The 55581-nt window shown below is 65.4% G+C and carries 56 protein-coding genes (1 of these 56 only partly in view); 46 read left to right on the top strand and 10 right to left on the bottom strand.

What is annotated here, in order from left to right; genetic code table 11:
* Positions 1–147 precede the first annotated feature (147 nt).
* The 3 genes from psrA to VQ065_RS21045 all read left to right on the top strand — a co-directional run bounded on the left by psrA (position 148) and on the right by VQ065_RS21045 (position 2798).
* A complete protein-coding gene (psrA, locus tag VQ065_RS21055) occupies positions 148–849 on the top strand; it encodes a transcriptional regulator PsrA (protein ID WP_003091195.1) in 702 nt (233 codons plus the stop codon).
* 201 nt (positions 850–1050) lie between these two features.
* The gene (gene nagZ / locus VQ065_RS21050; protein WP_003091194.1) at positions 1051–2049 is read left to right on the top strand and encodes a beta-N-acetylhexosaminidase; all 999 of its coding nucleotides are present in this window, start codon (positions 1051–1053) and stop codon (positions 2047–2049) included.
* Between the two features lie 11 nt (positions 2050–2060).
* On the top strand, positions 2061–2798 hold the full coding sequence (locus VQ065_RS21045) for an S-methyl-5'-thioinosine phosphorylase (protein ID WP_003091193.1): 738 nt from the start codon (positions 2061–2063) through the stop codon (positions 2796–2798).
* Positions 2799–2844: 46 nt separating this feature from the next.
* Here the strand turns inward: VQ065_RS21045 and VQ065_RS21040 are convergent, their stop codons facing one another.
* Both VQ065_RS21040 and mfd read right to left on the bottom strand, forming a co-directional pair.
* Positions 2845–3474 (bottom strand): CsiV family protein, encoded by a 630-nt coding sequence (locus VQ065_RS21040; protein ID WP_003091190.1) that lies wholly within the window; start codon positions 3472–3474, stop codon positions 2845–2847.
* Between the two features lie 10 nt (positions 3475–3484).
* Positions 3485–6931: a transcription-repair coupling factor gene (gene mfd, locus VQ065_RS21035; RefSeq protein ID WP_003091189.1), complete on the bottom strand. Its 3447-nt coding sequence runs from the start codon at positions 6929–6931 to the stop codon at positions 3485–3487.
* 139 nt (positions 6932–7070) lie between these two features.
* Between mfd and VQ065_RS21030 the strand changes: the two genes are divergently transcribed.
* The 11 genes from VQ065_RS21030 to sthA all read left to right on the top strand — a co-directional run bounded on the left by VQ065_RS21030 (position 7071) and on the right by sthA (position 18968).
* Positions 7071–8537 (top strand): glyceraldehyde-3-phosphate dehydrogenase, encoded by a 1467-nt coding sequence (locus tag VQ065_RS21030; protein ID WP_009313820.1) that lies wholly within the window; start codon positions 7071–7073, stop codon positions 8535–8537.
* Positions 8538–8638: 101 nt separating this feature from the next.
* Positions 8639–10048, top strand: coding sequence for an amino acid permease (locus VQ065_RS21025; protein WP_003091187.1), 1410 nt, complete (start codon positions 8639–8641; stop codon positions 10046–10048).
* A gap of 258 nt (positions 10049–10306) precedes the next feature.
* A complete protein-coding gene (locus VQ065_RS21020) occupies positions 10307–11644 on the top strand; it encodes a Na(+)-translocating NADH-quinone reductase subunit A (RefSeq protein ID WP_009313822.1) in 1338 nt (445 codons plus the stop codon).
* Positions 11645–11647: 3 nt separating this feature from the next.
* On the top strand, positions 11648–12859 hold the full coding sequence (locus VQ065_RS21015) for an NADH:ubiquinone reductase (Na(+)-transporting) subunit B (protein ID WP_003091185.1): 1212 nt from the start codon (positions 11648–11650) through the stop codon (positions 12857–12859).
* The gene (locus tag VQ065_RS21010) at positions 12852–13637 is read left to right on the top strand and encodes a Na(+)-translocating NADH-quinone reductase subunit C (RefSeq protein ID WP_003091184.1); all 786 of its coding nucleotides are present in this window, start codon (positions 12852–12854) and stop codon (positions 13635–13637) included. Before VQ065_RS21015 ends, VQ065_RS21010 begins: the two co-directional genes overlap by 8 nt.
* On the top strand, positions 13634–14308 hold the full coding sequence (nqrD, locus tag VQ065_RS21005) for an NADH:ubiquinone reductase (Na(+)-transporting) subunit D (RefSeq protein ID WP_003119802.1): 675 nt from the start codon (positions 13634–13636) through the stop codon (positions 14306–14308). The genes VQ065_RS21010 and nqrD overlap by 4 nt, the downstream gene beginning before the upstream one ends.
* Entirely contained in the window at positions 14308–14916 is a 609-nt protein-coding gene (gene nqrE / locus VQ065_RS21000; RefSeq protein ID WP_003091182.1) for an NADH:ubiquinone reductase (Na(+)-transporting) subunit E, read from the top strand. The genes nqrD and nqrE overlap by 1 nt, the downstream gene beginning before the upstream one ends.
* Before the next feature lie 10 nt (positions 14917–14926).
* Positions 14927–16150 carry an NADH:ubiquinone reductase (Na(+)-transporting) subunit F gene (gene nqrF / locus VQ065_RS20995; RefSeq protein WP_003091181.1) on the top strand — a complete coding sequence of 408 codons (1224 nt, stop codon included), beginning with the start codon at positions 14927–14929 and terminating at the stop codon, positions 16148–16150.
* The gene (locus VQ065_RS20990) at positions 16143–17171 is read left to right on the top strand and encodes an FAD:protein FMN transferase (protein ID WP_003091179.1); all 1029 of its coding nucleotides are present in this window, start codon (positions 16143–16145) and stop codon (positions 17169–17171) included. The genes nqrF and VQ065_RS20990 overlap by 8 nt, the downstream gene beginning before the upstream one ends.
* The gene (nqrM, locus tag VQ065_RS20985; protein ID WP_003091178.1) at positions 17168–17395 is read left to right on the top strand and encodes a (Na+)-NQR maturation NqrM; all 228 of its coding nucleotides are present in this window, start codon (positions 17168–17170) and stop codon (positions 17393–17395) included. The genes VQ065_RS20990 and nqrM overlap by 4 nt, the downstream gene beginning before the upstream one ends.
* 178 nt (positions 17396–17573) lie before the next feature.
* The gene (gene sthA, locus VQ065_RS20980; RefSeq protein ID WP_003091177.1) at positions 17574–18968 is read left to right on the top strand and encodes a Si-specific NAD(P)(+) transhydrogenase; all 1395 of its coding nucleotides are present in this window, start codon (positions 17574–17576) and stop codon (positions 18966–18968) included.
* A gap of 42 nt (positions 18969–19010) precedes the next feature.
* On the opposite strand, the gene VQ065_RS20975 is transcribed toward sthA, so the two are convergent.
* Genes VQ065_RS20975 through VQ065_RS20965 form a run of 3 tightly spaced genes read right to left on the bottom strand, consistent with a single transcriptional unit; the run spans position 19011 to position 20647 of the window.
* Positions 19011–19733 carry a glycerophosphodiester phosphodiesterase gene (locus VQ065_RS20975; RefSeq protein WP_003091176.1) on the bottom strand — a complete coding sequence of 241 codons (723 nt, stop codon included), beginning with the start codon at positions 19731–19733 and terminating at the stop codon, positions 19011–19013.
* Positions 19730–20038, bottom strand: coding sequence for a hypothetical protein (locus VQ065_RS20970; RefSeq protein WP_003091175.1), 309 nt, complete (start codon positions 20036–20038; stop codon positions 19730–19732). Before VQ065_RS20970 ends, VQ065_RS20975 begins: the two co-directional genes overlap by 4 nt.
* Before the next feature lie 9 nt (positions 20039–20047).
* Positions 20048–20647 carry a PilZ domain-containing protein gene (locus VQ065_RS20965; RefSeq protein ID WP_003091172.1) on the bottom strand — a complete coding sequence of 200 codons (600 nt, stop codon included), beginning with the start codon at positions 20645–20647 and terminating at the stop codon, positions 20048–20050.
* A 102-nt stretch (positions 20648–20749) separates the two neighbouring features.
* Here VQ065_RS20965 and VQ065_RS20960 point away from each other — a divergent pair, with 102 nt between their 5' ends.
* The 3 genes from VQ065_RS20960 (at position 20750) to VQ065_RS20950 (ending at position 23990) form a co-directional block, all read left to right on the top strand.
* Entirely contained in the window at positions 20750–22000 is a 1251-nt protein-coding gene (locus VQ065_RS20960; protein ID WP_003091170.1) for a lipoprotein-releasing ABC transporter permease subunit, read from the top strand.
* The gene (gene lolD, locus VQ065_RS20955; RefSeq protein WP_003091168.1) at positions 21993–22676 is read left to right on the top strand and encodes a lipoprotein-releasing ABC transporter ATP-binding protein LolD; all 684 of its coding nucleotides are present in this window, start codon (positions 21993–21995) and stop codon (positions 22674–22676) included. The genes VQ065_RS20960 and lolD overlap by 8 nt, the downstream gene beginning before the upstream one ends.
* A 69-nt stretch (positions 22677–22745) precedes the next feature.
* A complete protein-coding gene (locus tag VQ065_RS20950; RefSeq protein WP_003091166.1) occupies positions 22746–23990 on the top strand; it encodes a lipoprotein-releasing ABC transporter permease subunit in 1245 nt (414 codons plus the stop codon).
* An 87-nt stretch (positions 23991–24077) separates the two neighbouring features.
* On the opposite strand, the gene VQ065_RS20945 is transcribed toward VQ065_RS20950, so the two are convergent.
* The gene (locus VQ065_RS20945) at positions 24078–24611 is read right to left on the bottom strand and encodes a DUF2062 domain-containing protein (RefSeq protein WP_003091165.1); all 534 of its coding nucleotides are present in this window, start codon (positions 24609–24611) and stop codon (positions 24078–24080) included.
* A 130-nt stretch (positions 24612–24741) separates the two neighbouring features.
* Between VQ065_RS20945 and VQ065_RS20940 the strand changes: the two genes are divergently transcribed.
* The 8 genes from VQ065_RS20940 (at position 24742) to murB (ending at position 31577) form a co-directional block, all read left to right on the top strand.
* On the top strand, positions 24742–26967 hold the full coding sequence (locus VQ065_RS20940) for a DNA internalization-related competence protein ComEC/Rec2 (RefSeq protein ID WP_014603928.1): 2226 nt from the start codon (positions 24742–24744) through the stop codon (positions 26965–26967).
* Positions 26968–27039: 72 nt separating this feature from the next.
* Entirely contained in the window at positions 27040–27675 is a 636-nt protein-coding gene (locus VQ065_RS20935) for a MotA/TolQ/ExbB proton channel family protein (protein WP_003091163.1), read from the top strand.
* Entirely contained in the window at positions 27672–28112 is a 441-nt protein-coding gene (locus tag VQ065_RS20930) for an ExbD/TolR family protein (RefSeq protein WP_003091161.1), read from the top strand. The genes VQ065_RS20935 and VQ065_RS20930 overlap by 4 nt, the downstream gene beginning before the upstream one ends.
* Positions 28112–29110, top strand: a complete 999-nt coding sequence (lpxK, locus tag VQ065_RS20925) for a tetraacyldisaccharide 4'-kinase (RefSeq protein ID WP_003091159.1) — start codon at positions 28112–28114, stop codon at positions 29108–29110. Before VQ065_RS20930 ends, lpxK begins: the two co-directional genes overlap by 1 nt.
* Before the next feature lie 37 nt (positions 29111–29147).
* A complete protein-coding gene (locus VQ065_RS20920) occupies positions 29148–29333 on the top strand; it encodes a Trm112 family protein (protein ID WP_003091157.1) in 186 nt (61 codons plus the stop codon).
* Positions 29333–30097: a 3-deoxy-manno-octulosonate cytidylyltransferase gene (gene kdsB / locus VQ065_RS20915; RefSeq protein WP_003091155.1), complete on the top strand. Its 765-nt coding sequence runs from the start codon at positions 29333–29335 to the stop codon at positions 30095–30097. The genes VQ065_RS20920 and kdsB overlap by 1 nt, the downstream gene beginning before the upstream one ends.
* Entirely contained in the window at positions 30097–30561 is a 465-nt protein-coding gene (locus tag VQ065_RS20910; protein ID WP_003091154.1) for a low molecular weight protein-tyrosine-phosphatase, read from the top strand. The genes kdsB and VQ065_RS20910 overlap by 1 nt, the downstream gene beginning before the upstream one ends.
* A complete protein-coding gene (gene murB / locus VQ065_RS20905) occupies positions 30558–31577 on the top strand; it encodes a UDP-N-acetylmuramate dehydrogenase (RefSeq protein WP_003091153.1) in 1020 nt (339 codons plus the stop codon). The genes VQ065_RS20910 and murB overlap by 4 nt, the downstream gene beginning before the upstream one ends.
* Before the next feature lie 157 nt (positions 31578–31734).
* Here murB and rne read toward each other — a convergent pair whose 3' ends face one another.
* A complete protein-coding gene (gene rne / locus VQ065_RS20900; protein ID WP_031629682.1) occupies positions 31735–34908 on the bottom strand; it encodes a ribonuclease E in 3174 nt (1057 codons plus the stop codon).
* Between the two features lie 576 nt (positions 34909–35484).
* Here rne and rluC point away from each other — a divergent pair.
* Genes rluC through sppA form a run of 3 tightly spaced genes read left to right on the top strand, consistent with a single transcriptional unit; the run spans position 35485 to position 38099 of the window.
* Positions 35485–36441, top strand: coding sequence for a 23S rRNA pseudouridine(955/2504/2580) synthase RluC (gene rluC, locus VQ065_RS20895; RefSeq protein WP_003104143.1), 957 nt, complete (start codon positions 35485–35487; stop codon positions 36439–36441).
* Positions 36434–37126 carry an HAD-IA family hydrolase gene (locus tag VQ065_RS20890; protein ID WP_003091148.1) on the top strand — a complete coding sequence of 231 codons (693 nt, stop codon included), beginning with the start codon at positions 36434–36436 and terminating at the stop codon, positions 37124–37126. The genes rluC and VQ065_RS20890 overlap by 8 nt, the downstream gene beginning before the upstream one ends.
* Entirely contained in the window at positions 37119–38099 is a 981-nt protein-coding gene (gene sppA / locus VQ065_RS20885) for a signal peptide peptidase SppA (RefSeq protein WP_003091146.1), read from the top strand. The genes VQ065_RS20890 and sppA overlap by 8 nt, the downstream gene beginning before the upstream one ends.
* 82 nt (positions 38100–38181) lie before the next feature.
* Here sppA and VQ065_RS20880 read toward each other — a convergent pair whose 3' ends face one another.
* Positions 38182–38760, bottom strand: coding sequence for a Maf family protein (locus tag VQ065_RS20880; protein ID WP_003091145.1), 579 nt, complete (start codon positions 38758–38760; stop codon positions 38182–38184).
* A gap of 109 nt (positions 38761–38869) precedes the next feature.
* On the opposite strand from VQ065_RS20880, the gene VQ065_RS20875 reads away from it, so the two are divergent.
* From VQ065_RS20875 to VQ065_RS20815, 13 genes are all read left to right on the top strand, one after another.
* Positions 38870–39406: a YceD family protein gene (locus VQ065_RS20875; RefSeq protein ID WP_003091144.1), complete on the top strand. Its 537-nt coding sequence runs from the start codon at positions 38870–38872 to the stop codon at positions 39404–39406.
* Between the two features lie 13 nt (positions 39407–39419).
* Complete coding sequence (rpmF, locus tag VQ065_RS20870; RefSeq protein WP_003091143.1) at positions 39420–39602, top strand: 50S ribosomal protein L32; 183 nt, start codon at positions 39420–39422, stop codon at positions 39600–39602.
* Between the two features lie 3 nt (positions 39603–39605).
* On the top strand, positions 39606–40616 hold the full coding sequence (plsX, locus tag VQ065_RS20865; RefSeq protein WP_071533934.1) for a phosphate acyltransferase PlsX: 1011 nt from the start codon (positions 39606–39608) through the stop codon (positions 40614–40616).
* Between the two features lie 105 nt (positions 40617–40721).
* Positions 40722–41660: an ACP S-malonyltransferase gene (gene fabD / locus VQ065_RS20860; RefSeq protein WP_071659021.1), complete on the top strand. Its 939-nt coding sequence runs from the start codon at positions 40722–40724 to the stop codon at positions 41658–41660.
* Positions 41661–41684: 24 nt separating this feature from the next.
* The gene (gene fabG / locus VQ065_RS20855) at positions 41685–42428 is read left to right on the top strand and encodes a 3-oxoacyl-ACP reductase FabG (protein WP_003091137.1); all 744 of its coding nucleotides are present in this window, start codon (positions 41685–41687) and stop codon (positions 42426–42428) included.
* A gap of 195 nt (positions 42429–42623) precedes the next feature.
* The gene (gene acpP / locus VQ065_RS20850) at positions 42624–42860 is read left to right on the top strand and encodes an acyl carrier protein (protein WP_003091135.1); all 237 of its coding nucleotides are present in this window, start codon (positions 42624–42626) and stop codon (positions 42858–42860) included.
* 128 nt (positions 42861–42988) lie between these two features.
* Positions 42989–44233: a beta-ketoacyl-ACP synthase II gene (gene fabF, locus VQ065_RS20845; RefSeq protein ID WP_003104132.1), complete on the top strand. Its 1245-nt coding sequence runs from the start codon at positions 42989–42991 to the stop codon at positions 44231–44233.
* Complete coding sequence (gene pabC / locus VQ065_RS20840) at positions 44233–45048, top strand: aminodeoxychorismate lyase (RefSeq protein WP_003091129.1); 816 nt, start codon at positions 44233–44235, stop codon at positions 45046–45048. The genes fabF and pabC overlap by 1 nt, the downstream gene beginning before the upstream one ends.
* A gap of 5 nt (positions 45049–45053) precedes the next feature.
* Complete coding sequence (mltG, locus tag VQ065_RS20835) at positions 45054–46103, top strand: endolytic transglycosylase MltG (protein ID WP_003091127.1); 1050 nt, start codon at positions 45054–45056, stop codon at positions 46101–46103.
* Between the two features lie 28 nt (positions 46104–46131).
* Positions 46132–46764 (top strand): dTMP kinase, encoded by a 633-nt coding sequence (gene tmk / locus VQ065_RS20830; RefSeq protein WP_003091125.1) that lies wholly within the window; start codon positions 46132–46134, stop codon positions 46762–46764.
* Positions 46757–47743: a DNA polymerase III subunit delta' gene (locus tag VQ065_RS20825; protein WP_003091122.1), complete on the top strand. Its 987-nt coding sequence runs from the start codon at positions 46757–46759 to the stop codon at positions 47741–47743. The genes tmk and VQ065_RS20825 overlap by 8 nt, the downstream gene beginning before the upstream one ends.
* A 33-nt stretch (positions 47744–47776) precedes the next feature.
* Positions 47777–48133, top strand: coding sequence for a PilZ domain-containing protein (locus VQ065_RS20820; RefSeq protein ID WP_003091119.1), 357 nt, complete (start codon positions 47777–47779; stop codon positions 48131–48133).
* 14 nt (positions 48134–48147) lie between these two features.
* Complete coding sequence (locus tag VQ065_RS20815; RefSeq protein WP_003091117.1) at positions 48148–48924, top strand: TatD family hydrolase; 777 nt, start codon at positions 48148–48150, stop codon at positions 48922–48924.
* Between the two features lie 225 nt (positions 48925–49149).
* Here the strand turns inward: VQ065_RS20815 and VQ065_RS20810 are convergent, their stop codons facing one another.
* Complete coding sequence (locus tag VQ065_RS20810) at positions 49150–50283, bottom strand: aminotransferase class V-fold PLP-dependent enzyme (protein WP_003091115.1); 1134 nt, start codon at positions 50281–50283, stop codon at positions 49150–49152.
* 85 nt (positions 50284–50368) lie between these two features.
* Here VQ065_RS20810 and VQ065_RS20805 point away from each other — a divergent pair, with 85 nt between their 5' ends.
* The 4 genes from VQ065_RS20805 (at position 50369) to VQ065_RS20790 (ending at position 53312) form a co-directional block, all read left to right on the top strand.
* Complete coding sequence (locus VQ065_RS20805) at positions 50369–51007, top strand: TetR/AcrR family transcriptional regulator (RefSeq protein WP_003091114.1); 639 nt, start codon at positions 50369–50371, stop codon at positions 51005–51007.
* Positions 51008–51156: 149 nt separating this feature from the next.
* Complete coding sequence (locus VQ065_RS20800; protein WP_003091113.1) at positions 51157–52053, top strand: radical SAM protein; 897 nt, start codon at positions 51157–51159, stop codon at positions 52051–52053.
* 64 nt (positions 52054–52117) lie between these two features.
* Positions 52118–52750 carry a DUF4823 domain-containing protein gene (locus tag VQ065_RS20795; RefSeq protein WP_003091112.1) on the top strand — a complete coding sequence of 211 codons (633 nt, stop codon included), beginning with the start codon at positions 52118–52120 and terminating at the stop codon, positions 52748–52750.
* Positions 52743–53312, top strand: coding sequence for a DUF1285 domain-containing protein (locus VQ065_RS20790; RefSeq protein WP_003091111.1), 570 nt, complete (start codon positions 52743–52745; stop codon positions 53310–53312). The genes VQ065_RS20795 and VQ065_RS20790 overlap by 8 nt, the downstream gene beginning before the upstream one ends.
* Positions 53313–53361: 49 nt before the next feature.
* Here VQ065_RS20790 and VQ065_RS20785 read toward each other — a convergent pair whose 3' ends face one another.
* Positions 53362–55017: an electron transfer flavoprotein-ubiquinone oxidoreductase gene (locus tag VQ065_RS20785; protein WP_003091109.1), complete on the bottom strand. Its 1656-nt coding sequence runs from the start codon at positions 55015–55017 to the stop codon at positions 53362–53364.
* 320 nt (positions 55018–55337) lie between these two features.
* Between VQ065_RS20785 and VQ065_RS20780 the strand changes: the two genes are divergently transcribed.
* Positions 55338–55581, top strand: partial view of an electron transfer flavoprotein subunit beta/FixA family protein gene (locus tag VQ065_RS20780; protein ID WP_003091107.1) — the beginning only. The gene runs 506 nt beyond the window's last position; the window shows 244 of its 750 coding nt (coding positions 1–244); the start codon lies at positions 55338–55340; its stop codon lies off the right edge, out of view.

The following is a 55581-nucleotide window of genomic DNA, read 5'->3' as shown; positions in this document are numbered from 1 at the left end:
CCTGCGTCACGATGAAGTTGGCCAGTGTCTTGCTTCCGTTTTTCGGGACTTCTCTGTAATTTTCCTGACTGGTGCGTCATCTGCCGCTTGACAAGGGATGTGGCTGAAACGTATGTTTCAAACAAGTGTTTGTCAGGCGGAGAAACCATGGCCCAGTCGGAAACCGTCGAACGCATTCTCGATGCGGCGGAACAGCTGTTCGCGGAAAAAGGCTTCGCCGAAACCTCGTTGCGTCTGATCACCAGCAAGGCCGGGGTCAACCTGGCGGCGGTGAATTATCACTTCGGTTCGAAGAAGGCGCTGATCCAGGCGGTGTTCTCGCGCTTCCTCGGGCCATTCTGCGCCAGCCTGGAAAAGGAGCTGGATCGTCGCCAGGCCAAGCCCGAGGCCCAGCACGCCACCCTGGAGGACCTCCTGCACCTGCTGGTGTCCCAGGCGATGGCGGTGAAGCCGCGCAGCGGCAACGACCTGTCGATCTTCATGCGCTTGCTCGGCCTGGCCTTCAGCCAGAGCCAGGGGCACCTGCGCAAGTACCTGGAAGAGGTCTACGGCAAGGTCTTCCGGCGCTACATGCTGCTGGTCAACGAGGCGGCGCCGAAGCTGCCGCCCATCGAGCTGTTCTGGCGCGTGCACTTCATGCTCGGCGCAGCCGCCTTCAGCATGTCGGGGATCAAGGCCCTGCGGGCGATGGCGGAAACCGATTTCGGCGTGAACACTTCCACCGAGCAGGTGATGCACCTGATGGTGCCGTTCTTCGCTGCCGGCATGCGCGCCGAGAGCGGCATCGACGATCCGCTGCTGGCCGGGGCGCAACTGCGCCCGCGGAACAAGACGCCCGCCAAGGCCTGATTGCAGACGGCGCCCTAGGGCGCCGTTTTCCTTTCTCCTTTCTCTGTGCTCCGGGCGGAACTCCATGCGCCGGGCCGGCTCCATTGGCAGGCGCGCGGTACCGCCCCGGGACTTAAGTCTTTCTGCCGGGTGCAGTACAGTGTGCGCTGTCTGAGGCCCGTGACGGCGGGCTTCGCTGATTTCCAGGCCATAGGACTTTTCATGCAAGGCTCTCTGATGCTCGACATCGGCGGCACCTGGCTGACCGCCGAGGACCGCCAAATCCTGCGCCACCCCGAGGTGGGCGGGCTGATCATCTTCGCTCGCAACATCGAGCATCCTGCCCAGGTTCGCGAACTGTGTGCGGCCATTCGCGCTATCCGCCCCGACCTGTTGCTGGCCGTCGACCAGGAAGGAGGGCGCGTGCAGCGCCTGCGCCAGGGCTTCGTGCGCCTGCCGGCGATGCGCGCGATCGCCGACAACCCCATTGCCGAAGAGTTGGCTGAGCACTGTGGCTGGCTGATGGCGACCGAGGTGCAGGCGGTAGGCCTCGACCTGAGTTTCGCGCCGGTGCTGGATCTCGATCACCAGCGCAGCGCCGTGGTCGGTAGCCGCGCCTTCGAGGGCGACCCGGAGCGTGCCGCGCTGCTTGCCGGTGCTTTCATTCGCGGCATGCATGCCGCCGGGATGGCCGCCACCGGCAAGCATTTTCCCGGTCACGGCTGGGCCGAGGCCGACTCCCATGTGGCGATTCCCGAAGACGCGCGCAGCCTCGAGGAAATCCGGTGCAGCGACCTGGTTCCGTTCGCCCGCCTGGCCGGACAGCTCGACGCGCTGATGCCGGCCCATGTCATCTATCCGCAGGTCGACCCGCAGCCCGCCGGCTTTTCCCGGCGCTGGTTGCAGGAGATCCTGCGCGGCGAGCTGAAGTTCGACGGGGTGATCTTCAGCGACGACCTGTCGATGGCCGGCGCCCATGTGGTCGGCGACGCCGCCAGCCGCATCGAGGCCGCCCTGGCCGCGGGCTGCGACATGGGTCTGGTGTGCAACGACCGGGCTTCCGCCGAGCTGGCCCTGGCTGCCCTGCAACGCCTGAAGGTGACCCCGCCGTCGCGTCTGCAACGCATGCGCGGCAAGGGCTACGCGAATACCGACTATCGCCAGCAGCCGCGCTGGCTGGAAGCACTGTCCGCGTTGCGCGCCGCGCAACTGATTGATTGAGGGAGCTGTCGATGAGTGTCTACGCGATTATCGGAGGAACCGGCCTGACCCAGCTGGAAGGGCTGACGCTGAGCGAGTCCCTGCCGATCGAAACGCCGTATGGCGCGCCGTCCGCGCCGCTCCAGCGTGGCCGCTACGCCGGGCGCGAGGTGCTGTTCCTGGCGCGTCACGGTCATCCGCACCGCTTCCCGCCGCACCAGGTGAACTACCGCGCCAATCTCTGGGCGCTGAAGCAGGCGGGTGCCGAGGCGGTGATCGCGGTGAACGCGGTGGGAGGCATCCATGCGGCGATGGGAACGGGGCACCTGTGCGTGCCGCACCAGTTGATCGACTACACCTCGGGACGCGAGCACACCTATTTCGCCGGCGATATCGAGCATGTCACCCATATCGACTTCAGCCACCCCTATGACGAGCCGTTGCGCCAGCGCCTGATCGAGGCGTTGCGTGCGTTGGGGCTGGCGCATAGCAGCCATGGGGTCTACGCCTGCACCCAAGGGCCGCGCCTGGAAACGGTGGCGGAAATCGCCCGGTTGGAGCGGGACGGCAACGATATCGTCGGCATGACCGGCATGCCCGAGGCGGCACTGGCCCGCGAGCTGGACCTGCCCTACGCCTGCCTGGCGCTGGTGGTCAATCCCGCGGCGGGGAAGTCGGCGGGGATCATCACCATGGCCGAAATCGAACAGGCATTGCACGATGGCATCGGCAAGGTGCGCGAGGTGTTGGCGCGGGTCCTGGCCGGCTAGGCGGCCATCGCAACGAAAAAAAAGGCCGCTATTGCGGCCTTTTTCGCTATTGCGCAGGAGGTGCGGCGTCGAAACCGCCTTCGACGGGAGGCGCGTCCGCCGGTGCCTGCTGTTCTTCCATTTCCATGGGATTGGGGGCGGCGGGACGGGCGCCGACCGGCACCACCTTGATCAGGATGCCCAGGCTCGGATGGTCGAGATAGGTCAGTTCGCCATTCTTCAGCCGCGTGCCCTGCCTGATGTGCTGGCTGCCGGCGAGGAAACCGTCGTCGCCGAAGCGATTGACCCAGAAATCGGCCTCCATGTCGACGAAGCGCACCTGGCTGAGGGTCAGCGTACCTTCCACCGGGAAATGATGATCCTGTTCCTGGCCTTCGCTGAGGGCGATCTTCACCGGGGTCTCGCCGATGTCCTGGCGCCAGGCCTTGTGCAGCAGCACGGTGTAGCCGTTGTCCTGGCTGAGCTTGGCGAGCTGGTTGTCGAGCGCGGTGGCGCGCAGGGCGTCGCTGGCCAGCGGCTGTGCGCCGGTGGCCCAGTCGTCCGGCGCCGGCTGGCTGGACGGCACGGCATCGCCGGCCTGGCGGAACACCACCAGTTCCACCTGGTAGGGACCGCCGGCGAATGCCGCGGGGGCGGCCAGTGAGAGCAGCAGGGCAAGGCAACGGAACAAGCGCATAGGCTAATCCTTAGGTGGTTTGCGGTGTCAGGCGCTCGAACAGCGCCTCCAGGGTATTGAAGCGTTCTTCCGGTCGTTCCATGGGCACCTGGAAGCGGAACAGGGTTGCGCCTTCGAACTTGTAGCGGTTCGGCTGGCCCTGGATCAGCTTGATCAGTACCAGCGGGTCGACCTGGGTATCGGCGGCGAATTCTATACGACCGCCCTGCGGTCCGGCATCGACCTTGAGGATTCCAAGTTTTTCCGCCTGCAGCTTCAGAAGGGTCAGGCGCATCAGGTTCTTCGCCGGATCGGGCAGGAGTCCGAAACGGTCGATCATCTCCACCTGCAACTCGCGCAAACCTTCCTCGTCAGGGGCGTTGGCGATGCGCTTGTAGAGGATCAGCCGGGCATGCACGTCGGGCAGGTAATCCTCGGGGATCAGCGCAGGCACCCGCAGGTTGACCTCCGGCCCACCGCCCAGCGGCTGCTCGAGGTTCGGCTGCTCGCCCTTGCGGATGGCCTTCACCGCCCGTTCGAGCATTTCCATGTAGAGGGTGAAGCCGACCGCCTGGATCTGCCCGCTCTGGCCGTCGCCGAGCAACTCGCCGGCGCCGCGGATCTCCAGGTCGTGGGTGGCGAGGACGAAGCCGGCGCCCAGGTCCTGGGCGTTGGCGATGGCTTCCAGGCGTTTCTCGGCGTCCGGGGTCATCTGTCGGCGCGGCGGTGTCAGCAGGTAGGCGTAGGCCTGGTGGTGGCTGCGACCGACGCGGCCGCGCAACTGGTGCAACTGGGCCAGGCCGAACTTGTCGGCGCGCTCGATGAGGATGGTGTTGGCGCTGGGCACGTCGATGCCGGTCTCGATGATGGTCGAGGCCACCAGCACGTTGAAGCGCTTGTGGTAGAAGTCGCTCATCACCTGTTCCAGCTCGCGCTCGTGCATCTGTCCGTGGCCGATGCCGATGCGCGCCTCCGGGACCAGTTCGGCGAGGTCGCGGGCGCACTTCTCGATGGTCTTCACTTCGTTGTGCAGGTAGTACACCTGGCCGCCGCGCAGCAGTTCGCGGAGCAGCGCTTCCTTGATCACCGCGTTCTGCTGCTCCATGACGAAGGTGCGCACCGACAGGCGGCGCGCCGGCGGCGTGGCGATGATGGACAGGTCGCGCATGCCGGAGACGGCCATGTTCAGGGTCCGCGGGATCGGCGTGGCGGTGAGGGTGAGGATATCCACTTCGCTGCGCAGGGCCTTGAGCTGCTCCTTCTGGCGCACCCCGAAGCGGTGTTCCTCGTCGATCACGACCAACCCCAGGTTGGCGAACTTCACGTCTTCCTGGAGCAGCTTGTGGGTCCCGATGAGGATGTCGATCTTGCCTTCGGCCAGTAGCCGCGCGGCGTTCTCGACTTCCTTGGCGCTCTTGAAGCGGCTCATCACCTCGACGCTCACCGGCCAGTCGGCGAAGCGGTCGCGGAAGCTGTTGTAGTGCTGCTGGGCGAGCAGGGTGGTGGGCACCAGCACCGCCACCTGCTTGCCGCTATGCACGGCGACGAACGCCGCGCGCATCGCCACTTCGGTCTTGCCGAAGCCGACGTCGCCGCAGACCAGGCGGTCCATGGGCCTGGGCGCGAGCATGTCGGCGACCACCGCCTCGATGGCGCTTTGCTGGTCCGGCGTCTCCTCGAACGGGAAGCCGGCCGAGAAGGTCGCGTAGTCGGCCTGCGGATCCTTGAACGCGAAACCTTCGCGGGCGGCGCGGCGGGCGTAGATGTCGAGCAGTTCGGCGGCGACGTCGCGAACCTGTTCGGCGGCCTTGCGCTTGGCCTTCTGCCAGGTTTCCGAGCCGAGTCGGTGCAGCGGCGCCAGGGCGTCGTCGGCGCCGGTGTAGCGGGCGATCAGGTGCAGGTTGGCGACCGGCACGTAGAGCTTGGCGTCCTCGGCGTATTGCAGCATGAGGAATTCCGCCTGCTGGTTGTCCACCTCGAGGGTGATCAGGCCCAGGTAGCGGCCGACGCCATGGTCGATGTGCACCACCGGCGCGCCTTCGCGCAGCTCGGTGAGGTTCTTGATCACCGCGTCGCCGCCGTCTCGGGTCTTTTCCCGGCGCCGGCGCTGCATGACGCGCTGGCCGAACAGCGGGCTTTCGGCGACCAGGGCGAGTGCCGGATGGTCCAGCAGCAGGCCCTCGTCCAGCGGCGCGATGCTGATCGCCAGGCGTGCCTGGCTGGCGAGGAAGGCCGGCCAGCCGTCGACTTCCTCGGGGCGCAGCTTCAGTCGGGCCAGCAGCTCCAGCAGGACTTCCCGGCGTCCGGGCGATTCGGCGCAGAACAGTACGCGGCCGGGGAACTCCTCGATGAACCGGCGCAGCGCGGCCAGCGGCTCGGCGGCCTTGGCTTCGATCGCCAGGTTCGGCAGCGGCAGGGCCGGGAAGCGCTCGCGCCCGACGCCCGGCTCGACGTCCTCCTGGCTGGCGACCACCCGTGGCCAGTTCTTCAGCCGGGCGAAGCAGTCTTCCACCGGAAGGAACACTTCCGCCGGCGGCAGCAATGGCCGTTCCGGATCGACCCGGCGGTCCTCGTAGCGGCTGCGTACGTCATTCCAGAACTGCTCGGCGGCCTGTTCGATGCCGGGCAGGGAGAACACCTGGGTGTCTTGTGGCAGGTAGTCGAAGAGGGTCGCGGTTTCCTCGAAGAACAGCGGCAGGTAGTACTCGATTCCCGAGGGTGTCAAACCGCTGGCGAGGTCCTGGTAGATCGGGCAGCGCCGGTAGTCGACGTCGAAGCGCTCGCGGAAGCGGCCGCGGAAACCGGTGACCGCTTCCTTGTTCAGGGGGAATTCGCGTGCCGGCAGCAGGCGGATCGACTCGACCTTGTCGATGGAGCGCTGGGTCTCCGGGTCGAAGGTGCGCAGGGTCTCGATCTCGTCGTCGAACAGGTCGATACGGAAGGGCAACTCGCTGCCCATCGGGAACAGGTCGATCAGTGCGCCGCGGACGGCGAACTCGCCGTGCTCGTAGACCGTGTCGACGCAGCGGTAGCCGGCGCCTTCCAGGCGCAGGCGCATCCGCTCGACGTCGAGTTTCTGGCCGACGTCGAGGACCAGGCTGCTGCCGAGCAGGAAGCGGGTCGGCGCCAGGCGGTGCAAGGCGGTGGAGATCGGCACCACCAGCACGCCGTGCTTGAGCTGCGGCAACTGGTAGAGGGCGGCGATGCGCTGGGAAATGATGTCCTGGTGCGGCGAAAAGACGTCGTAGGGCAGGGTTTCCCAATCGGGGAAATGCAATACCGGCAGGTCGGGGGCGAAGAACCGCAGTTCCTGTTCCAGGCGTTCGGCATTCTGGCTGTCGGCGGTCAGCAGCAAGGTGAAGCGCTTGGCGGAACTGGCGGCCTCGGCGACAGCCAGGCTCAGCGCGGCACCGGGGAGGTTGCCCCAGTGTTGCTTGCCGGCGCTGGCCGGCAGGCTGGGAAGACGCAGTACGGACACGGGCAAGCTGGGCTCCGGTCGGGAATTTGACCCGCCGGATTGTAACTTTCCCGACTGCTGGATGTCAGTCTTCCGACTGCTGCAGATTGCCGAGCCTGGCCGGCGCGGTCATAATGTAGCCCCTTTTTTCATCCCCTACATGTGGAAGGTATTGCCCGTGACTCAGAAGCCCGACCAGTGTCTCGGTGAATGGATCGATCGTGAAGCCATCGCGGAAGCCATGATCCCGCTGATTGGCCAGCTCTACCGCAATAACAATGTGGTGACCTCGATCCATGGCCGTGGTCTGATCAACCGCTCGGTGATCGCGATCATGAAGGCGCATCGTTTCGCCCGTCATCGCATGGCTGATGACGCCGAGCTGTCGGTTCACGAGACGTTCCCGATCCTCAAGGCGATGAGCGAGCTCAAGCTGGGCGCCGCTTCCGTCGATCTGGGCAAGATGGTCGCCAAGTTCAAGGCAGAAGGTAACGGCCGCAGCATCGAGGACTTCGTCAAGGCCGAGCTGGCCGAAGTGGCCGGCAAGCAGAACGGCGATGCCCGCGAAGGCACCGACGTCGTGCTCTACGGCTTCGGCCGCATCGGTCGCCTGCTGGCGCGTATCCTGATCGAGAAGACCGGCGGCGGCGACGGCCTGCGCCTGCGCGCGATCGTCGTGCGCAAGGGCGCCGAGAACGACCTGGTCAAGCGGGCCAGCCTGCTGCGTCGGGACTCGGTGCACGGTCCGTTCGACGGCACCATCACCATCGACGAAGAAAACAACACGCTGACCGCCAACGGCAACCTGATCCAGGTGATCTACTCCAACGACCCGGCGTCGATTGACTACACCCAGTACGGCATCAAGAACGCCCTGCTGGTCGACAACACCGGCAAGTGGCGCGACGCCGAAGGCCTCGGCCAGCACCTGAAGTGCCCGGGGATCGATCGCGTGGTCCTTACCGCTCCGGGCAAGGGTGCGCTGAAGAACATCGTGCACGGTATCAACCACACCGACATCGGCGCCGACGACAAGATCATCTCGGCCGCCTCCTGCACCACCAACGCCATCGTGCCGGTGCTGAAGGCCGTCAACGACCAGTACGGCATCGTCAACGGTCACGTCGAGACCGTTCACTCGTACACCAACGACCAGAACCTGATCGACAACTTCCACAAGGGCAGTCGTCGTGGCCGCAGCGCGCCGCTGAACATGGTGATCACCGAGACCGGTGCCGCCACCGCCGCGGCCAAGGCCCTGCCGGTGCTGAAAGGCAAGCTGACCGGCAATGCGATCCGCGTGCCGACGCCGAACGTGTCCATGGCGATCCTCAACCTGAACCTGGAAAAGGCCACCACCCGCGAAGAGATCAACGAGTACCTGCGCCAGATGGCCATGCACTCGGACCTGCAGAAGCAGATCGACTTCGTCAGCTCCCAGGAAGTGGTTTCCACCGACTTCGTCGGTTCGCGCCATGCCGGCGTGGTGGACGCCGAGGCGACCATCTGCAACGACAACCGTGTCGTCCTGTACGTGTGGTACGACAACGAGTTCGGCTACAGCTGCCAGGTAGTGCGCGTGATGGAAGACATGGCTGGGGTCAACCCGCCGGCCTTCCCGCGTTGATGCGCGAGGCGTAGAGGAAAACGGGAGCTCTCGGGCTCCCGTTTTTCATTTCTGTGGATAACCAGAACAAGAAACTACTCACTTCGATTTAGGGTTTTTCAATGGATGGTCAACATCTGCACCAGGGCGAGCTGAAGCGTGGCCTGAAGAATCGCCACATCCAGTTGATCGCGCTGGGCGGGGCGATCGGCACCGGGCTGTTCCTCGGCTCGGCGGGCGTCATCAAGACGGCCGGCCCGTCGATGATCCTCGGTTACGCCATTGGCGGCTTCATCGCCTTCCTGATCATGCGCCAGCTCGGCGAGATGATCGTCGAGGAGCCGGTGGCCGGCTCCTTCAGCCACTTCGCACACAAGTACTGGGGCGGCTTCGCCGGTTTCCTCTCCGGCTGGAACTACTGGGTGCTGTACATCCTGGTGGGCATGTCGGAGCTGACCGCGGTGGGCAAGTACATCCAGTACTGGTGGCCTGACGTGCCGACCTGGGCCACGGCGGCGGCGTTTTTCGTGCTGATCAACGCGATCAACCTGGCCAACGTGAAAGCCTTCGGCGAGACCGAGTTCTGGTTCGCGATCATCAAGGTAGCGGCGATCATCGGCATGATCCTGCTCGGTATCTACCTGCTGGTCGGCGGCGGTGGCGGGCCGCAAGCCTCGGTGAGCAACCTGTGGGACCGCGGCGGCTTCTTCCCCAACGGCCTCAGCGGCCTGGTGATGACCCTGGCGATCATCATGTTCTCCTTCGGTGGCCTGGAGCTGGTGGGCATCACCGCCGCCGAGGCGTCCGAGCCGAGGAAGGTGATTCCCAAGGCGATCAACCAGGTGATCTACCGGATCCTGATCTTCTATATCGGCGCCCTGGCGGTGCTGCTCTCGCTGTATCCATGGGACCAGTTGGTGGAGACCATCAACGCTTCCGGCGACGACTACAGTGGCAGCCCGTTCGTGCAGATCTTCTCGTTGATCGGCAGCGGCACCGCGGCCAACATCCTCAACTTCGTAGTCCTCACCGCAGCATTGTCGGTCTACAACAGCGGCGTCTACTGTAACAGCCGGATGCTCTACGGCCTGGCCGCCCAGGGCGACGCGCCGAAGGTGCTGATGTCTGTGGACCGCCGGGGCGTGCCGGTGCTGTCGATCCTGGTCTCGGCGCTGATCACCTTCCTCTGCGTGATCGTCAACTACGTATTGCCGCACAAGGCGCTGGAACTGCTGATGTCGCTGGTGGTGGCGGCGCTGGTGATCAACTGGGCGATGATCAGCCTGTCGCACTTGAAGTTCCGCGCGGCGATGAAGCGGCAGGGCGTGGACACCTTCTTCAAGGCACTCTGGTCGCCGTTCAGCAACTACCTGTGCCTGGCCTTCGTGGTGTTCATCCTTGGCATCATGCTGATGATCCCCGGGATCAACATCTCGGTGTACGCCATCCCATTCTGGCTGCTGCTGATGTGGTTGTGCTACCGGGTCAAGCTGTCGCTGGCGGAAAGGCGCGGGCTCGGCCAGCAGGCCTGAGCCTGCGGGTGGCGCGGGACGGGAGCTTCGGCTCCCGTTTTTCATTTCGCACGGGCAAGTTTTTCTGTCGTTTTCTGTTACGCGTTTCAAGGCCCGGTGTGCGGCTTGGGTGGCTCCCGGGGAGGTGGCTCTTTATAATCCCGGAGTTACCTTGCGGGGCCATTCATCAATCGTGCCAATTCAGTACGTTGTGCGCGATGATGGTCATTTTCTGACTTGGGCCTCGTCTTTTCTGTCCACGACCACTAGGCACTAGACATGATCAAGATAAAACGTGGCCTGGACCTGCCCATCAGCGGCGCCCCCGAACAGCGCATCGAGGCAGCACGCCCGGTACGCAGCGTGGCGTTGATCGGTTTCGACTACCACGGCATGAAGCCGACCATGGCGGTCCAGGTAGGCGACCGGGTGAAGCTGGGGCAGGTGCTGTTCACCGACAAGAAGAATCCCTCCGTCAGCTATACCGCACCCGGCGCCGGTGTGGTCAGTGCCATCCATCGTGGCGAGAAGCGCGTCCTGCAATCGGTGGTCATCGATCTCGACGGCGACGAGCAACTGGAGTTCGCCCGTTATCCCGCGGACCAACTCGCCACGCTGAGCGCCGAGCAGGTCCGCGACAACCTGTTGCAGTCGGGCCTGTGGACCGCGCTGCGGACCCGGCCGTTCAGCAAGGTGCCCGATCCCGAGTCCAGCCCCAGTTCGATTTTCGTCACTGCCATCGATACCCAGCCGCTGGCCGCCGATCCGCAGGTGGTTATCGCGGAGCAGGGCGAGGCCTTCCAGGCCGGGCTGACGGTGCTCGGGCGCCTGGCCCGGGTGTTCCTGTGCAAGGCGGAAGGCGTTTCGCTACCCGGCGAGGCGCTCTCCGGCGTGACCGCGCAAGCCTTCGCCGGTCCGCATCCGGCGGGCCTGCCCGGCACCCATATCCACTTCCTCGACCCGGTGGGTGCCGGCAAGAGCGTGTGGAACCTGAACTACCAGGACGTGATCGCCATCGGCAAGCTGTTCACGACCGGGCAATTGTGGACCGAGCGGGTGATCGCCCTGGCCGGTCCGGTGGTGGAAAAGCCGCGTCTGGTGCGCACCCGCTTGGGCGCCAACCTCGACGAACTGGCCGCCGGCCAGCTGCAGCCGGGCAACAACCGGCTGATCTCCGGCTCCGTGCTGGGCGGTCGCACCGCCCATGGCGCCTACGCCTACCTGGGGCGCTACCACCTGCAGTTGTCCTGTCTCAAGGAGGGCGACCAGCGCGAGTTCCTCCACTACCTGCGCGCCGGGGTGGAAAAGCATTCGCTGCTCAACGTGTTCGTCTCCAGGCTGCTCGGCGGCAAGCGTTTCGCCTTCACCACCAGCACCAACGGCAGCCCGCGGGCGATGGTGCCGGTAGGCAATTACGAGGCGGTGATGCCGCTGGATATCCTGCCGACCCAACTGCTGCGCTACCTGATCGTCGGCGACACGGAAATGGCCCAGAAGCTCGGCGCCCTGGAACTCGACGAAGAGGACCTGGCGCTGTGCAGCTACGTCTGCGCCGGCAAGTACGAATACGGCCCGATTCTGCGGGACAACCTGGCACGCATCGAGCAGGAGGGCTGAGCCATGGGTTTGCGTAACCTGCTCGACAAGGTCGAGCATCATTTCGAGAAGGGCGGGCGCTACGAGAAGTGGTACCCGCTGTACGAAGCCGTGGACACCTTCCTCTATCGGCCCGGCAGCGTCACCCGCACCACTGCACACGTGCGCGACGGCATCGACCTGAAGCGCATGATGATCATCGTCTGGCTGTGCACCTTCCCGGCGATGTTCTTTGGCATGTACAACGTCGGCCACCAGGCCAGCCTGATCTTCGCCCAGAGCCCCGACCTGTTGAGCGCCCAGGATGGCTGGCGCTTCGCCCTGATCGGCGCGCTGGCCGGGTTCGACCCGAACAGCCTGTGGGATTGCCTGGTCCAGGGCGCCGCGTACTTCCTGCCGGTGTACCTGACCACCTTCATCGTCGGCGGTTTCTGGGAGGTGCTGTTCGCCAGCATCCGCCGCCACGAGGTCAACGAAGGCTTCTTCGTCACCTCGGTGCTGTTCGCCCTGACCCTGCCGCCGTCCGTCCCGCTGTGGCAGGTAGCCCTGGGGATCAGCTTCGGCGTGGTGCTGGGCAAGGAAGTGTTCGGCGGCACCGGGAAGAACTTCCTCAATCCGGCACTGGTCGGCCGGGCCTTCCTGTTCTTCGCCTACCCGGCGCAGATGTCCGGCGACGCGGTATGGACCTCGGTGGACGGCTTCGCCGGCGCCACCTCGCTGAGCCTGGCCGCCGCCGGCGGGGTGGACAACATCCTCGGCCACGGCCTGACCTGGATGGATGCTTTCCTCGGCCACATGCAGGGTTCGATGGGCGAGACCAGCACCCTGGCGATCTTCATCGGCGGCGCCGTGCTGCTGCTGACCCGCATCGCCTCCTGGCGCATCGTCGCCGGGGTGATGCTGGGGATGGTCGCCATGAGCTACCTGTTCAACGCCATCGGCTCGGCCAGCAACCCGATGTTCGCCATGCCCTGGTATTGGCACCTGGTCACCGGCGGCTTCGCCTTCGGCATGATCTTCATGGCCACCGACCCGGTCTCGGCGTCCATGACCGATACCGGCAAGTGGCTGTTCGGCGCCCTGATCGGAGTGATGGTCATGCTGATCCGGGTGGTCAACCCGGCGTTCCCGGAAGGCATGATGCTGGCGATCCTGTTCGCCAACCTGTTCGCACCGCTGATCGACCATTTCGTCGTTCAGGCCAACATCAAGCGGAGGCTGGCGCGCAATGGCTAATCAAGAATCCACCACCCGCACACTGCTGGTAGCCCTGGTGGTGTGCCTGGTCAGCTCGGTGTTCGTCGCCGGCGCGGCGGTGGCGCTGAAGCCGACCCAGGCGGAAAACCGCCTGCTCGACAAGCAGCGCAGCATCCTCGCCATCGCCGGTCTCGGCGAGCCGGGCATGTCCGGCAAAGAGGTCAAGGCGCTGTTCGACAGTCGCATCACCGCCAAGGTGGTCGACCTGCAGAGCGGCACCTTCAGCGATGCCCAGGACCCGCTCGGCTACGACCCGCTGAAAGCGGCCAAGGACCCGGCGCTGTCGGAGGCGCTGCCCGCCGCCGAGGACATCGCCTCGATCAAGCGCCGCGAGCGCTACACCACGGTCTACCTGGTGGAGACCGACGGCAAGCTCGACACCCTGATCCTGCCGGTGCGCGGCTACGGTCTGTGGTCGACCCTGTACGGCTTCCTGGCGCTCAAGGGCGACCTCAACACGGTCGCCGGCTTCGGCTTCTACCAGCATGGCGAGACCCCCGGTCTCGGCGGCGAGGTCGACAATCCGAAATGGAAGGCGCTGTGGGTCGGCAAGACCCTCTACGACGCCCAGGGCGATCTTGCCGTACAGATCATCAAGGGCTCGGTGGACCCGCAATCGGCGAAGGCGACCCACCAGGTCGACGGCCTGGCCGGCGCCACCCTGACCAGCAAGGGTGTCGACAACCTGCTGCATTTCTGGCTCGGCAAGGACGGTTTCGACGCCTTCCTCGCCAATCTGCGCAAAGGGGAGGCGTGATGGCTGCTCAACCCACGATCCGCGAAGTCCTGTTCAATCCGGTCTTCCAGAACAATCCGATCGGCCTGCAGATCCTCGGGATCTGCTCGGCGCTGGCGGTAACCTCGAACCTGAAGACCGCTACCGTCATGGCCATCGCCCTGACCCTGGTGACCGGCTTCTCCAACCTGTTCATCTCGATGATCCGCCGGCAGATTCCCAGCTCGATCCGGATGATCGTGCAGATGGTGATCATCGCCTCGCTGGTGATCGTCGTCGACCAGGTGCTCAAGGCCTATGCCTATAGCCTGAGCAAGCAGCTCTCGGTGTTCGTCGGGCTGATCATCACCAACTGCATCGTGATGGGCCGCGCCGAAGCCTTCGCCATGGCCAACCCGCCGCTCGTGTCGTTCTTCGATGGCATCGGCAACGGTCTCGGCTACAGCGCCATGCTGCTGGTGCTGGGCTTCGTCCGCGAGCTGTTCGGCGCCGGCAAGCTCTACGGCATCAGCGTGTTGCCGACGGTCAACGATGGCGGCTGGTACCAGCCGAACGGCCTGCTCCTGCTGCCGCCTTCGGCGTTCTTCCTGATCGGCCTGATCATCTGGGCCCTGCGGACCTGGAAGAAAGACCAGGTCGAGGCCCCGACCTACAAGATGGCCCCGCAGGTATCCAGCAAGGAGGCTTACTGATGGAGCACTACATCAGCCTGTTCGTGAAGGCCGTGTTCGTCGAGAACATGGCGCTGGCGTTCTTCCTCGGCATGTGTACCTTCATCGCCATCTCGAAGAAGGTGGAGACCGCCATCGGCCTGGGTATCGCGGTGATCGTGGTGCAGACCATCACCGTGCCGGCCAACAACCTGATCTACACCTACCTGCTCAAGGACGGCGCGCTGGCCTGGGCCGGGCTGCCCGAGGTGGACCTGAGCTTCCTCGGCCTGCTCAGCTACATCGGGGTGATCGCCGCCATCGTGCAGATCCTCGAGATGCTCCTCGACAAGTACGTACCCAGTCTCTACAACGCGCTGGGCGTGTTCCTGCCCCTGATCACGGTGAACTGCGCGATCATGGCCGGCTCGCTGTTCATGGTCGAGCGCGACTACAACCTTGCCGAGAGCACGGTGTACGGCGTCGGCTCGGGCTTTTCCTGGGCGCTGGCGATCGCCGCGCTGGCGGGTATCCGCGAGAAGCTCAAGTACAGCGACGTCCCCGAGGGCCTGCAGGGCCTGGGGATCACCTTCATCACCATCGGCCTGATGTCGTTGGGCTTCATGTCGTTCTCCGGCGTGCAGTTGTAAGGAGAGGCCCGTGATCGGATTCGAGATTTTCCTGGCCATCGGCATGTTCACCGCCATCGTCCTGGGCCTGGTGGCGATCATCCTGGTCGCCCGCGCCAAGCTGGTGTCGAGTGGCGACGTGACCATCCAGATCAACGGCGAGCACAGCCTGACCGTGCCGGCCGGCGGCAAGCTGCTGCAAACCCTGGCGACGAACAACGTGTTCCTGTCTTCCGCCTGCGGCGGCGGCGGCACCTGCGCGCAGTGCAAGTGCGTGGTGGTCGAGGGCGGCGGCGAGATGCTGCCCACCGAGGAGTCGCACTTCACCCGGCGCCAGGCGAAGGAGGGCTGGCGCCTGTCGTGCCAGACCCCGGTCAAGCAGGACATGCAGATCCGCGTGCCTGAAGAGGTCTTCGGGGTGAAGAAGTGGGAATGCACGGTGGAGTCCAACCCCAACGTCGCCACCTTCATCAAGGAACTCACCCTGCGCCTGCCGGACGGCGAGAGCGTGGATTTCCGCGCCGGCGGCTACGTGCAGCTGGAATGCCCGCCGCACGTGGTCGAGTACAAGGACTTCGATATCCAGCCGGAATATCGCGGCGACTGGGACAAGTTCAACATGTGGCGCTACGTGTCGAAGGTCGACGAGACGGTGATCCGCGCCTACTCGATGGCCAACTACCCGGAAGAGCAGGGCGTGGTCAAGTTCAACATCCGCATCGCCTCGCCGCCGCCGGGCAGCGACCTGCCGCCGGGGCAGATGTCGTCCTGGGTGTTCAACCTCAAGCCGGGCGACAAGGTCACCGTGTACGGGCCGTTCGGCGAGTTCTTCGCCAAGGACACCGAGGCCGAGATGGTCTTCATCGGCGGCGGCGCCGGCATGGCGCCGATGCGTTCGCACATCTTCGACCAGTTGCGCCGGCTCAAGTCGAACCGCAAGATCAGCTTCTGGTACGGCGCGCGCTCGCTGCGCGAGGCCTTCTATACCGAGGAGTACGACCAGCTGCAGGCGGAGAACCCCAATTTCCAGTGGCACCTGGCGCTGTCCGACCCGCAGCCGGAGGACAACTGGACCGGCCTGACCGGCTTCATCCACAACGTGCTGTTCGAGAACTACCTGAAGGACCACCCGGCGCCCGAAGACTGCGAGTTCTACATGTGCGGCCCGCCGATGATGAATGCCGCGGTGATCAAGATGCTCACCGACCTGGGCGTGGAGCGCGAGAATATCCTGCTGGACGATTTCGGTGGCTGAGCGTTTCCGTCCGCTTGCCATGGCCGGACTGGCAGCGCTGGCGCTGGTCCTGGCCGGTTGCGGCGACACCCTGGAAAGCTTCGCCGGCCCGACCATGGGCAGCACCTATTCGATCAAGTACGTGCGCGGCGCCTCGGCGCCCGACGTCCAGACGGCGAAAGCCGCGGTGGAAGCGATCCTCGCCGAGGTCGACCGGCAGATGTCCACCTACCGCGACGACTCCCTGGTCTCGCGTTTCAATGCGCTGCCGGCGCAGTCCTGCATGGAGCTGCCGCCACCGATGCTGGAGTTGCTGCGCTATGGCGGCGAGTTGTCGGAACAGAGCCAGGGCGCCTTCGACATGACCGTCGAGCCGCTGATGAACCTCTGGGGCTTCGGTCCGCAGGCGCGGGTGGAGAAGGTTCCCAGCGCCGAGCAGATCGCCGCGGCGCGCCGTGACGTCGGCCATCGACACCTGCGCATCGACGGCCAGCGCCTGTGCAAGGACGCCGCCGTACAGCTGGACTTCGACAGCATCGCCGCTGGCTATACGGTGGACGCGGTAGGCGAACGCCTGAAGGAGCTTGGCGTGCGCAGCTACCTGGCGGAAATCACCGGCGAGTTGAAAGCCGAAGGGCGCAAGCCGGACGGCACGCCCTGGCGCATCGCTATCGAAGCGCCGCGCGAGGGCCAGCGGGTCGCCCAGCAGGTGCTGGCGCTGGACGGTTACGGCGTCTCGACCTCGGGCGATTATCGCAACTATTTCGAAGAGAACGGCCAGCGCTATTCGCACACCTTCGACCCGCGCACCGGCGCGCCGATCGACCATCACTTGGCTTCGGTCACGGTGATCGATCCGTCGACGCGCAACGCCGACGGCCTGTCGACCCTGCTGATGGTGCTCGGTCCGGAAGAGGGCTACCGTTTCGCCGAGAAGCACCGACTGGCGGCGCTGTTCGTCAGTCGCCAGGGCAACGGTTTCGACAGCCGCACCACGCCACGCTACGAGCAACTGTTCGGCAACCAAGGAGAACGTCCATGACCTGGCTACTGGTCTTCGTCATCATGCTGCTGGTGGTCTTCGGCATGTCCATCGGGGTCATCATGGGCCGCAAGCCGATCGCCGGTTCCTGCGGCGGCATCGCCAACCTGGGGATCGAGAAGGAATGCTCGATCTGCGGCGGCGACCGACAGAAATGCGAGGAAGCCAACCGCGACGAATCTGTAGTGCCCGGAAAACTCGCCTACGACGCGACCAAACGCTAATGTGCGACATTTCGCACAGGGCGTAACATATGCCCGCCTCGAGGTCGGACCGAGCCTTGCCCGGCGAATGCCGTCGTTCGCACCGACCCGATGATCGAATCGATCCGCCGCGCACATGTTGTGCAGCGGCTTTGCCGGAGGCGCCAGTGGGCGCCTCGGCCTGTTCTGAGGAGTACGCATGGCTGTCTACAACTACGACGTGGTGATTTTGGGCACGGGTCCGGCGGGCGAAGGGGCGGCGATGAACGCCTCCAAGTACGGACGCAAGCTGGCGGTAGTCGACAGCCGTCGCGTGGTCGGAGGCAACTGCACGCACCTCGGCACCATTCCTTCCAAGGCCCTGCGCCACTCGGTGAAGCAGATCATCGAGTTCAACACCAACCCGATGTTCCGCCAGATCGGCGAGCCGCGCTGGTTCTCCTTTCCCGACGTGCTGAAGAGCGCCGACCGGGTGATCTCCAAGCAGGTTGCCTCGCGTACCGGCTACTACGCGCGCAATCGCATCGACATGTTCACCGGCACCGCCAGCTTCGTCGACGAACGCACCGTCGAAGTGGTGACGCCGAGCGGTGCGGTGGAGCGCCTGGTCGCCGACCAGTTCGTGATCGCCACCGGCTCGCGCCCGTATCGTCCTTCGGACATCAATTTCAACCACCCGCGGGTCTACGACAGCGACACCATCCTGTCCCTGAGCCACACCCCGCGCCGGCTGATCATCTACGGAGCCGGGGTGATCGGCTGCGAATACGCGTCGATCTTCAGCGGCCTGGGCGTGCTGGTGGACCTGATCGATACGCGCGACCAGTTGCTCAGCTTCCTCGATGACGAGATTTCCGATGCGCTGAGCTACCACCTGCGCAACAACAACGTGCTGATCCGCCACAACGAGGAGTACGAGCGCGTCGAGGGGCTGGACAACGGTGTCATCCTGCACCTGAAGTCGGGCAAGAAGATCAAGGCGGACGCGCTGCTCTGGTGCAACGGCCGGACCGGCAATACCGACAAGCTCGGCCTGGAGAACGTCGGCATCAAGGTCAACAGCCGTGGCCAGATCGAGGTGGACGAGAACTACCGCACTTCGGTGAGCAACATCTTCGCCGCCGGCGACGTGATCGGCTGGCCGAGCCTGGCCAGCGCTGCCTACGACCAGGGCCGCTCGGCCGCCGGCAACATCGTCGAGAGCGACAGCTGGCGCTTCGTCAACGATGTGCCGACCGGCATCTACACCATTCCGGAGATCAGCTCGATCGGCAAGAACGAAAGCGAACTGACCGCGGCGAAGATTCCCTACGAAGTGGGCAAGGCGTTCTTCAAGGGCATGGCCCGGGCGCAGATTTCCAACGAGCCGGTGGGCATGCTGAAGATCCTGTTCCATCGCGAGACCCTGGAGATCCTCGGCGTGCACTGCTTCGGCGACCAGGCTTCGGAAATCGTCCACATCGGCCAGGCGATCATGAACCAGCCGGGCGAGCTGAATACCCTGAAGTACTTCGTCAACACCACCTTCAACTACCCGACCATGGCGGAAGCCTATCGGGTAGCGGCGTTCGACGGCCTCAACCGGCTTTTTTGAAGGACTCCGGCCGGCGGCCTGAGCCGGCCGGAGGGGATGTGCTCAGCGATTCCCGAGGGTGGCGCTGGCCAAACCGGGAAAGTCTGTGATCAGGCTGTCCACGCCGAAGTCGGCGAGCCGGCGCATCAGCGCCGGTTCGTTGACCGTCCACACCGAGACGTGAAGGCCCTGGCGCTGGGCCTTGAGCAGGCGTTCCGGGGTGCATAGGGTCCAGTTCAGGGCGAGCAGGGCACAGCCATAGTGCTGGGCGACCTTCAGCGGGTCGAGCCAGGCGTATTCGGCGACCAGCCCGCGCGACAGCTCCGGGGTCAGTTCGTTGAGGGCCTTGAGCACGGTCCGCGAACCGCTGGTGACGGTGACCTTGTCGCGGTTGCCGAAGCGCTCGGTCAGCTCCCTGATCCGCGTTACCGTCCGCGCCGCGCGTTCGCGCGAGGCGCTCTTCACTTCCAGTTGCCAGTGCTCGAACGGGCACTTCTCGAACAACTCCTCCAGCCGCGGGATTGGCGTCGGCCGTACCCAGCCGGGGCCGCCTTCGCGCGCGTCGTAGGTGACCAGGGTGGCCGCGTCGTGTTCGGCGACCTTGCCGCGGCGGCCGGTGGTGCGCTTCAGGGTCGGGTCGTGGATCACCATCAGTTCGCCGTCGCGGGACAGGTGCAGGTCCAGTTCGCAACGGTTGACGCCATGCTCCAGGCAGCGCTGGAAGCTGGCCAGGGTGTTTTCCGGCGCTTCGCCCTTGGCGCCGCGATGTCCATAGATGAGAGTCACTGTGGCTCCTTGTTCGAGGGTTGCGCGGGATTCCGCGGCCGATGATGGCGAACGCTGTCGATCACCCGGCCGCTTTCGAAATATACCGAGAAGTCGCGGTAATCCCAGCGCACGATGGGCGGCTGGCCGACCGCGGGATGTTCCTCGTCGGCCAGGCCGAAGCGTTGCAGCACGGCTTCGCGGCTTTCGCCGCGCGCGGGCAGGGCGACCCGGGTATCGCCCTGGGCGCCCAGCGGAATGCTCAGGGTGTCGGCGAACAGCGGCGGGGCGAGGAGGAGGGAGCACAGCAGTAGCGAACGGAGCATCGGCACATCTCAGGTCGAAGAAGGTTGGCCCGGCTCGCCGAGCGGGCCTTGTCCGGCCCGTGCCAGGCGGCGCTGCTGGGCCTGCTTCTGGAGGATATGCCGGGCCAGCAACTGGCGCTGTGCGTCGCTCAACGCTTCGAACTCGGTGCCGATCTCGAATTCGTCGTCGTGTGGCTGGGCGTGGATTACCCGGGCCCGCAGTTCGAGGCCGAACCCCTGCGGCAACAGGACCATGCGCAGGACGAGCAACTGGCCGACCGGCAATGCGCGGTCGTGGTGGAAGCTGACGCCCCCCTCGGACAGGCTGACCTTGCGCGGTTCGCCGATCTCCTTGAGCAGGCTCTGCACCATGACCTGGCCAAGCAGGTCGATGCGCTTGTTCATCACCTTCAGGTAGTTGGCCAGCGTGCGGTCGCGTTCGCTGATGTGGCGCAGCAGGTGCTGCGACTCGTAATCCATCAGGTGGAGGTCGCTGAGCAGGCTGAACAGGGTGGCCCCCGGCTCGCTCTCCAGGCCGTCTTCGACGGCCCCGGCAGGGCGAAATTCCAGTGCGAGGGTATCTTCGATACGGTAGTATTCGCGGCGGTCATCCGCGTCACGAGTGGACATGGCGAACCCACGGCGGCAGTGATGGTCAGAGTGTAAGGCCGCCGGCGATGCCTCGCCACTTCGCCATCCCGACGCATCCATTTTCTGCCAGCTAAGGGCGACATGTTCAGACCCCTGTCCGTTTTCATCGGCACGCGCTATACGCGGGCCAAACGTCGCAGCCATTTCGTCTCCTTCATTTCGCTGACCTCGATGATCGGCCTGGCACTGGGCGTGCTGGTGATGATCGTGGTGCTCTCGGTGATGAACGGCTTCGATCGCGAAATGCGTACCCGCATCCTCGGCATGGTGCCGCAGGCCACCGTCGAGTCGTACCAGCCCATCGATGACTGGCGCGCCCTGGCCGAGAAGGTCAAGGCCCACGAGCATGTCACCGCGGTAGCGCCGTTCACCCAGATGCAGGGCATGCTCAGCGCCAATGGCGCGGTGCAGACGGTGATGGTCGATGCGGTCGATCCGCTGGAAGAGGCCAAGGTCTCGATCATTCCCGATTTCTTCAAGCAGGGCTCGCTGGCGGAACTCAAGGCCGGCGGCTTCGGCATCGTCATCGGCCAACTGGCGGCGCAGAAGCTTGGCGTCGGCATCGGCGACAAGGTCACCCTGATCCTCCCCGAGGTGGCGGTCACCCCGGCCGGGGTGTTCCCGCGGATGAAGCGTTTCACCGTGGTCGGCACCTTCCGCGTCGGCGCCGGCGAACTGGATGGCGGCCTGTCGCTGATCCACCTGGAAGACGCCGCGCGCCTGCAGCGCTGGAAGACCAACCAGGTACAGGGGCTGCGCCTGAAGCTCGACGACCTGTTCCAGGCGCCGCGGGTGGCCTGGGAGATCGCACGGACCCTGACCGACAATGACTTCTACGCCCGCGACTGGACGCGCAGCCACGGCAACCTGTACCAGGCCATCCGCATGGAAAAGACCATGATCGGCCTGTTGCTGCTGCTGATCGTCGCGGTCGCCGCGTTCAACATCATTTCCACCCTGGTGATGGTGGTCACCGACAAGAAGTCGGACATCGCCATCCTTCGTACCCTCGGCGCCACGCCGGGGCAGATCATGGCTACCTTCATGGTCCAGGGTACGGTGATCGGGGTGATCGGCACGCTGGTCGGCGGGGTCCTCGGGGTGGTCGCGGCGCTCAACGTCAGCGCCTGGATTTCCGCCCTGGAAAAGCTGCTGGGCCACCAGTTCCTCGCGTCCGACGTGTACTTCATCGATTACCTGCCGTCGCAACTGATGCTCGACGATGTCGTGCTGGTCTGCGGCGCGGCCCTGGTCCTCAGCTTCTTCGCCACTTTGTATCCAGCCTGGCGTGCGGCGCGCACCCAGCCTGCGGAGGCTTTGCGTTATGAATGACAAGTCGGTGCTGAGTTGCCGCAACCTGAGCAAGAGCTACGACGAGGGGCCGCAATCGGTGCAGGTGCTGTCCGGCGTCGAGTTGAACCTGCTGCCTGGGGAGCGGGTGGCTATCGTCGGCAGCTCCGGTTCGGGCAAGAGCACCTTGCTGAACATGCTCGGCGGCCTGGACACGCCCTCCGCCGGCAGCGTCTGGCTCGCCGGCGAGGAACTCTCGGCGCTGAACGAGACGGCCCGCGGGCTGCTGCGCAACCGCGCGCTGGGCTTCGTCTACCAGTTCCACCACCTGTTGCCGGAGTTCACCGCCCTGGAGAACGTCTGCATGCCGCTGTTGATCGGCCGCACGCCGATCGCGGAAGCCCGCCAGCGGGCGGCCGAGCTGCTGGAGCGGGTCGGGCTGGGGCATCGCCTGTCGCACAAGCCGGCCGAGCTGTCCGGCGGCGAGCGCCAGCGGGTGGCGATCGCCCGCGCGCTGGTCAACCGTCCGCAGCTGGTACTGCTCGACGAGCCCACCGGCAACCTCGACCAGCATACCGCCCAGGGTATCCAGGAGCTGATGCTGGAACTGAGCCGTTCGTTGCAGACCTCGTTCCTGGTGGTAACCCACGATCTCCAGCTGGCCGGGCACATGGATCGCATCCTGCGCCTGGAAGAAGGCCGACTGATCGCCGCGTAGCGGGGCGACGGCGTGCCCGCCGTCCGCTCCCGTCCGGCGAATCCCCCATCGACTCGGTGCATCCGCGACATGTTCAGACCGTTACCGTTCTTCATAGGCCTGCGCTACACCCGCGCCAAACGCCGCAACCACTACATCTCGTTCATCTCGCTGACCTCGATGATCGGCCTGGCGCTGGGCGTGCTGGCGATGATCATCGTGCTCTCGGTGATGAACGGCTTCCAGAAGGAAATGCGCACGCGGATCCTCGGCATGGTGCCGCATGCCACTATCAGCGCGACGCAGCCGCTGGACGACTGGCAGACCGTCGCCAACGCGGCGCTGCGGCACCGCGAGGTGGTCGGCGCGGCGCCGTTCGCCGAACTGCAGGGCATGCTGTCGTACAAGGGCAACATGCTGCCGGTGCTGGTCAACGGCATCGACCCGCAGGAGGAGCGCAAGGTTTCCATCATCGGCGAGCACATCGTCCAGGGCAGCCTGGACGACCTCAAGCCTGGCGAGTTCGGCATCGTCCTCGGCGAGATCACCGCGCGGCGCTTCCATGTCAATGTCGGCGACAAGCTGACCCTGATCGTCCCGGAAGCCACCAGTGCGCCGGGTGGCATCACTCCGCGCATGCAGCGCTTCACCATCGTCGCCCTGTTCAAGGTCGGCGCCGAACTGGACAACTCGCTGGCGCTGATCGACATCGCCGATGCCGGCCAGTTGCTGCGCCTGCAACCGGGCCAGGTGCCGAGCGTGCGCCTGGAACTGAAGGATCTCTACCAGTCGCCGCAGGTCGCCGCCAAGGTGGTCAAGGAGTTGGGGCAGGGCTTCAGGTCCAGCGACTGGACCAGGGCCCAGGGCAGCCTGTTCAACGCGATGAAGATGGAAAAGACCATGATCGGCCTGCTCCTGCTGCTGATCATCGCGGTCGCCGCCTTCAACATCATCGCCACCCTGATCATGGTGGTCGCCGACAAGCGCACCGACATCGCGATTCTTCGTACCCTCGGCGCCACGCCGAGGCAGATCATGGCGATCTTCATGGTCCAGGGCACCGTCATCGGCGTGATCGGGACGGTCATCGGCGGGGTGCTCGGGGTGTTCGCGGCGTTGAACATCACCGGGATGATCGACCGCATCGAGCGGCTGGTCGGGCACAAGGTCTTCAGCTCGGACGTGTACTTCATCAACTACCTGCCTTCCGACCTGCAGGTGCTGGACGTGGTGCTGATCTGCAGCGCTGCATTGCTGATGAGCTTCCTCGCCACCCTGTACCCATCCTGGCGCGCGGCGCGGACACAACCGGCCGAGTCGCTGCGCTACGAGTGAGCGAGAAGGCCTGCGCCTGTCCCCGCATGGGGCGGACAAGGCCCACGAAAAAGCCGCCTTCGAGGCGGCTTTTTCATGTCCGGCGGATCACTTCGCGGCGACCCGCTCGCGACGTTGCCGGCAGCGTCGGCTCCAACTGCGCTGCACCCACCAGCGCCAGTAGAGCATCGTCAGCGCGTAGCCGAGGATGGCGGCGATGATGCCGCACACCACCGAACCGAGCAGGAAGGGTTGCCAGAGGCTGGACAGCTCCTGGCTGATCCATTCCCAGGTGAGATGGTCCGGCAGGGTGCGCGGCGGCACCTGCATCAACCAGGCGCCCAGCTTGTAGGTGCAATAGAAGACCGGGGGCATCGTGATCGGATTGGTCAGCCAGACCAATCCGACGGAGATTGGCAGATTGCTCCGAATCCACACCGCCAGACCGGCCGCCAGCAGCATCTGCATCGGCATCGGGATGAAGGCGGCGAACAGCCCGGCGGCCATGGCGCGTGATACCGAGTGGCGATTGAGATGCCAAAGGTTGGGATCGTGCGTCAACTTGCCGAGAAAGCGCAGCGACTTCTGCGAGCGGATGCTTTCCGGATCGGGCATGTAGCGCTTGAACAGGCGACGCGGCATGTGGGCTCTCAGTGGATATAGGCTTGCGTATTATGCCAAGCAAGATGACAGGATTTCGTTGCCCATTGTATGACCCCATGTGACATGTCGGGGAGCGGAGGGCACGCCACGGGGATGGGAGGAACCGTTCATGCGCCTGGGATTGCCAGCTCTCGCCGCGGGGCTGCTGGCCCTGCGCTTCCTGGCGGAATTGCCGTCGGTCGGCTGGCTGCTGGGCATGGCCGCCGCCGGACTGTTGCTGCTGTTCGGCCGGCTGTACTGGCTGGGGTTGTTCCTGCTCGGGTTCGCCTGGGCCTGCGGCTCGGCGCAAGTCGCCCTGGACGGACGCCTGGCCGCCGAGCTGGATGGTCGCACCCTTTGGCTGGAGGGGCGTGCGGTCGATCTGCCGGCGAGCGGCGAGGGCGTCACGCGCTTCCGGCTGGAGGAGGTCAGCGCTGCGCGGGGCGTGCTTCTTCCCGAGCGTCTGCGCCTGAGCTGGCGCGGCGCGCCGCCGCTGATGGGCGGCGAACGCTGGCGCCTGGCGGTGACCCTGAAACGCCCCCGCGGCCTGGTGAACGCGGCGGGTTTCGACTACGAGGCCTGGTTGTTGGCGCAGCGGGTCGGTGCTGTGGGCACGGTGAAGGCGGGCCAACGCCTGCAGCCGGCCAGCGGCCTGGATGCCTGGCGCGATGCCTGGCGCCAGCGCCTGCTGGCGGTCGACGCACAGGGGCGCGGCGCCGCCCTGGCGGCGCTGGTGCTGGGGGATGGCTCGGGATTGAGCGCGGCCGAGTGGCGAATGTTCCAGGACACCGGCACCGTGCATCTGATGGTCATCTCCGGTTCGCATATCTCGTTGCTGGCAGGGATGCTCTATGGCCTGGTGGCGGCCTTGCATCGCCTGGGCTGCTGGCCGCGGCGCCTGCCCTGGCTGCCCTGTGCCTGCGCCCTGGGTTTGCTTGGTGCCTGGAGCTACGGGTTGATGGCGGGTTTCGAGGTCCCGGTTCGGCGTGCTTGCCTGATGGTCAGCCTGGCGCTGGTCTGGCGCCTGCGTTTCCGCCACCTGGGCTTGCTGACCCCGCTGCTGGCAACGCTGGTGCTGGTCTTGCTGGTCGAGCCGCTGGCCAGCCTGCAGGCGGGGTTCTGGCTGTCGTTCCTGGCGGTTGCCCTGCTGCTCTGGCTGTTCGCCGGGCGCCTTGGGCGCTGGCGCTGGTGGGCGGCCTGGGGGCGGGCGCAGTGGGGGATGGCGCTGGGGCTGGCGATGCCGCTGCTGGCGCTGGGCCTGCCGTTGAGCCTGAGCGGAGCGCCGGCCAACCTGCTGGCGGTGCCTTGGATCGAACTGCTGGTAGTGCCCCCGGCCCTGGCGGGGAGCCTGCTGCTATGGGTGCCCGGGCTGGGCGAGGGGCTGCTTCGCGCCGCTGGCGTTTCGCTGGACTTGCTGTTTCGTGCACTTGGCCTGCTGGCGGGCCTGGCCGAGGCCTGGCAGCCACCCGCCGCAGCGGCCTGGAGCGTAGCGCTGGGCATGCTCGGCGCGCTCTGCTGGCTGGCGCCGGCTGGCTTGCCGTTGCGTGCCCTCGGTGCCGCGTTGCTACTGCCGGCGTTGTTGCCGTCATCGCCGCCTGTCGAATGGGGGCGGGCGGAAGTGCGGGTGCTGGACGTCGGCCAGGGGCTGGCCGTGCTGGTGCGTACCCGGGAGCATGCCTTGCTCTATGACAGCGGTGCGCGGCAGGGGGCGTTCGACATGGGTGAGCGGGTGGTGGTGCCGGTGCTGCGCAGCCTGGACCTGCGGCGCCTGGACGGCCTGTTGCTGAGCCATGCCGACAACGACCATGCAGGCGGTGCTCCTACGGTCGCTTCCCGATTCCCGCCGGGTTGGCTGGTCAGCGGCGAGCCCGCGCGCCTGCCTTCGCCGTTGTTCGCGGACAGCTGCGACGAGCGGAGCTGGTCCTGGGATGGCGTGGTTTTCGAACAGTGGGCATGGGCGCAGGCCGGCGACAGCAACGACCGCTCCTGTGTGCTGAGGGTCGAGGCCGATGGCGAAGTCCTGCTGCTGACCGGGGACATCTCGCGTGCGGCCGAGCATGCCTGGCTGGCGCGACAGGCCGATCCCCGGGTCGACTGGTTGCTGGCGCCGCATCATGGCAGCCGCAGTTCCTCCGGAGTCGCCTTCGTGTTGCGTACGCGGCCTCGCCATGTGCTGGTCTCGCGAGGTTGGCGCAACGCCTTCGGCCATCCCCATGGCGAAGTGATGGAGCGTTACGCGAGGGTCGCCGCGCAGGTCCACGACACGGCACGCGACGGTGCCCTGACGTTTCTCCTCGGAAGCCGTGGCGGCGCACGCCGGGAGCGTGATTCGGCGCACTTCTGGCGGGAAAAATGAGAACCGTGGCGGTCGGCGGAAAAGGGTCGCTGTGCTAGAGTGGCGCCACTTTTTTTTCGGGGATATGCCACTGTGTGGGAACTGGTTCAAGCCGGCGGCTGGATGATGCTGCCGATCATTCTGAGTTCGATCGCCGCCACCGCCATCGTCGCGGAGCGCCTGTGGACGCTGCGCAAGAGCCGCGTCGCGCCGCCCGAGCTGCTCGGCCAGGTGTGGAAGCAGATCAAGGGCAAGCAACTGAGCGCCCAGAAGCTCAAGGACCTGCGCGCCAACTCGCCGCTGGGAGAGATCCTCGCCGCCGGTCTGGCCAACTCCAAGCACGGTCGCGAGATCATGAAGGAGTGCATCGAGGAGGCTGCTTCCGGTGTCATCCACGAGCTGGAGCGCTACCTCAACGCCCTCGGCACCATCGCCGCGATGGCGCCGCTGCTGGGCCTGCTGGGTACGGTGTTCGGCATGATCCAGATCTTCGGCGCCTTCATGGACAACGGCATGGCCAACTCGCCGATGCTTGCCGCGGGCATCTCCAAGGCATTGATCACCACCGCCGCCGGCCTGCTGGTGGCGATTCCGGCGGTGTTCTTCCATCGCTACCTGCTGCGGCGGGTCGACGAACTGGTGATCGCCATGGAGCAGGAGGCCATCAAGCTGGTGGAAGTGGTGCAGGGCGATCGTGAAGTCGACTACGTCGAGGAAGGCAAAGCGTGAAATTCCGCCGCAGACGGGCGGGTGCCGCCCGTGAAGACGTCTTCATCAACCTGGCGTCGCTGATCGACGTGATCTTCGTCCTGCTGCTGTTCTTCGTGGTCAGTACCACCTTCACCCGCCCCGAGCAGCTCAACATCGAGCTGCCATCGGCGGAGAGCGGCGAAACCGCCGGCACCGAGCAGAAGCAACTGGAACTCTCGGTGGATGCCGAGGGGCACTACGCCTTGAACGGGCAGGCGCTGGCCAAGAGCGACCTGGCCACCCTGATGGCGGCGATGCAGCGTGAATCGGCGGGCGACAACAACCTGCCGGTGGTGATCAGCGCCGATGCCAAGTCCACCCACCAGTCGGTGGTCACGGCGATGGACGCAGCGGGCAAGCTGGGCTTCGTCCACCTGCGCATCACCACGGTCGAGAACACGGCGGCCAAGCCCTGATGTCGTTCTCCGAGCGACTGCTCGCCGCCTGGTACCAGGGGCATCCGGCGCTGGCGCTGCTGCGTCCGTTGGAGGCTCTCTATCGTCGGGTGGCGAACGGCCGCCGGGCGGACTTCCTGTCCGGGCGCAAGCCCGCCTATCGGGCGCCGCTGCCGGTGCTGGTGGTAGGCAACATCACCGTCGGCGGAACCGGCAAGACGCCGATGATCCTCTGGATGATCGAGCACTGCAGGGCTCGTGGCTTGCGGGTTGGCGTGATCAGCCGCGGCTATGGTGCCCGGCCGCCCACCACGCCGTGGCGGGTGCGGGCCGAGCAGGACGCCGCGGAGGCCGGCGACGAACCGCTGATGATCGTCCGGCGCAGCGGCGTGCCGCTGATGATCGACCCGGATCGTCCGCGCGCCCTGCAGGCGCTGCTCGCCGAAGAGCAGTTGGACCTGGTCCTCTGCGACGATGGCTTGCAGCACTATCGCCTGGCGCGCGATCTGGAGCTGGTGCTGATCGATGCCGCGCGCGGTCTCGGCAATGGTCGTTGCCTGCCGGCCGGTCCGTTGCGCGAACCGGCGGAGCGTCTGGAAAGCGTCGACGCGCTGCTTTACAACGGCGCCGACGAGGATCCTGACGGCGGTTACGCATTCCGCTTGCAGCCTACTGCGCTGATCAACCTGCAGAGCGGCGAGCGTCGACCGCTGGAGCATTTTCCCGCGGGCCAGGAGGTCCATGCCCTGGCCGGGATCGGCAATCCGCAGCGTTTCTTCAGGACGCTCGAGGCGCTACACTGGCGGGCGATTCCGCATGCCTTCCCGGATCACGCGACCTACACGGCGGCCGAACTGGCGTTCAGCCCGCCGCTGCCGCTGCTGATGACCGAGAAGGATGCCGTTAAATGCCGGGCTTTCGCAGCGGCCGACTGGTGGTACCTGGCGGTCGATGCGGTGCCTTCCCCTGCATTCGTCGCCTGGTTCGACGCCCGACTCGAGCATCTCCTGGCGCGCTGACCGGCGGCCGTGCCGCCATTGTATGAAGGACTCCGCCATGGACCCGAAACTCCTCGATATTCTTGCCTGCCCGTTGACCAAGGGCCCGCTGGTGCTCAGCGAAGACAAGACCGAACTGATCAGCAAGCAGGCTGGCCTGGCCTATCCGATCCGCGACGGCATCCCGGTGATGCTGGAGAGCGAGGCTCGCTCCCTGAACGTGGACGAGCGGCTGGACAAGTAATGACCCAGGCGTTCACTGTCGTCATTCCCGCCCGCTACGCCTCCACTCGTCTGCCCGGCAAGCCATTGCAGGATATCGCCGGCCAGCCAATGATCCAGCGCGTCTGGAACCAGGCCCGCAAGAGCGCCGCCAGCCGCGTGGTCGTCGCCACCGACGACGAACGCATCCTGGCGGCGTGCCAGGGGTTCGGCGCCGAGGCGCTGCTGACGCGTGCCGAGCACAACTCCGGCACCGATCGCCTGGAGGAAGTCGCTTCCCGGCTCGGCCTGGCCAGCGATGCCATCGTGGTCAACGTCCAGGGCGACGAGCCGCTGATCCCCCCGGCGCTCATCGACCAGGTGGCGGCCAACCTGGCGGCGCACCCGGAGGCCGCCATCGCTACCCTGGCCGAGCCGATCCATGAGGTCTCCGCGCTGTTCAATCCGAACGTGGTCAAGGTCGCCACCGACATCGACGGCCTGGCTCTGACTTTCAGTCGTGCGCCCTTGCCCTGGGCTCGCGACGCCTTCGCCCGCGATCGCGACAGCCTGCCGGAGGGCGTGCCCTATCGTCGCCACATCGGCATCTACGCTTATCGCGTGGGTTTCCTTGCCGATTTCGTCGCCTGGGGACCGTGCTGGCTGGAGAACGCCGAAAGCCTCGAGCAATTGCGCGCGCTCTGGCACGGGGTGCGAATCCATGTGGCCGATGCCCGCGAAACCATGCTTCCGGGCGTGGATACGCCGGAAGACCTCGAACGCGTTCGCCGCGTGCTGGGGGGCTGATGCGCGTCCTGTTCGTCTGCCTGGGCAACATCTGCCGGTCGCCCACCGCCGAAGGCGTGTTCCGGCGCAAGGTCGAGGAGGCCGGTCTGGCCTCCCGTATCCATGTCGATTCCGCTGGCACCGCCGGCTGGCATGTCGGCAAGGCGCCTGACCAGCGCACCCGCCTGGCCGCGCAAAGGCGCGGCTACGATCTGTCGGCACTGCGTGGACGCCAGGTCGGCATCGAGGATTTCTCCTGCCATGACCTGATCCTGGCCATGGACCTGTCCAACCTGGCCGACCTCGAGACCCTGCGTGCCGGGCGCGGTGCCGCCGAGCTGGATCTGTTCCTGCGTCGCTACGGATCCGAGCGGGACGAAGTACCCGATCCCTACTATGGCGGCGAAGAAGGCTTCGAGCAGGTCCTCGACCTGATCGAGCATGCCTGCGACCGTCTGTTGATCGAAGCCAAGGGGCGACTGTGAGCCTGGAACTGCAAGAGCATTGCTCGCTGAAGCCCTATAACACCTTCGGCATCGACGTGCGCGCCCGCCTGCTGGCCCACGCCCGGGACGAGGCTGATGTGCGCGAGGCCCTGGCCCTGGCTCGGGAGCGTGGATTGCCGCTGCTGGTGATCGGTGGTGGCAGCAACCTGCTGCTGACCCGTGACGTCGAGGCGCTGGTATTGCGCATGGCCAGCCAGGGGCGGCGAATTGTTTCCGATGCTGCGGATTCGGTGTTGGTCGAGGCGGAGGCGGGCGAGGCCTGGGACCCATTCGTGCAATGGAGCCTGGAACGGGGCCTGGCCGGTCTGGAAAATCTCAGCCTGATTCCCGGCACCGTGGGTGCGGCGCCGATGCAGAACATCGGCGCCTATGGCGTGGAGCTGAAGGACGTCTTCGACAGTCTGACGGCGCTGGATCGCCAGGATGGAACCCTACGTGAGTTCGATCGCCAGGCCTGCCGTTTCGGCTACCGCGATAGCCTGTTCAAGCAGGAGCCGGATCGCTGGCTGATCCTCCGCGTGCGCCTGCGCCTGACGCGGCGGGAGAGGCTGCACCTGGACTACGGGCCGGTACGCCAGCGCCTGGAGGAGGAGGGCATCGCCAGTCCGACGGCCAGGGACGTAAGCCGGGTAATCTGCGCCATTCGCCGGGAAAAGCTGCCCGACCCCGCCGTATTGGGCAATGCCGGCAGCTTCTTCAAGAACCCGCTGGTGGATGCGGCGCAGGCCGAACGCTTGCGTCAGGCCTTCCCGGATCTGGTCGGCTATCCGCAGGCGGACGGTCGGCTGAAGCTGGCTGCAGGCTGGCTCATCGACAAGGGCGGCTGGAAGGGTTTCCGCGATGGCCCGGTGGGGGTACACGCGCAGCAGGCGCTGGTCCTGGTCAACCATGGCGGCGCCACTGGTGCTCAGGTCCGGGCATTGGCCGAGCGTATCCAGGAGGACGTCCGTCGGCGTTTCGGCGTCGAATTGGAGCCTGAACCCAATCTCTACTGAGGGTGCGGCTGGAGAATGAAAAAGGGATGCCGGCGGCATCCCTTTTTCATTGTGCGTGTTCGGCGGCTCTGGTCATGACGGGCGGTATGCCGGAGTGCCGCGGAATGGCGCGCAAAAAAAGGGGATGCCATGGCATCCCCTTTTTTCAGCCTGTCACTCAGGCATGCGGGCGCGAGGTTTCGCTTTCCTCGGTCTTTTTCGCGTGCTCTGTGTCGGCGGCGTCTTCGCCGGAAGCTTCAGGCTCGGCCTGTACCGCTTCCTGGGCTTCGTCCGCCTGGGACGGAACGTCGGCCTGGGCGATTTCTTCAGCCTGGGGTGCAGCAGGTTCCTCCTGGGCCGACGCTTCCTCGCTCGCTACAGCTGGGGTCTCCTCGACGGCGGGAGCGGCCTGAGCTGCCGCTTCGGCTGCTGCTGCGGCTTCGCGTGCCAGACGCTCGGCTTCGCGTTGCAGGCGACGTTTTTCCCGTGGGTCGTTGAGGGCACGGCCAGTCGCGTTGGCCGGCACCGCCGCGATGGCCGGGGTCGGCTCCTCGGTGGCTGCGGGCTCGCTAGGGGCTGCTACCTCGACGGGCGCCGGGGCGGCAACTTCTTCGGCCGCTTCCGTTGCCGGTTGCACGGCGCTCTCGGCGTCTTCGCGGCTTTCCATGCTTTCGCTGGCGAAGGGAGCTTCTTCAGTGACTTGCGCGACCAGCAGGGTGCTCTGGTCGGCTTCGTCCCGGACCACGCTGACGGTCACCGGCGCTTCGATGTCGGCGGTTTCGCCGGCATTGGCCTCGCTGTCCGCGCCCTGGGTTTCGACGGCTTCGCTGGTCGGTGCGTTGGTTTCATCGCTTGCCGTGGTTTCGCTGGCAGCCTCGCTGGTAGTGGCCGGGGCTTGCTCCACGTTTGCTTCTACGGCTTCGCTGGCGACAGCGATACCGGCAGCAGCGGCGGCTGCGACGGTGTTCAGCGGCGCGGCGGCGTTATCGGTCGCCTCGCTGCCTTCCAGCTCGCCGCTGACCTCGCGCTGGCGTTCGCGGCGGTTGCTGCGACGACGCTGGCCGCGGGAGCGGCGGCGCGGGCGCTCGCCATCGGTATCGTCCTGCTCGTCCTGCTCCAGGCTCTCGTCGTTCGGCAGCGCCTCGGCTTCCAGGGCCGCGGCGTCGCGAGCCTGGCGATCCTCGCGCGGCTGGCGCTCTTCGCGGGCCGGGCGCTCGGCGCGTTCTTCACGGCCTTCGCGGGGTTGGCGCTCTTCGCGAGCCGGGCGTTCGGCGCGCTCTTCGCGGCGGCGTTCGCTGCGTTCCTCGCGACCTTCGCGGCCTTCGCGCGGCTGGCGTTCTTCGCGGGGCGTCCGCTCGGCGCGCTCTTCACGGCCTTCGCGCGGCTGGCGCTCCTCGCGAGCCGGGCGCTCGGCGCGCTCTTCGCGGCGGCGTTCGCTGCGCTCTTCGCGATTCGGGCGTTCGGCGCGCTCTTCGCGCGGTTGACGTTCTGCGCGTTCCTCGCGGGGCTTGCGCTCTTCGTCGCGGCGATTGCCATCGCGGCCATCGCGGCGGCGGTTCTGCTGGCGGCCGTTGCGACGCTCGTCCTGGCGGGTTTGGCGCTCGGCAGCCGGCTTGCTGGTTTCAGCAGGCTTGGCGGCAGGTTGATCCTTGCCTGCGAACAGGCCGACCAGGGACTTCACCAGGCCCTGGAACAGGCTCGGCTCGGGCATCGGCTTGGCCGGCTCGACCGGTGCTTCGGTGTGTTGCGGTGCGGGCTGCTGGGGAGCGACGGTCTTGACTGCTGCTTCCTGGCGGACCAGGGTGCGGGTCGAGCTGACCGGCTGGGCTTCTTCGTGCTCGACGGTGGCCATTTCGTAGCTGGTCTGGCCGGCAACCAGTTCGGGGCTGTCATCGCGCAGACGCTGGACTTCGAAATGCGGGGTTTCCAGATGATCGTCCGGCAGGATGAAGATGCGCGCGCGGGTACGCAGTTCGATCTTGGTGATGGCGTTGCGCTTCTCGTTGAGCAGGAAGGCGGCGACCTGGAAGGGCACGCGGGCGCGGACTTCCGCGGTGCGGTCCTTCAGGGCTTCTTCCTCGATCAGGCGCAGGATGGCCAGCGACAGCGACTCGACATCGCGGATGATGCCCTGGCCGTTGCAGCGCGGGCAGACGATGCCGCTGGTCTCGCCGAGGGACGGACGCAGGCGCTGGCGGGACATTTCCAGCAGGCCGAAGCGCGAGATGCGACCGACCTGGACGCGCGCGCGGTCGGCCTCGAGGGCTTCGCGGACACGCTCTTCCACGGCGCGCTGGTTCTTCGCCGGGGTCATGTCGATGAAGTCGATGACGATCAGGCCGCCGATGTCACGCAGGCGCAGCTGGCGGGCGATTTCCTCGGCCGCTTCCAGGTTGGTCTGCAGGGCGGTTTCCTCGATGTCGCCGCCCTTGGTGGCGCGCGCCGAGTTGATGTCGATGGAAACCAGGGCCTCGGTCGGGTCGATGACGATGGAGCCGCCGGACGGCAGCTTCACTTCACGCTGGAAGGCGGTCTCGATCTGGCTCTCGATCTGGAAGCGATTGAACAGCGGAACGCTGTCCTGGTACAGCTTCACCTTGCTGGCGTACTGCGGCATCACCTGGCGGATGAAGTTCAGGGCTTCTTCCTGGGCGTCGATGCTGTCGATCAGCACTTCGCCGATGTCCTGGCGCAGGTAGTCGCGGATGGCGCGGATGATGACGTTGCTTTCCTGGTAGATCAGGAAGGGCGCGCCACGTTCGCCGGACGCTTCCTTGATCGCGCTCCACAGTTGCAGCAGGTAGTCGAGGTCCCACTGCAGTTCCTCGGTGCTGCGGCCGAGGCCGGCGGTGCGCACGATCAGGCCCATGTCGGCCGGTGCGTTGAGGCCGTTCAGGGCCTCGCGCAGCTCGTTGCGTTCTTCGCCTTCGATACGGCGGGAGATGCCGCCGGCGCGCGGGTTGTTCGGCATCAGCACCAGGTAACGGCCGGCCAGGCTGATGAAGGTGGTCAGGGCGGCGCCCTTGTTGCCGCGCTCTTCCTTCTCGACCTGGACGATGACTTCCTGGCCTTCGCTCAGGACTTCCTTGATGTTGATCCGGCCTTCGGGGGATTTCTTGAAGTATTCGCGGGAGATTTCTTTGAGGGGGAGGAAGCCGTGGCGTTCGGCGCCGAAGTCGACGAAGGCGGCTTCGAGGCTGGGTTCGACGCGAGTGATGCGGCCTTTGTAGATGTTGGCCTTCTTCTGCTCGCGGGCGCCCGACTCGATGTCGAGGTCGAACAGGCGTTGGCCGTCGACCAGTGCAACACGCAACTCCTCGGGTTGAGTCGCGTTGATCAGCATTCTTTTCATGTAGTACCAATGGTTTCCGGGGCTACCGGAAACGGCGATCGGCACACACGACTCTCACGGTCGGTGCTCGGGCGCGTATTCAGGAATGGCGGGCCATTCCCGTGTCCAGCGGCGCTCGGCACTGGGTGCCGGTCCGCGACTACGTCTCCTGCTTCCTGTGTTTCAGAAGCACTTGAGTCAGGAGGAGGAATCGGCTGTCGGAGGCGGACGAAAAATGCGTCTGGATCAAGCTAGAAGCTACGCAGTCCAACAGCCGTACATCTCCACCCTACACATGTTCCTTAAGAATCGGGCGCCGCTCGCAGTATCCGGAGCGGGTTGGCATCTCGCGCTCACCGAAGTGGTCGCGGCTCATGTTTCAAGGCTTTGGTTTCGAGTCGTTAGCGGGTTGGAAATTTTCGTATTTCCGCTGAAACGCCTCTGTAGGACGGCCTGACGTCCGTTCAAAGTGTTTGCAGGCGAGGGGGAAATGCAGGTTGGCAATCATCCGCAGGCCAGGCCGCTTATGGCGGCTTCCCGACTATAGCAGCAATGATTAAGTGCTTCAATTGAATGAAAAATTGTTATGATGTACGGATGACTACTCCCGCCTCTCCGACCACCGGTGTCCAGCTGCTCGATGTGCCGCCGGAACTGGCTGGTCAACGTATCGACAATTTCCTTATCGCCCGTCTCAAGGGTGCGCCCAAGACCCTGATCTATCGCATCCTGCGTAAGGGCGAAGTGCGCGTGAACAAGGGGCGGATCAAGCCCGACTATCGGCTCCAGGCCGGAGACCAGGTGCGCGTGCCGCCGCTGCGCCTGGCCGAGCGTGATGAGCCGGCGCCGCTGGCGCAGGGGCTGCTGGAGCGGATGGAGGCGGCGATCGTCTACGAGGACAAGGCGCTGATCGTGGTCAACAAGCCCGCCGGGATCGCCGTGCATGGCGGCAGCGGCGTGAGCGCCGGGGTCATCGAGGTGTTTCGCCAGTTGCGCCCCGATGCCAAGGATATCGAATTGGTGCATCGTCTCGATCGCGATACCTCCGGCCTGCTGATGATCGCCAAGAAGCGCAGCATGTTGCGTCACCTGCATGAGGCCCTGCGGGGCGAGAAGATCGTCGACAAGCGCTATCACGCCCTGGTCCGTGGCCACTGGCCGGCTGGCAAGAAGAACGTGCGCGCGCCGCTGCTGAAGAACAACCTGCGTTCGGGCGAGCGAATGGTAGAGGTGAACGTCGAGGGCAAGGACGCGCTGACCGAGTTCCGGGTGCTGCGTCGCTTCGGCGATTTCGCCACCCTGGTGGAAGCACGCCCGATCACCGGGCGGACCCACCAGATCCGCGTGCATGCCAAGCACGCCGGGCATGCCATCGCCGGCGACCCGAAGTATGGCGACGAGGATTTCTCCCGCGAGATCCGCGAGCTGGGCGGCAAGCGCCTGTTCCTGCATGCCGCGCAGTTGCGCGTGCCGCTGCCCGACGGGCAGGTGCTGGAGCTGGAGGCGCCGGTGGACGAGATGTGGCAGCGTTCGCTGGAGCGTTTGAATGACTGATTACGCGTTGCTGGTATTCGATTGGGACGGCACCCTGGTCGACTCGATCGCGCGCATCGTCGATTCGATGAAGGCGGCGGCGCGGGAAACCGCTCTGCCGGAGCGGGACGATACCCGGATCAAGGGCATCATCGGCCTCGGCTTGCCCGAGGCGATTGCTTCGCTCTACCCGGAGGTTGGCGACCCTGCTCTGGTCGAGCGTTTCCGGCGTGCCTACAGTGAGCATTACCTGGCGCAGGAGGCGCAGCCGTCGCGGTTGTTCCCCGGCGTGGCCGAAGCCATGGTGCATTTTCGCGAGGCCGGGTTCCGCCTGGCGGTCGCCACCGGCAAGAGTCGGCGCGGCCTGGACCGGGTGCTGGCGGGGCATGGCTGGAGCGATTTCTTCGATATCACCCGCTGCGCCGACGAAACGGCCAGCAAGCCGGACCCGTTGATGCTCCATGAGATCCTGGCGCACTGCCGGGTCGAGCCGGGGCGGGCGCTGATGATCGGTGATTCGCCGTTCGACCTGGAAATGGCGCGACGGGCGGGGATGGATTCGGTTGCGGTGGCCTATGGCGCCCAATCGCTGGAGCAGTTGCGGCCTTATGCGCCGCGGCTGGAAGTTGAGCATTTCACCGAGTTGCGCGCCTGGTTGGGCGGTGCTCGACGTGAGGCGGTTTCAGGAGTGGTTGAGCATGTCTGACGAGTGGAAGTCGGAAACGCCGAAGGCGAATGACGACAAGAGCTGGAAGCTGCTGGAGAAGGCGGTCCTCGCCGGGGTCCAGGAGCAGCGGCGGGCGCGGCGCTGGGGGATATTCTTCAAGTCGCTGACCTTCATCTATCTCTTTGTCGTGCTGCTGGCCTTCAGTCCGTTCGGCAGCCTGGAGAAATCGGCCTCGCGCAGCGGTAGCCACACGGCGCTGATCGAGGTGAAGGGCATGATCGCCGACGATGAGCCGGCCAGTGCCGACAATATCGTCACGGCCCTGCGCGCGGCGTTCAAGGATGAGGGTACCAAGGGGATCGTCCTGCGGATCAACAGTCCGGGCGGCAGTCCGGTGCAGTCGGGCTATATCTATGACGAGATTCGTCGCCTGCGCGGCGAGCACCCGAACGTCAAGGTCTATGCGGTGATCAGCGACCTGGGTGCCTCCGGCGCCTACTACATCGCCAGCGCCGCCGACCAGATCTACGCCGACAAGGCCAGCCTGGTCGGTTCCATCGGCGTGACGGCGGCCAGCTTCGGTTTCGTCGGCACCATGGAGAAGCTCGGTGTCGAGCGACGCGTCTATACCTCCGGCGAGCACAAGTCGTTCCTCGATCCTTTCCAGCCGCAAAAGCCCGAGGAGACCCAGTTCTGGCAGCAGGTGCTGGATACCACCCACAAGCAGTTCATCGACAGCGTGAAAAAAGGGCGCGGCGACCGGCTCAAGGTCGAGGGGCATCCGGAGCTGTTCTCGGGTCTGGTCTGGTCCGGCGAACAGGCATTGCAGCTGGGTTTGATCGACGGTCTGGGCAATGCCAGCTATGTGGCGCGCGAAGTGGTGAAGGAGAAGAAGATCGAGGACTACACCGTGCAGGAGTCGCCGTTCGATCGCTTCGCCAAGAAGTTCGGTGCCAGTGTGGCGGAGCGCCTCGCGCTTTGGATGGGCTGGCAGGGGCCGGTACTGCGCTGAGAGCGTTTCCCTTCCTTATATAAAGAAGCCCGGCTGAAGCCGGGCTTCTTTATATGGGAATGCCGGATATGGGAATGCCGGCTCAGGGGATTTCGACGCCTTCCTCGAGGAGCATGTCGACCAGGCGGATCAGCGGCAGGCCCACCAGGCTGGTGGCGTCCTCTCCTTCGGTGGCGCGGAACAGGCTGACGCCCAGGCCTTCCGCCTTGAAGCTGCCGGCGCAGTCCAGCGGGCGTTCCGCTTCGACGTAGCGGCGGATGCGGCTCTCGTCGAGGTGGCGGAAGTGCACGGTGAACGGCACGCATGCCACCTGGATGCGCCGGCTGGCGCTGTTGAGGAGGGCCAGTCCGGTGAGGAAGGTCACGCTATTGCCGCTGGCGTCCCGTAGCTGCTGGATGGCGCGTTCGGGGGTGTGCGGCTTGCCGAGGATGTCGCCATCGAGTACGGCGACCTGGTCGGAGCCGATCACCAGGTGTTGCGGATAGCGTCCGGCCAGCGCTTCGGCCTTGCTGGCGGAAAGGCGGCGCACCAGTTCCTCGGCACTTTCCCCGGGGCGATGGCTTTCGTCGATATCGGGGCTGGCGCTTTCGAAGGGAAGGCGCAGGCGGGTCAGGAGTTCGCGTCGGTAGGGGGAGCTGGAGGCGAGGATCAGGTCGGGCATGAGGTTCTCCATGGCGAGCGGCCGATTTTAACGAAAAGACTCGTCCTTACAGCGGTTTATGGCTAATTTCCTTTGACAGGCGCGGGGGCGTCCCTATAATGGCGCGCTTATGTTGAATGGGCCGATTCCACCTCATATCGATCCGCGCAAGTTGGTCGACCGCGGCGCCACCCTCGAGGGTGTGTACGCGCTCGCCGATATGCCGCGTGTATGCGAGCAACTGACCAGCGATGCCGGTGAGGTGCGCGTGAAGGTTTCCTTCGAGCGCGACCACCAGAAGCTGGCGGTCATGCATATGCAGCTCGATACCGAGGTGAGCATGGTATGCCAACGCTGCCTGGATGCGGCGGCCATTCCCGTGCATGGCGAATATACCTACGCCATTCTTCGGGAAGGTCAGTCCGCCGACGGTCTGCCGAAGGGGTACGATGCGCTGGAAGTGGGGGAGGAACCCCTGGACCTGCTGGCGCTGGTCGAGGACGAGCTGTTGCTCGCCTTACCCATCGTTCCGGCCCATGACCCCGAAGTATGTCAGCACCCGGCTGGATTCGTCGTCGAAGACGAGCCGGAGTCGAGCGAAGTCGAGGACAAGCGTCCTAATCCGTTCAGCGTACTGGCACAGTTGAAGCGTGACCCAAACGTTTAGGAGTTAATCAATCATGGCTGTTCAGCAGAACAAAAAGTCTCGTTCCGCTCGTGACATGCGTCGTTCCCACGATGCGCTCGAGTCCAATGCTCTGTCCGTGGAAAAGAGCACAGGTGAAGTCCACCTGCGCCACCACGTATCCCCGGACGGCTTCTATCGCGGCCGTAAGGTAGTAGACAAGGGCTCCGACGAGTAATCCTTGTCCGCACCAATCATCGCGATTGATGCAATGGGTGGGGACTTCGGTCCCCACTGCGTTGTTCCGGCCTCTATTGCCTTCCTGGCCGAGAATTCCTCTTCGCAACTGATCCTCGTCGGTCAGCCTGCCCTCCTCGAAGAACTCCTTTCCCGCTATCCGTCGCTCGACCGGCAGCGCCTGCGCGTGCATGCGGCCAGCGAAGTGATAGGTTCAGACGAACGTCCCTCCCAGGCCTTGCGTGGCAAGCCGGACGCTTCCATGCGCGTGGCGCTGGAGCTGGTCCGCGACGGCCGGGCGCACGCGTGCGTCAGCGCCGGCAATACCGGGGCGTTGATGGCGCTGTCGCGGCACCTGCTGAAGACCCTGCCCGGTATCGACCGCCCTGCGATGGTGACGGCGGTTCCGACCGAGAAGGGGCATTGTCATCTGCTCGACCTTGGCGCCAACGTGGATTGCAGTGCCGAGCATCTCTACCAGTTCGCGGTGATGGGCGCAGTGGCGGCAGAGGCCTTGGGCTGCGTCTCGCCCCGGGTCGCCCTGCTCAACGTGGGGACCGAGGAGATCAAGGGCAACCAGCAGGTCAAGCTGGCGGCGAGCCTGTTGCAGAAGGCTCAGGGGTTGAATTTCAGCGGATATATAGAGGGCGATGGCCTGTATCGCGGCGAGGCCGACGTGGTGGTCTGCGACGGTTTCGTCGGCAACATCCTGCTGAAGGCCAGCGAAGGCCTGGCTGCCATGGTGTCGGCGCGGATCGAACAGCGCTTCCGCGATGGACTGGCGGCGAAGCTGGTCGGTGCGCTGGCGTTGCCGCTGCTGCGCCGGCTGCGCGGCGATATCGCTCCGGCACGCTATAACGGCGCCAGTTTCCTCGGATTGCAGGGGATAGTGGTGAAAAGCCATGGGTCTGCCGCCGAGGAGGGTTTCCAGAGCGCCTTGCGTCGCGCGGCACTGGAAGTCCGGGAAAACCTGCCGCAACGATTGCATGGCCGTCTCGAGCATCTGCTGCTCTAATGTGTGACCGGGCGGTCCAGGCAGCCATCCAACACTCAGTTTCCTGCGCCAGTCGCGGCTGGCGCGTTATCTCCGACGAGCAAAAGACCACAAGGGACCTATTCAATGTCTGCATCCCTCGCATTCGTCTTCCCCGGCCAGGGTTCGCAATCCCTCGGCATGCTGGCCGAGCTGGGCGCCCAGCAGGCGCTGGTGCGCGATACCTTCGCCGAGGCCTCCGAGGCGTTCGGTTACGACCTTTGGGCGCTGGTCCAGAATGGACCTGAAGAGCGCCTGAACCAGACCGACAAGACCCAGCCGGCCATCCTCACGGTTTCGATCGCGCTCTGGCGCCTCTGGCTGGCCGAGGGCGGCGCGCGCCCGGCGTTCGTCGCCGGGCACAGCCTGGGCGAATATTCCGCGCTGGTCGCGGCCGAAAGCCTGGCGTTCGCCGATGCGGTCAAGCTGGTCGAGCGTAGGGGCCAACTGATGCAGCAGGCGGTTCCGGCGGGGCAGGGCGGCATGGCCGCGATCCTAGGCCTGGAAGACGCCGATGTATTGGCGGCCTGTGCCGAGGCGGCCCAGGGCGAGGTGGTCAGCGCGGTCAACTTCAACGCGCCGGGGCAGGTAGTGATCGCCGGTGCCGCGGCTGCCGTGGAGCGTGCCATCGAGGCGTGCAAGGCGCGCGGCGCCAAGCGCGCGGTGGCGCTGCCGGTCAGCGTGCCGTCGCATTGCGAACTGATGCGTCCGGCCGCCGAGCAGTTCGCCGCCTCGGTCGAAAGCTTGCAGTGGCAGGCGCCGAAGATTGCGCTGGTGCAGAACGTCAGCGCCGCCGTGCCGGCTGATCTCGATACGCTGCGCCGCGACCTGCTGGCACAGCTGTACAGCCCGGTTCGCTGGGTGGAGAGCATCCAGCTGCTGGCGGAAAAGGGCGTCACCGAGCTGGTCGAGTGCGGGCCGGGCAAGGTCCTGGCAGGCCTCAACAGGCGCTGTGCGAAGGGCATCAATACCCATGGCCTGGATGGTGTCGAGGCGTTCGCCGCCACGCGCGCCGCCCTGGCCTGAGAGAGAGTGAAAGGAGAGAATCCCATGAGTCTGCAAGGTAAGGTCGCATTGGTAACCGGCGCCAGCCGTGGCATCGGCCAGGCGATTGCGCTGGAACTGGGGCGCCTGGGTGCCGTGGTCATCGGCACCGCGACCAGCGCGTCCGGCGCCGAGAAGATCGCCGAAACCCTCAAGGCCAATGGCGTCGAGGGTGCGGGCCTGGTCCTGGACGTTTCCAGCGATGAATCCGTAGCCGCGACCCTGGAGCACATCCAGCAGCATCTCGGCCAACCGCTGATCGTGGTCAATAACGCCGGCATCACCCGCGATAATCTGCTGGTGCGCATGAAAGACGACGAGTGGTTCGATGTGGTCAACACCAACCTGAACAGTCTCTACCGTCTGTCGAAAGCCGTTCTGCGCGGTATGACCAAGGCCCGCTGGGGGCGCATCATCAACATCGGTTCCGTGGTCGGCGCCATGGGCAATGCCGGGCAAACCAACTATGCCGCGGCGAAGGCCGGCCTGGAGGGCTTCACCCGTGCGCTGGCCCGGGAAGTCGGTTCGCGTGCCATTACCGTGAATGCGGTGGCGCCGGGCTTCATCGACACCGACATGACCCGCGAGCTGCCGGAAGCCCAGCGCGAAGCGCTGCTGGGCCAGATTCCGCTGGGTCGCCTGGGGCAGGCGGAAGAGATCGCCAAGGTGGTCGGCTTCCTCGCTTCGGACGGCGCAGCCTATGTGACCGGGGCCACCGTGCCGGTCAATGGTGGGATGTACATGAGCTGAATGTGACGTTACCTTTCTCGGGTCTGTCATAAGCGCTGTCTAGAATTCGTTGCGGAATTGCAGCCGGGTTATTAGATAGAATTATCGAAGTGGCCGTGGGAAGGTGAGGCGTTCAGCTTGAAAAGCAGAAAACCCTTTCTATACACTTACCCGCAGCCCAGCTGCTCGGATTTTCCATAGGAGTGAAAACAAGGTATGAGCACCATCGAAGAACGCGTTAAGAAGATCGTCGCTGAACAACTCGGCGTGAAGGAAGAAGAAGTCACCAACAGCGCTTCCTTCGTCGAAGACCTGGGCGCCGACTCCCTTGACACCGTCGAGCTGGTGATGGCTCTGGAAGAGGAATTCGAGACCGAAATCCCTGACGAGAAAGCTGAAAAGATCACCACCGTTCAGGAAGCCATCGACTACATCGTTGCTCACCAGCAATAAGTAGTCGTCGGATTTTCCGACGTGGAAAAGCCGCACAGCCTGTAAGGGCGTGCGGCTTTTCTTTAGCGCCTTACCTACTCTGGTAGTCTGTCGGCGCAACCCCGTGAAATGAGAAAGAGGAAGTCGTAGTGTCGCGTAGACGCGTCGTCATTACTGGCATGGGCATGCTGTCGCCGCTGGGCCTGGATGTCCCGAGCAGTTGGGAAGGTATTCTCGCCGGTCGCAGCGGGATCGCCCCGATCGAGCATATGGACCTGTCCGCCTATTCCACCCGCTTCGGTGGTTCGGTCAAGGGTTTCAATGTCGAGGAATACCTGTCCGCCAAGGAAGCCCGCAAGCTCGACCTGTTCATCCAGTACGGTCTCGCCGCCAGCTTCCAGGCCGTTCGCGATTCCGGCCTGGAGGTCACCGACGCCAATCGTGAGCGTATCGGCGTATCCATGGGTTCCGGTATCGGCGGCCTGACCAATATCGAGAACAACTGCCGATCCCTGTTCGAGCAGGGGCCGCGGCGCATCTCGCCGTTCTTCGTGCCCGGTTCGATCATCAACATGGTTTCCGGCTTCCTGTCGATCCACCTGGGTCTGCAGGGGCCCAACTACGCCCTCACCACCGCCTGCACCACCGGTACCCACAGCATCGGCATGGCTGCTCGCAACATCGCCTATGGCGAGGCCGACGTGATGGTCGCCGGCGGTTCCGAAATGGCTGCCTGCGGTCTCGGCCTGGGCGGTTTCGGCGCGGCTCGCGCGCTCTCCACTCGCAACGACGAGCCGACCCGTGCCAGCCGTCCGTGGGACCGGGATCGCGACGGCTTCGTCCTGTCCGACGGTTCCGGCGCCCTGGTGCTCGAAGAACTGGAGCACGCCCGTGCCCGCGGCGCGCGGATCTATGCCGAGCTGGTTGGCTTCGGCATGAGCGGCGACGCTTTCCACATGACCGCGCCGCCGGAAGACGGCGCCGGTGCCGCCCGCTGCATGAAGAACGCGCTGCGCGATGCCGGCCTGGATCCTCGTCAGGTCGATTACATCAACGCCCATGGCACCTCCACCCCGGCCGGCGACATCGCCGAGATCGCCGCGGTGAAGAGCGTGTTCGGCGAGCATGCCCATGCGCTGTCGATGAGTTCGACCAAGTCGATGACCGGCCACCTGTTGGGTGCCGCCGGTGCGGTGGAGGCGATCTTCAGCGTGCTGGCCCTGCGCGACCAGGTCGCCCCGCCGACCATCAACCTGGACAACCCGGACGAAGGTTGCGACCTCGACCTGGTGGCCCACGAAGCCAAGCCGCGCAAGATCGACGTGGCCCTGTCGAACTCGTTCGGTTTCGGCGGGACCAACGGCACCCTGGTGTTCCGCAGGTTCGCCGACTGATGCTGGACTGGGTCGACGGCCGGCCCGCCGCCGAGCTGTCCGTGCGCGATCGCGGACTGGCCTATGGCGACGGGCTGTTCGAGACCCTGGCGGTGCGCGCCGGCACGCCGCGTCTCCTGGAGCGCCACCTGGCGCGCCTGGAAGAGGGGTGTCGACGCCTCGCGATCCCTCTCGACGCCGCAGCGTTGCGCCAGGAGTTGCTGGCGTTCTGCGCGGCGCTGGGCGACGGTGTCGCCAAGCTGATCGTCACCCGCGGCGAGGGTTTGCGTGGCTACGCGCCGCCTGCCGAGGCCTCGCCGCGGCGAATCCTCTCCGGATCGCCGCGTCCGGCCTATCCCGAGCGCCACTGGCAGCAAGGCGTGCGCCTGTTCGCCTGCCGTACGCGCCTGGCCGAGCAGCCCCTGCTGGCCGGCCTCAAGCACCTCAATCGCCTGGAGCAGGTCCTCGCCCGTGCCGAGTGGGGCGACGCCGGGCATGCCGAAGGGCTCATGCTGGACGTGCACGAGCGGGTGGTGGAGGGGGTGTTCAGCAACCTGCTGCTGGTTCTCGACGGCACCCTCGTGGCGCCTGACCTGCGGCGCTGCGGCGTCGCGGGAGTGATGCGCGCGGAATTGCTCGAGCGCGCCGAAGGAATCGGCGTCCCGCTGGCGATACGGGATGTTTCCATGGCTGAACTGGCGACGGCCGACGAGGTCTTTCTGTGCAACAGCCAGTTCGGCATCTGGCCGGTCCGGGCATTGGACGAGCACGTCTGGCCGGTCGGCGAGCTGACCCGTAAACTGCAAGACCAACTTCGCGACGACCTGGATTTCTGACTTTGATGCGCAAACTGCTGGTGCTGCTGGAGAGTGGCCTGTTGTTCGTTGGCCTCTGCGTCGGCCTGGCTGCATGGCAGCAGCAGCGGGCGCTGGAGCAGCCCCTGCAATTGACCGAGGAGCGCCTGCTGGACGTTTCCTCGGGCTCCACGCCGGGCGGCATGCTCGCGCGTCTGGAGCAGGAAGAGGTGCTCCATGGCGCGTTCTGGCTGCGCCTCTACTGGCGTTTCAACCTGCCGGGCCAGGCCCTGCACAGCGGTGAATACCGCCTCTTGCCGGGGATGACGGGCGCCGACCTGCTGGAACTCTGGCGTGAAGGCGAGGTGGTGCAGTACAGCCTGACCCTGGTCGAGGGCTGGAGTTTCCGCCAGGTGCGCGAAGCGCTCGCCAGGCAGGGCAAGCTGGAGCAGACCCTGGCCGGCCTGAGCGACGGCGAGATCATGCAACGCCTCGGCAAGCCCGACGAAGTGGCCGAAGGGCGCTTCTTCCCCGATACCTACCGCTACACCCGTGGCATGCGCGACATCGACATACTGCGCAAGGCCTACCAGCGGATGCAGAACATCCTCGCCAAGGAATGGGATGGCCGCAGCCAGGACCTGCCTTATCGCGACGCCTACCAGGCGCTGATCATGGCCTCGTTGGTGGAAAAGGAAACCGGCGTGCCGGAAGAGCGTTCGCAGATCGCCGGCGTCTTCGTCCGCCGCCTGCAGCGCGGCATGCTGTTGCAGACCGATCCGACGGTGATCTATGGCATGGGCGAGCGCTACAACGGCAAGATCACCCGCGCCGACCTGCGCGAACCGACCCCTTACAATACCTATGTGGTGCCGGGCATGCCGCCGACCCCGATCGCCCTGGCCGGGCGCGAGGCGATTCGCGCCGCGCTGCATCCGGCCGAGGGCGAGACCCTGTATTTCGTGGCGCGCGGCGATGGCAGCCATGTGTTCTCCAGCAGCCTGGACGAACACAACAAGGCGGTCCGCGAGTACCAGTTGAAGCGTCGCTCGGACTATCGCTCCAGCCCCGCGCCCATCACCCCGCCGCCACAATGAGCGGCGCAGCCAAGATAAGGAGTGCCGTGTGACCGGCCTGTTCGTCACCCTGGAGGGCCCGGAAGGGGCCGGCAAGAGCACCAACCGCGACTACCTGGCCGAGCGCCTGCGCGAGCGCGGCATCGAGGTGCAGTTGACCCGCGAGCCTGGCGGCACGCCTCTCGCCGAGCGCATCCGTGAGCTGCTGCTGGCGCCCAGCGACGAGCCGATGGCCGCCGATACCGAGCTGTTGCTGATGTTCGCCGCGCGGGCCCAGCATCTCGCCGGGGTCATCCGCCCGGCGCTGGCGCGCGGGGCCGTGGTGCTCTGCGATCGCTTCACCGATGCCACCTATGCTTACCAGGGCGGCGGGCGCGGCTTGCCGGAGGCGCGCATCGCCGCGCTGGAAAGCTTCGTCCAGGGCGACCTGCGGCCCGACCTCACGCTGGTCTTCGACCTGCCGGTGGAAATCGGCCTGGCGCGGGCGGCGGCGCGTGGCCGGCTCGACCGTTTCGAGCAGGAGGACCGACGCTTCTTCGAGGCCGTGCGTCAGACCTACCTGCAGCGCGCCGCGCAGGCCCCGGAGCGTTACCAGGTGCTCGACGCCGGGTTGCCGCTGGCCGAGGTGCAGGCTGGCCTGGATCGGCTGCTGCCGAATCTGCTGGAGCGTCTGAATGGCTGATATCTATCCCTGGCAGCAGGCGCTCTGGAGCCAACTGGGCGGCCGCGCCCAGCACGCCCACGCCTATCTGCTCTACGGTCCCGCCGGGATCGGCAAGCGCGCCCTGGCCGAGCATTGGGCCGCCCAGCTGCTCTGCCAGCGGCCCGCCGCCGCTGGCGCATGCGGCGAGTGCAAGGCCTGCCAGTTGCTGGCCGCCGGTACCCATCCGGACTACTTCGTGCTGGAGCCGGAGGAAGCGGAGAAATCGATCCGGGTCGACCAGGTCCGCGACCTGGTTGGCTTCGTGGTGCAGACCGCGCAACTGGGCGGGCGCAAGGTCGTGTTGCTCGAGCCCGCCGAGGCGATGAACGTGAATGCCGCCAACGCCCTGTTGAAAAGCCTCGAAGAGCCCTCGGGCGATACCGTGCTGCTGCTGATCAGCCACCAGCCCAGCCGCCTGTTGCCGACCATCAAGAGCCGCTGCGTGCAGCAGGCCTGCCCTTTGCCGGGCGCGGCGGCGAGTCTGGAATGGCTGGCGCGGGCCCTGCCCGACGAGCCGGCCGAGGCCCTGGAGGAACTGTTGGCGCTTTCCGGCGGCTCGCCGCTCACCGCCCAGCGCCTGCACGGCCAGGGCGTGCGCGAGCAGCGCGCGCAGGTGGTCGAGGGGGTGAAGAAGCTGCTCAAGCAGCAGATCGCCGCCAGCCCACTGGCCGAAAGCTGGAACAGCGTGCCGCTGCCATTGCTGTTCGACTGGTTCTGCGACTGGACGCTGGGCATCCTGCGCTACCAGTTGACCCGCGACGAGGAGGGGCTGGGGCTGGCCGACATGCGCAAGGTGATCCAGTACCTGGGCGACAAGTCCGGGCAGGCCAAGGTGCTGGCCATGCAGGACTGGCTGCTGCAACAGCGGCAGAAAGTGTTGAACAAGGCCAACCTCAACCGTGTCCTGCTTCTCGAAGCCCTGCTGGTGCAGTGGGCAAGCCTGCCCGGGCCGGGCTAGAATCCCGCTGATATTCGACTGGCAGGAACCTGCATGAGTTTGCCACCCAATCTGGGGCCGCGTAACGGCATCCTGTCCTTGACCATCAAGGACAAGTCCGTGCTTTACGCCGCCTACATGCCGTTCATCAGGAACGGCGGGCTGTTCATTCCCACCAACAAGAACTACAAGCTTGGCGACGAGGTCTTCATGCTGCTCAACCTGATGGAAGAGCCGGAGAAGATCCCGGTGGCCGGCAAGGTCGTCTGGATCACCCCGAAGGGCGCTCAGGGCAACCGTGCGGCGGGCATCGGCGTGCAGTTCAACGACGGTGACAACACCGCCCGCAACAAGATCGAAACCTACCTGGCCGGGGCGCTGAAGTCGGACCGGCCGACCCACACGATGTAACGCTAGACAGGATCATGCTGGTCGATTCCCACTGCCACCTCGATCGCCTCGACCTGGCCGCCCATGGCGGCTCGCTCGATGCGGCGCTGGATGCCGCGCGAGCGCGTGGCGTCGGTCAATTCCTCTGCATCGGCGTCAGCGCCGACAATGCCCAGGCGGTGAAGGCCCTGGCCGAGCGCTATGCCGACGTGCACTGTTCGGTCGGCGTGCACCCGCTGGACCTGGAGCCCGGAAGCGCGCCAGCGCTGGACTGGCTGCTAGGCGAACTGGCGCATCCGCGGGTGGTGGCGATCGGCGAGACCGGCCTCGACTACCACTACGAACCGGAAGCCGCCGAGTTGCAGCAGGAGGCGTTTCGCCTGCACCTGGAAGCCGCGCGGATCACCGCCAAGCCAGTGATCGTGCACACCCGCGAGGCGCGCGCCGATACGCTGGCGCTGCTGCGCGAGGCGGCGTTGCCGCAGGCCGGCGTGCTGCATTGCTTCACCGAGGACTGGGAGATGGCGCGATCGGCGCTGGACCTGGGCTTCTACATTTCCCTGTCCGGCATCGTCACCTTCCGCAATGCCGATGCCCTGCGCGAGGTGGCTCGCCAGGTACCGGCCGACCGGCTGCTGGTGGAGACCGACTCGCCCTACCTGGCGCCGATTCCCCATCGCGGCAAGCCGAACCTGCCGGAATACGTGCGCGATGTCGCCGAATTCCTCGCGACGTTGCGTGGCGTCAGCCTGGAAACCCTGGCGGAGCAGACTACCGCCAATTTCCATCGGCTGTTTCCGTTGGCCCGCTAGGCCGGCAAACGGATAAAAAAAACCCGGGTTCTGGGGGATGAATCCGGGTCAAGACCATTAGGAGTGGAACAAAGGTACGCATTCCTCGGTACCTTCACTGGCTGGGTACTTGGGGGGAGATACCGCGCGCCAGTACCTTTCAGTATTGGTCATGTTCGTGGGGCGTCCAGACAGGGCTGGCGGTTTTTTAAACAGATTTGGAATACCCTCGCCGTCCTTGAGCACCTAGGTGCCTGCGACCTGGCGCAAGATCGCCAGGGTGTCGTCGATCACCGTCGAACTCGTGTAGAAGTGCGGGGAAAAACGGATACCTCCGCCACGCTGGGCGCAAATGACCCGCTCCTGGCGAAGCGTTTCGAAGAGTGTCCGGCTGTCCTGGCCGTCCAGGCTGAAGGTCAGGATGCCCGCGCGTCGGCTCGGGTTCCGCGGGCTGTGCAGGCGTACCCCGGGAATTCCCGACAGACCGTCCTGTAGCCACTGGACGCGCTCGGCGATGTCTCTGCCGACCCGCTCCATGCCGACCTCCTCCAACAGCCCCAGGCTGGCCTCCAGGGCCATCGCGCCGAGCATGTTCGGGCTGCCGCATTCGAAGCGCCGGGCGCTGCGCGCCGGCCGCCAGTCGCGACGCTCGTAATCGAGGGCATGTTCCAGCATGTGCCAGCCATATTCGTGCAGCGCCAGGCGCTCGCGCTGCTCGGGATGGCAATAGAAGACGCCCAGCCCTTCGGGGCCGAGCATCCACTTGTGCCCATCGGCCATGGCGAAGGCACAATCGTAGGCCTGTACGTCGAAGGGCAGGGCGCCGAGCTGCTGGATCGCGTCGATGCAGAACAGCACGCCGCGGCGGCGACATCCCGTGCCGATGCGCTCCAGGTCAAGGCGCAGGCCGCTGGCGTACTGCACCGCGCTGATCGACAGCAGGCGGGTGCGTGGGCCGCAGGCGGCGAGCAGGGCGCCCTCGGGGTCGTCGCCGGCGAGACCGACCTTGACCACTTCGACGCCGCGCGGGCGCAAGGCTTCCCAGACCACTCTATTGGAGGGGAACTCCTCGTTGCCGATGACGACCTGGTCGCCCTCTCGCCAATCCAGGCCGAAGGCTACGAAGGAAAGCGCCTCGGAGGTGTTCTTGACCAGTGCGAGGTCGCTGCCGGCGCGCGCATTGAGCAGTCGGGCAAGGCGCTCGCGCAGGCGATGTTCTATCTTCAGCCATTCCGGATAGTCGCTGGCGCCGTGGGCGACGTTCTCCCGGGCGAAGGCGCTCACCGCGTCGGCGGCGCGTCTAGGCCAGGGTGCGACCGCTGCGTGGTTGAGGTAGCGCAGACCGTTGGTCTGGTCGAATTCGTCCTGGTAACAATTCATCGTCGGATGTTCCGTGCATTTTCGTGCTGAATAGGCATAATACGCGGCTTCGATTTTTGACTCATTTTGACCTGACAGTCTTTTTATGCAGAAAGAGCCTCGCAAAGTTCGTGAATTTCGTCGCCGTGAACAGGAGATTCTCGATACCGCCCTCAAGCTGTTCCTCGAACAGGGGGAAGACAGCGTAACGGTCGAGATGATCGCGGATGCCGTCGGCATCGGCAAAGGCACGATCTACAAGCACTTCAAGTCCAAGGCGGAGATCTACCTGCGCCTGATGCTGGACTACGAGCGCGATCTCGCCGCCCTGTTCCATTCCGAAGACGTAGCCCGCGACAAGGAAGCCCTGTCGCGCGCCTACTTCGAGTTCCGCATGCGCGATCCGCAGCGCTACCGCCTGTTCGACCGCCTGGAAGAGAAGGTGGTGAAGACCAGCCAGGTGCCAGAGATGGTCGAGGAACTGCACAAGATCCGCGCCTCCAACTTCGAACGCCTGACCCAGCTGATCAAGGAGCGTATCGCCGACGGCAAGCTGGAGAATGTTCCGCCGTACTTCCATTATTGCGCTGCCTGGGCGTTGGTGCATGGCGCCGTGGCGCTGTACCACTCGCCGTTCTGGCGCGAGGTGCTGGAAGACCAGGAAGGTTTCTTCCACTTCCTGATGGATATCGGCGTGCGCATGGGCAACAAGCGCAAGCGCGAAGGCGACGCTCCCAGCGCCTGATGCCTGTGGTGCCGGGACGCAGTCACTGCGCCCCGCGCACTCTTTGCCGGCAGGGATATACTCGTCGCCCATCGATCCGCCGGCGGGACGTCGGCTGCCCATTTCCGGCGAATCCGCCGGCGGCTCCACGTTCGTTCAGGAGTTCTCCGATGAGTGTCCGTGAATTCCCTATCCACTACATCGAACCGGTGTTCCGGCCCCCGAGCGAGGCGCATTCGCTGATCCTCCCGGTGACCAATGGCTGTTCCTGGAACAAATGCGGCTTTTGCGAGATGTATACCCAGCCGCAAAAGAAATTTCGCGCCCGCGACGAGAACGAGGTACTGGAGGAGATCCGCCGCTGCGGCGAGCGCCTGATCGTCAAGCGGGTGTTTCTCGCCGATGGCGACGCCCTGGTATTGCCGACCCGCCGGCTGCTCGCGGTGCTGCAGGCGATTCGCGAGCACTTGCCGGAGGTGGAGCGGGTATCCAGTTACTGCCTGCCGCGCAACCTGCGCAGGAAGTCGGTCGACGAGTTGCGCGAACTGGCCGACGCCGGGCTGCGAATGGCCTATGTCGGCGCCGAGTCCGGCGACGACGAAGTGCTGGCGCGGGTCAACAAGGGCGAGACCTATTCCTCTACCCTGGATGCGCTGGAAAAGCTTGGCGAGGCGGGGATCAGTCGTTCGGTGATGATCCTCAACGGTCTGGGCGGAATGACCCTGAGCGCGCAGCACGCGGACAACTCCGCGCGCCTGATGAACGCCGCCCAGCCGGAGTACCTGTCGACCCTGGTGGTGAGTTTCCCTACCGGCGAGCAGCGTTTCCGTGCTGGCTTCGCCGATTTCGAGGCGCTGGATCGGCGTGCCCTGTTCGTCGAGGTCGAACGCCTGTTGCAGGGATTGGAGCTCGAAGACACGGTATTTCGCAGCGACCACGCTTCCAACTATCTGGTGCTCAAGGGCGAGCTGGGTGCCGACAAGGCGCGCCTGCTGGCCGAGGTCCGCCAGGCCATCGAGCAGCCGCAGCACGCTGCCCTGCGCCAGGAGTGGCAGCGTGGCCTGTGATGGCGCGGAAGCTGCATCGGCTCGTCATTCGCCGGTTTTCCGACGCCGGCAGGGGAGATGACCGATGTTGCACCTGTTCCGTATCGCCCTGGCGATGCTCCTCCTGGGCAGCCTGTCCGCCTGCATGAAGCCCAGCGACCTGGCCGACGGCGCCGACTACTACCTGCGCGACGCCGGGGTGCTCGATCACAGCGCCAGCCAGCGCAGCAACAACCGGCGGATCCAGGCCGACTCCTTCATCTACATCGGCCAGGGCCCGTTCGTGCCGCCGGGCTACCGGTACGCGCGGCCGAACGTGGTGGCCGAGCAGGCCTTCGAAGGTTTCGTCGAGTATTTCCCGCTGGTGCGCCGCGCCAAGGCGCCGCTCGGCCTGGACGACGCGATGCGCGAGGCGCGTGCCGCCGGCGCCCACTACCTGCTGTACTGCCGTTTCGCCCGGGGCGACAACAGGATCGGCAACTGGGAGGAGTGGGAAGACGAAGAGGAACTCGGCCGGGTCGGGCGCGATCGCAGTGTCATCCAGGTCATGCTGATCGAGACCAGCACCCGTTTCCTGGTGGACAGCGCGACCATTCGCAGCCGCGGCGGTTTCCTGACGTTCTACGACGCCACCCCGGAAGACCTGCTGCGTCCGCCGCTGGAGCAATACGCCCAGGAATTGCTGGGCCTGAACAGTCGAGGAACAGGCTATGAGTGATACCGGCAAGGCCAACGACCTGCTGGCGCAGATCCCCAGGGGCGAAAAGAAGGGCCTGCCGCCCGTGCACCTGTGGAATCCGCCGTTCTGCGGCGACATCGACATGCGCATCGCCCGCGACGGTACCTGGTTCTACCTGGGCACGCCGATCGGACGCAAGCCGATGGTGAAGCTGTTCTCCAGCATCATTCGCCGCGACGGCGACGACTATTTCCTGGTGACTCCGGTGGAAAAGGTCGGTATCCGCGTCGACGATGCGCCCTTCGTCGCGGTGACCCTGCAGGTGCAGGGCGAGGGCGGGGCGCAGGTACTGCGCTTCGCCACCAACGTCGAGGACGAGGTCGAGGCGGACGCCGGGCATCCGCTGCGCGTCGAGATCGACCCCGGCACCCAGGAACCCACGCCTTACCTGCGGGTGCGCGACAACCTCGAGGCGCTGGTGCATCGCAACGTGTTCTACCAACTGGTCGAGCTGGCGGTGCCGCGCCGGATCGACGGCATCGAATGGCTCGGCGTCTGGAGCCACGGCGAGTTCTTTCCCATCGGCCCGCAGCCGGACTGACAGGCGCAGCATGAAAAAAAGGCTCCCGAGGGAGCCTTTTTCGTTTGCCTTACATGTTGGGGTAGTTCGGCCCGCCGGTACCTTCCGGCGCCACCCAGGTGATGTTCTGCGCCGGGTCCTTGATGTCGCAGGTCTTGCAGTGCACGCAGTTCTGCGCGTTGATCTGGAAGCGCTTGCTGCCGTCGTCGTTGGCCACCACTTCGTACACGCCTGCCGGGCAGTAGCGCTGGGCCGGCTCGTCGTAGAGCGGCAGGTTCTTCTCGATCGGAATGCTCGCGTCGGCCAGCTTGAGGTGGATCGGCTGGTCTTCCTCGTGGTTGGTATTGGAGAGGAACACCGAGGACAGCTTGTCGAAGCTGAGCTTGCCGTCCGGCTTCGGGTAGTCGATCTTCGGCGCTTCGCTGGCCTTCTTCAGGCAGGCGTAGTCCGGCTTGTCGTCATGCAGGGTGACGGGGATCTTGCCGCCGAAGATGTTCTGGTCGATGAAGTTGAACGCGCCGCCGCCGATAGCGCCGAACTTGTGGATGGCCGCGCCGAAGTTGCGGCTGCGGAACAGTTCGTCGTACAACCAGCTGGCCTTGAACGCATCGACGTAGTTGGACAGCTCGTCGCCGCCTTCGCGGCCGGCGGCCAGGGCCTCGGCGATCGCGTCGGCGGCGAGCATGCCGGACTTCATCGCGGTGTGGCTGCCCTTGATCTTGGCGAAGTTCAGGGTGCCGAGGTCGCAACCGATCAGCGCGCCGCCGGGGAAGACCATCTTCGGCAGCGAGTTCAGGCCGCCCTTGCAGATGGCCCGGGCGCCGTAGGCCACGCGCTTGCCGCCTTCCAGGTACTGCTTGACCACCGGGTGGTGCTTGTAGCGCTGGAACTCGTCGAACGGCGACAGGTGCGGGTTGCTGTAGGACAGGTCGATGATCAGGCCGACGAACACCTGGTTGTTCTCCAGGTGGTAGAGGAACGAGCCGCCGGTATTTTCGTCGTTCAGCGGCCAGCCGGCGGTATGGACCACCAGGCCGGGCTTGTGCTTGGACGGGTCGATGTCCCAGATTTCCTTGATGCCGATACCGTAGTGCTGGGCATCGGCCTCGCTGTCCAGGTTGTATTTCTTGATCAGTTGCTTGCCGATGTGCCCGCGGCAGCCTTCGGCGAACAGGGTGTACTTGGCCCGCAGCTCCATGCCGGGGGTGTAGTAGCCTTCTTTCGGGTTGCCTTCGCGGTCGACGCCGAGGTCGCCGGTGACGATGCCGCGGACCACGCCGTTCTCGTCGATCAGCGCTTCCTGGGCGGCGAAGCCCGGGTAGATCTCCACGCCCAGTCCTTCGGCCTGCTGGGCCAGCCAGCGGCAGAGGTTGCCCAGGGAGATGATATAGTTGCCCTCGTTGTGCATGGTCTTGGGCACGAAGAAGTTGGGCACCTTGGTAGCGCTCTCGGCGCTCTTCAGGACGTAGATGTCGTCGCCGGTCACCGGAGTATTGAGCGGCGCGCCGAGTTCCTTCCAGTCGGGGAACAGCTCGTTCAGCGCGCGCGGCTCGAACACCGCGCCGGAGAGGATGTGGGCGCCCACTTCGGAACCCTTCTCGACCACGCAGACGCTGATCTCTTGACCGGCTTCGGCGGCCTTCTGCTTCAGTCGGCATGCGGCGGACAGACCGGCGGGGCCGGCGCCGACGATGACGACGTCGAATTCCATGTATTCGCGTTCCACTATCGATCTCCTACTCAAGGCTCACGGTATCTGTTTATTGGTGGCTGAGATCTTTCCCTGATCAGAGCGGGCGCATTATATATAGCTGCATGGGCAGGTCCAATACAAACGTTTGTTTGAATTCTTTGGAAGCCTGATAGAATCGGCATTCGAGGGGGGGAAACCACCCTTTTGCCGTATTGACCGAAAAGGGTGATCCGGTCAAGATACGGGCGGTTTTGCGGTCGCTGTCTAGCAGAGTGTCGGTTTCCGGCCGGCGAGCATCACCGGCCAGGCCTGTCTGGCGACATCCTTATTCACCGGAGAATAACGAGGAATCCATGAAGGTTCTTGTAGCAGTCAAACGAGTGGTCGACTACAACGTCAAGGTCCGCGTCAAGGCGGACAACTCCGGCGTCGACCTCGCCAACGTCAAGATGTCCATGAACCCCTTCTGCGAAATCGCCGTGGAAGAAGCCGTACGCCTGAAAGAGAAAGGCGTGGCTACCGAGATCGTCGCTGTCTCCGTCGGCCCGACCGCCGCCCAGGAGCAACTGCGCACCGCGCTGGCGCTGGGCGCTGACC

It is taken from the genome of Pseudomonas sp. KBN10P06128, from assembly GCF_037574945.1.
GTDB lineage: Bacteria > Pseudomonadota > Gammaproteobacteria > Pseudomonadales > Pseudomonadaceae > Pseudomonas > Pseudomonas aeruginosa.
The sequence above is the reverse complement of the archived record's forward strand: the minus strand, read 5'-3'. Positions and strand labels throughout refer to the sequence as shown.

Coding starts and splice junctions, on each gene's coding strand:
- psrA (WP_003091195.1), top strand. CDS start 148: ATGGCCCAGTCGGAAACCGTCGAACGCATTCTCGATGCGGCGGAACAG.
- nagZ (WP_003091194.1), top strand. CDS start 1,051: ATGCAAGGCTCTCTGATGCTCGACATCGGCGGCACCTGGCTGACCGCC.
- VQ065_RS21045 (WP_003091193.1), top strand. CDS start 2,061: ATGAGTGTCTACGCGATTATCGGAGGAACCGGCCTGACCCAGCTGGAA.
- VQ065_RS21040 (WP_003091190.1), bottom strand. CDS start 3,474: ATGCGCTTGTTCCGTTGCCTTGCCCTGCTGCTCTCACTGGCCGCCCCC.
- VQ065_RS21030 (WP_009313820.1), top strand. CDS start 7,071: ATGTGGAAGGTATTGCCCGTGACTCAGAAGCCCGACCAGTGTCTCGGT.
- VQ065_RS21025 (WP_003091187.1), top strand. CDS start 8,639: ATGGATGGTCAACATCTGCACCAGGGCGAGCTGAAGCGTGGCCTGAAG.
- VQ065_RS21020 (WP_009313822.1), top strand. CDS start 10,307: ATGATCAAGATAAAACGTGGCCTGGACCTGCCCATCAGCGGCGCCCCC.
- VQ065_RS21015 (WP_003091185.1), top strand. CDS start 11,648: ATGGGTTTGCGTAACCTGCTCGACAAGGTCGAGCATCATTTCGAGAAG.
- VQ065_RS21010 (WP_003091184.1), top strand. CDS start 12,852: ATGGCTAATCAAGAATCCACCACCCGCACACTGCTGGTAGCCCTGGTG.
- nqrE (WP_003091182.1), top strand. CDS start 14,308: ATGGAGCACTACATCAGCCTGTTCGTGAAGGCCGTGTTCGTCGAGAAC.
- nqrM (WP_003091178.1), top strand. CDS start 17,168: ATGACCTGGCTACTGGTCTTCGTCATCATGCTGCTGGTGGTCTTCGGC.
- sthA (WP_003091177.1), top strand. CDS start 17,574: ATGGCTGTCTACAACTACGACGTGGTGATTTTGGGCACGGGTCCGGCG.
- VQ065_RS20970 (WP_003091175.1), bottom strand. CDS start 20,038: ATGCTCCGTTCGCTACTGCTGTGCTCCCTCCTCCTCGCCCCGCCGCTG.
- VQ065_RS20965 (WP_003091172.1), bottom strand. CDS start 20,647: ATGTCCACTCGTGACGCGGATGACCGCCGCGAATACTACCGTATCGAA.
- VQ065_RS20960 (WP_003091170.1), top strand. CDS start 20,750: ATGTTCAGACCCCTGTCCGTTTTCATCGGCACGCGCTATACGCGGGCC.
- lolD (WP_003091168.1), top strand. CDS start 21,993: ATGAATGACAAGTCGGTGCTGAGTTGCCGCAACCTGAGCAAGAGCTAC.
- VQ065_RS20950 (WP_003091166.1), top strand. CDS start 22,746: ATGTTCAGACCGTTACCGTTCTTCATAGGCCTGCGCTACACCCGCGCC.
- VQ065_RS20945 (WP_003091165.1), bottom strand. CDS start 24,611: ATGCCGCGTCGCCTGTTCAAGCGCTACATGCCCGATCCGGAAAGCATC.
- VQ065_RS20940 (WP_014603928.1), top strand. CDS start 24,742: ATGCGCCTGGGATTGCCAGCTCTCGCCGCGGGGCTGCTGGCCCTGCGC.
- lpxK (WP_003091159.1), top strand. CDS start 28,112: ATGTCGTTCTCCGAGCGACTGCTCGCCGCCTGGTACCAGGGGCATCCG.
- VQ065_RS20920 (WP_003091157.1), top strand. CDS start 29,148: ATGGACCCGAAACTCCTCGATATTCTTGCCTGCCCGTTGACCAAGGGC.
- kdsB (WP_003091155.1), top strand. CDS start 29,333: ATGACCCAGGCGTTCACTGTCGTCATTCCCGCCCGCTACGCCTCCACT.
- VQ065_RS20910 (WP_003091154.1), top strand. CDS start 30,097: ATGCGCGTCCTGTTCGTCTGCCTGGGCAACATCTGCCGGTCGCCCACC.
- rne (WP_031629682.1), bottom strand. CDS start 34,908: ATGAAAAGAATGCTGATCAACGCGACTCAACCCGAGGAGTTGCGTGTT.
- rluC (WP_003104143.1), top strand. CDS start 35,485: ATGACTACTCCCGCCTCTCCGACCACCGGTGTCCAGCTGCTCGATGTG.
- VQ065_RS20890 (WP_003091148.1), top strand. CDS start 36,434: ATGACTGATTACGCGTTGCTGGTATTCGATTGGGACGGCACCCTGGTC.
- sppA (WP_003091146.1), top strand. CDS start 37,119: ATGTCTGACGAGTGGAAGTCGGAAACGCCGAAGGCGAATGACGACAAG.
- VQ065_RS20880 (WP_003091145.1), bottom strand. CDS start 38,760: ATGCCCGACCTGATCCTCGCCTCCAGCTCCCCCTACCGACGCGAACTC.
- VQ065_RS20875 (WP_003091144.1), top strand. CDS start 38,870: ATGTTGAATGGGCCGATTCCACCTCATATCGATCCGCGCAAGTTGGTC.
- rpmF (WP_003091143.1), top strand. CDS start 39,420: ATGGCTGTTCAGCAGAACAAAAAGTCTCGTTCCGCTCGTGACATGCGT.
- fabD (WP_071659021.1), top strand. CDS start 40,722: ATGTCTGCATCCCTCGCATTCGTCTTCCCCGGCCAGGGTTCGCAATCC.
- fabG (WP_003091137.1), top strand. CDS start 41,685: ATGAGTCTGCAAGGTAAGGTCGCATTGGTAACCGGCGCCAGCCGTGGC.
- acpP (WP_003091135.1), top strand. CDS start 42,624: ATGAGCACCATCGAAGAACGCGTTAAGAAGATCGTCGCTGAACAACTC.
- pabC (WP_003091129.1), top strand. CDS start 44,233: ATGCTGGACTGGGTCGACGGCCGGCCCGCCGCCGAGCTGTCCGTGCGC.
- mltG (WP_003091127.1), top strand. CDS start 45,054: ATGCGCAAACTGCTGGTGCTGCTGGAGAGTGGCCTGTTGTTCGTTGGC.
- VQ065_RS20825 (WP_003091122.1), top strand. CDS start 46,757: ATGGCTGATATCTATCCCTGGCAGCAGGCGCTCTGGAGCCAACTGGGC.
- VQ065_RS20820 (WP_003091119.1), top strand. CDS start 47,777: ATGAGTTTGCCACCCAATCTGGGGCCGCGTAACGGCATCCTGTCCTTG.
- VQ065_RS20815 (WP_003091117.1), top strand. CDS start 48,148: ATGCTGGTCGATTCCCACTGCCACCTCGATCGCCTCGACCTGGCCGCC.
- VQ065_RS20810 (WP_003091115.1), bottom strand. CDS start 50,283: ATGAATTGTTACCAGGACGAATTCGACCAGACCAACGGTCTGCGCTAC.
- VQ065_RS20805 (WP_003091114.1), top strand. CDS start 50,369: ATGCAGAAAGAGCCTCGCAAAGTTCGTGAATTTCGTCGCCGTGAACAG.
- VQ065_RS20800 (WP_003091113.1), top strand. CDS start 51,157: ATGAGTGTCCGTGAATTCCCTATCCACTACATCGAACCGGTGTTCCGG.
- VQ065_RS20795 (WP_003091112.1), top strand. CDS start 52,118: ATGTTGCACCTGTTCCGTATCGCCCTGGCGATGCTCCTCCTGGGCAGC.
- VQ065_RS20790 (WP_003091111.1), top strand. CDS start 52,743: ATGAGTGATACCGGCAAGGCCAACGACCTGCTGGCGCAGATCCCCAGG.